This is a genomic window from Halorubrum californiense DSM 19288, from assembly GCF_000336875.1.
In the GTDB taxonomy this organism is placed as follows: domain Archaea; phylum Halobacteriota; class Halobacteria; order Halobacteriales; family Haloferacaceae; genus Halorubrum; species Halorubrum californiense.
Genome location: NZ_AOJK01000011.1, coordinates 1 through 51,771, shown reverse-complemented (window position 1 = coordinate 51,771; position 51,771 = coordinate 1). Strand labels below are relative to the sequence as shown.

At 64.5% G+C, this 51,771-nt stretch carries 41 protein-coding genes and 1 tRNA gene; 23 read left to right on the top strand and 19 right to left on the bottom strand.

Translation table 11 applies throughout. From position 1 onward, the window contains the following. Nucleotides 1-23 precede the first annotated feature (23 nt). Nucleotides 24-3,035 (top strand): PKD domain-containing protein, encoded by a 3,012-nt coding sequence (locus C463_RS02205; protein ID WP_008440696.1) that lies wholly within the window; start codon nt 24-26, stop codon nt 3,033-3,035. A 340-nt stretch (nt 3,036-3,375) separates the two neighbouring features. Here the strand turns inward: C463_RS02205 and C463_RS02200 are convergent, their stop codons facing one another. Beyond that, nucleotides 3,376-4,557 carry a CARDB domain-containing protein gene (locus C463_RS02200; RefSeq protein WP_137695520.1) on the bottom strand — a complete coding sequence of 394 codons (1,182 nt, stop codon included), beginning with the start codon at nt 4,555-4,557 and terminating at the stop codon, nt 3,376-3,378. 1,442 nt (nt 4,558-5,999) lie between these two features. On the opposite strand from C463_RS02200, the gene C463_RS02190 reads away from it, so the two are divergent. Continuing rightward, entirely contained in the window at nt 6,000-7,451 is a 1,452-nt protein-coding gene (locus C463_RS02190; RefSeq protein WP_152422354.1) for a hypothetical protein, read from the top strand. Beyond that, nucleotides 7,452-18,794 carry a choice-of-anchor D domain-containing protein gene (locus C463_RS02185; protein ID WP_343122400.1) on the top strand — a complete coding sequence of 3,781 codons (11,343 nt, stop codon included), beginning with the start codon at nt 7,452-7,454 and terminating at the stop codon, nt 18,792-18,794. A 1-nt stretch (nt 18,795) separates the two neighbouring features. Here the strand turns inward: C463_RS02185 and C463_RS02180 are convergent, their stop codons facing one another. Then, entirely contained in the window at nt 18,796-19,668 is an 873-nt protein-coding gene (locus tag C463_RS02180; RefSeq protein WP_049905415.1) for a DUF3488 domain-containing protein, read from the bottom strand. A gap of 231 nt (nt 19,669-19,899) precedes the next feature. On the opposite strand from C463_RS02180, the gene C463_RS02175 reads away from it, so the two are divergent. From C463_RS02175 to C463_RS02165, 3 genes are read left to right on the top strand one after another with little or no spacing between them, the layout of a single operon-like run. Continuing rightward, entirely contained in the window at nt 19,900-20,610 is a 711-nt protein-coding gene (locus C463_RS02175) for an ABC transporter ATP-binding protein (RefSeq protein ID WP_049905422.1), read from the top strand. Further along, entirely contained in the window at nt 20,607-21,836 is a 1,230-nt protein-coding gene (locus tag C463_RS02170; protein ID WP_239638835.1) for an FtsX-like permease family protein, read from the top strand. The genes C463_RS02175 and C463_RS02170 overlap by 4 nt, the downstream gene beginning before the upstream one ends. Beyond that, nucleotides 21,836-23,071 (top strand): ABC transporter permease, encoded by a 1,236-nt coding sequence (locus C463_RS02165; protein WP_008440681.1) that lies wholly within the window; start codon nt 21,836-21,838, stop codon nt 23,069-23,071. Before C463_RS02170 ends, C463_RS02165 begins: the two co-directional genes overlap by 1 nt. 49 nt (nt 23,072-23,120) lie before the next feature. On the opposite strand, the gene C463_RS02160 is transcribed toward C463_RS02165, so the two are convergent. After that, complete coding sequence (locus tag C463_RS02160) at nt 23,121-24,245, bottom strand: hypothetical protein (protein WP_137695518.1); 1,125 nt, start codon at nt 24,243-24,245, stop codon at nt 23,121-23,123. Between the two features lie 97 nt (nt 24,246-24,342). Beyond that, entirely contained in the window at nt 24,343-24,750 is a 408-nt protein-coding gene (locus tag C463_RS18345) for a hypothetical protein (protein WP_152422353.1), read from the bottom strand. Between the two features lie 202 nt (nt 24,751-24,952). Between C463_RS18345 and C463_RS02150 the strand changes: the two genes are divergently transcribed. Beyond that, entirely contained in the window at nt 24,953-25,618 is a 666-nt protein-coding gene (locus C463_RS02150) for a hypothetical protein (protein WP_049905410.1), read from the top strand. 15 nt (nt 25,619-25,633) lie between these two features. Here the strand turns inward: C463_RS02150 and C463_RS17360 are convergent, their stop codons facing one another. The 4 genes from C463_RS17360 to C463_RS18335 all read right to left on the bottom strand — a co-directional run bounded on the left by C463_RS17360 (nt 25,634) and on the right by C463_RS18335 (nt 29,286). Then, nucleotides 25,634-26,578, bottom strand: coding sequence for a HalX domain-containing protein (locus C463_RS17360; protein WP_008440677.1), 945 nt, complete (start codon nt 26,576-26,578; stop codon nt 25,634-25,636). Between the two features lie 124 nt (nt 26,579-26,702). Next, a complete protein-coding gene (locus tag C463_RS18935) occupies nt 26,703-27,881 on the bottom strand; it encodes a hypothetical protein (RefSeq protein WP_160163092.1) in 1,179 nt (392 codons plus the stop codon). 483 nt (nt 27,882-28,364) lie between these two features. After that, complete coding sequence (locus C463_RS18340; RefSeq protein WP_137695516.1) at nt 28,365-28,583, bottom strand: homing endonuclease associated repeat-containing protein; 219 nt, start codon at nt 28,581-28,583, stop codon at nt 28,365-28,367. Between the two features lie 67 nt (nt 28,584-28,650). Beyond that, entirely contained in the window at nt 28,651-29,286 is a 636-nt protein-coding gene (locus C463_RS18335) for a hypothetical protein (RefSeq protein ID WP_137695515.1), read from the bottom strand. A gap of 204 nt (nt 29,287-29,490) precedes the next feature. On the opposite strand from C463_RS18335, the gene C463_RS02135 reads away from it, so the two are divergent. From C463_RS02135 to C463_RS18925, 6 genes are all read left to right on the top strand, one after another. Continuing rightward, complete coding sequence (locus tag C463_RS02135; protein ID WP_049905408.1) at nt 29,491-30,054, top strand: hypothetical protein; 564 nt, start codon at nt 29,491-29,493, stop codon at nt 30,052-30,054. A 261-nt stretch (nt 30,055-30,315) separates the two neighbouring features. Beyond that, the gene (locus C463_RS02130) at nt 30,316-31,062 is read left to right on the top strand and encodes a hypothetical protein (protein WP_008440668.1); all 747 of its coding nucleotides are present in this window, start codon (nt 30,316-30,318) and stop codon (nt 31,060-31,062) included. 127 nt (nt 31,063-31,189) lie between these two features. Further along, the gene (locus C463_RS02125; protein WP_008440667.1) at nt 31,190-31,537 is read left to right on the top strand and encodes a hypothetical protein; all 348 of its coding nucleotides are present in this window, start codon (nt 31,190-31,192) and stop codon (nt 31,535-31,537) included. A 387-nt stretch (nt 31,538-31,924) separates the two neighbouring features. Beyond that, nucleotides 31,925-32,470 carry a DUF7344 domain-containing protein gene (locus C463_RS02120; RefSeq protein WP_008440666.1) on the top strand — a complete coding sequence of 182 codons (546 nt, stop codon included), beginning with the start codon at nt 31,925-31,927 and terminating at the stop codon, nt 32,468-32,470. Nucleotides 32,471-32,707: 237 nt separating this feature from the next. Next, nucleotides 32,708-33,130, top strand: a complete 423-nt coding sequence (locus tag C463_RS18930) for a hypothetical protein (protein WP_008440665.1) — start codon at nt 32,708-32,710, stop codon at nt 33,128-33,130. A gap of 35 nt (nt 33,131-33,165) precedes the next feature. Beyond that, nucleotides 33,166-33,444 carry a polymer-forming cytoskeletal protein gene (locus C463_RS18925; RefSeq protein ID WP_008440664.1) on the top strand — a complete coding sequence of 93 codons (279 nt, stop codon included), beginning with the start codon at nt 33,166-33,168 and terminating at the stop codon, nt 33,442-33,444. A gap of 14 nt (nt 33,445-33,458) precedes the next feature. On the opposite strand, the gene C463_RS02105 is transcribed toward C463_RS18925, so the two are convergent. The 5 genes from C463_RS02105 to C463_RS02090 all read right to left on the bottom strand — a co-directional run bounded on the left by C463_RS02105 (nt 33,459) and on the right by C463_RS02090 (nt 37,433). Beyond that, complete coding sequence (locus C463_RS02105; RefSeq protein ID WP_008440663.1) at nt 33,459-34,577, bottom strand: DUF5305 domain-containing protein; 1,119 nt, start codon at nt 34,575-34,577, stop codon at nt 33,459-33,461. A gap of 53 nt (nt 34,578-34,630) precedes the next feature. After that, complete coding sequence (locus C463_RS18330) at nt 34,631-35,974, bottom strand: DUF7504 family protein (RefSeq protein WP_152422352.1); 1,344 nt, start codon at nt 35,972-35,974, stop codon at nt 34,631-34,633. A gap of 376 nt (nt 35,975-36,350) precedes the next feature. Further along, entirely contained in the window at nt 36,351-36,599 is a 249-nt protein-coding gene (locus tag C463_RS02095; RefSeq protein ID WP_008440661.1) for a hypothetical protein, read from the bottom strand. Between the two features lie 420 nt (nt 36,600-37,019). Further along, entirely contained in the window at nt 37,020-37,166 is a 147-nt protein-coding gene (locus C463_RS19115; RefSeq protein ID WP_008440660.1) for a hypothetical protein, read from the bottom strand. Between the two features lie 72 nt (nt 37,167-37,238). Next, nucleotides 37,239-37,433, bottom strand: coding sequence for a heavy-metal-associated domain-containing protein (locus C463_RS02090; RefSeq protein WP_008440658.1), 195 nt, complete (start codon nt 37,431-37,433; stop codon nt 37,239-37,241). 143 nt (nt 37,434-37,576) lie between these two features. On the opposite strand from C463_RS02090, the gene C463_RS02085 reads away from it, so the two are divergent. Continuing rightward, the gene (locus C463_RS02085) at nt 37,577-38,167 is read left to right on the top strand and encodes an AsnC family transcriptional regulator (protein ID WP_008440656.1); all 591 of its coding nucleotides are present in this window, start codon (nt 37,577-37,579) and stop codon (nt 38,165-38,167) included. A 69-nt stretch (nt 38,168-38,236) separates the two neighbouring features. Next, a tRNA-Gln gene (locus C463_RS18325) sits at nt 38,237-38,386 on the top strand. Nucleotides 38,387-38,436: 50 nt separating this feature from the next. Here C463_RS18325 and C463_RS02080 read toward each other — a convergent pair. Both C463_RS02080 and C463_RS02075 read right to left on the bottom strand, forming a co-directional pair. After that, nucleotides 38,437-38,859, bottom strand: a complete 423-nt coding sequence (locus tag C463_RS02080; RefSeq protein ID WP_008440653.1) for a low molecular weight phosphatase family protein — start codon at nt 38,857-38,859, stop codon at nt 38,437-38,439. Nucleotides 38,860-38,940: 81 nt separating this feature from the next. Continuing rightward, nucleotides 38,941-39,597, bottom strand: a complete 657-nt coding sequence (locus C463_RS02075) for a hypothetical protein (RefSeq protein ID WP_008440651.1) — start codon at nt 39,595-39,597, stop codon at nt 38,941-38,943. Between the two features lie 100 nt (nt 39,598-39,697). Here C463_RS02075 and C463_RS02070 point away from each other — a divergent pair, with 100 nt between their 5' ends. Next, nucleotides 39,698-40,186, top strand: a complete 489-nt coding sequence (locus C463_RS02070; RefSeq protein ID WP_008440649.1) for a hypothetical protein — start codon at nt 39,698-39,700, stop codon at nt 40,184-40,186. Between the two features lie 461 nt (nt 40,187-40,647). Here the strand turns inward: C463_RS02070 and C463_RS02065 are convergent, their stop codons facing one another. From C463_RS02065 to C463_RS02055, 3 genes are all read right to left on the bottom strand, one after another. Further along, the gene (locus C463_RS02065) at nt 40,648-41,700 is read right to left on the bottom strand and encodes a hypothetical protein (protein WP_008440648.1); all 1,053 of its coding nucleotides are present in this window, start codon (nt 41,698-41,700) and stop codon (nt 40,648-40,650) included. Next, the gene (locus C463_RS02060; RefSeq protein WP_008440647.1) at nt 41,697-42,182 is read right to left on the bottom strand and encodes a FlaD/FlaE family flagellar protein; all 486 of its coding nucleotides are present in this window, start codon (nt 42,180-42,182) and stop codon (nt 41,697-41,699) included. Before C463_RS02060 ends, C463_RS02065 begins: the two co-directional genes overlap by 4 nt. A gap of 123 nt (nt 42,183-42,305) precedes the next feature. Then, complete coding sequence (locus tag C463_RS02055; RefSeq protein WP_008440646.1) at nt 42,306-42,824, bottom strand: zinc ribbon domain-containing protein; 519 nt, start codon at nt 42,822-42,824, stop codon at nt 42,306-42,308. Nucleotides 42,825-42,952: 128 nt separating this feature from the next. On the opposite strand from C463_RS02055, the gene C463_RS02050 reads away from it, so the two are divergent. From C463_RS02050 to C463_RS02035, 4 genes are all read left to right on the top strand, one after another. Beyond that, a complete protein-coding gene (locus C463_RS02050) occupies nt 42,953-43,822 on the top strand; it encodes a pantoate kinase (protein WP_008440645.1) in 870 nt (289 codons plus the stop codon). Between the two features lie 32 nt (nt 43,823-43,854). Next, on the top strand, nt 43,855-44,622 hold the full coding sequence (locus C463_RS02045; protein WP_008440644.1) for a DICT sensory domain-containing protein: 768 nt from the start codon (nt 43,855-43,857) through the stop codon (nt 44,620-44,622). A gap of 427 nt (nt 44,623-45,049) precedes the next feature. Further along, complete coding sequence (locus C463_RS02040) at nt 45,050-46,441, top strand: signal recognition particle protein Srp54 (protein ID WP_008440643.1); 1,392 nt, start codon at nt 45,050-45,052, stop codon at nt 46,439-46,441. Nucleotides 46,442-46,828: 387 nt separating this feature from the next. After that, nucleotides 46,829-48,058 (top strand): MFS transporter, encoded by a 1,230-nt coding sequence (locus C463_RS02035; RefSeq protein WP_008440642.1) that lies wholly within the window; start codon nt 46,829-46,831, stop codon nt 48,056-48,058. A gap of 34 nt (nt 48,059-48,092) precedes the next feature. Here C463_RS02035 and C463_RS02030 read toward each other — a convergent pair whose 3' ends face one another. Further along, nucleotides 48,093-48,542 carry a DUF2237 family protein gene (locus C463_RS02030; protein WP_008440641.1) on the bottom strand — a complete coding sequence of 150 codons (450 nt, stop codon included), beginning with the start codon at nt 48,540-48,542 and terminating at the stop codon, nt 48,093-48,095. A gap of 107 nt (nt 48,543-48,649) precedes the next feature. Between C463_RS02030 and C463_RS02025 the strand changes: the two genes are divergently transcribed. The 3 genes from C463_RS02025 to C463_RS02015 are packed head-to-tail and all read left to right on the top strand — an operon-like array spanning nt 48,650 to nt 51,699. After that, nucleotides 48,650-50,461, top strand: a complete 1,812-nt coding sequence (locus C463_RS02025; protein WP_008440640.1) for a helix-hairpin-helix domain-containing protein — start codon at nt 48,650-48,652, stop codon at nt 50,459-50,461. Next, nucleotides 50,458-50,994, top strand: a complete 537-nt coding sequence (locus C463_RS02020; RefSeq protein WP_008440639.1) for a Mut7-C RNAse domain-containing protein — start codon at nt 50,458-50,460, stop codon at nt 50,992-50,994. The genes C463_RS02025 and C463_RS02020 overlap by 4 nt, the downstream gene beginning before the upstream one ends. Nucleotides 50,995-51,054: 60 nt before the next feature. Continuing rightward, a complete protein-coding gene (locus C463_RS02015) occupies nt 51,055-51,699 on the top strand; it encodes a DUF7095 family protein (protein ID WP_008440636.1) in 645 nt (214 codons plus the stop codon). Nucleotides 51,700-51,771 lie beyond the last annotated feature (72 nt).

Below are 51,771 nucleotides of genomic sequence, written 5' to 3'. Positions count from 1 at the left end.
GATGTGTATAAGAGACAGCCTTCGTGGTCTCGGGTGGTGTCGATGACGTCTCGATCGCTGGGTTCCGCGTTCGGAACTACGAGGTGGGTATCGGAACTCCCGCGGGCAACACCACGAACGTCGGTGTCATCGATAACACGATCCGAAACGTCTCGACGGGAATCGCCGCCGAAACTGCCAGCGACGCCGACCCGAACGTCGGCTGGTACGTCCGACAGAATGTCATCGACGATCCGACGCAAGAAGGGATCGTACTGGGTGACACCACCGGGAGCGCGGTTCTTGAGAACGTCGTCTACGGCGACGGGGACGTTACGTCCGATTCCGACGCTGTCGAGGGCGCTACCATGACCGTGCCAAGCCGGTTGACGACTGCGACCAACGACACCGGCACGGTCGTCGGGATCGGGGTCTCCCCGACCGCGATCGCTGACGGTGTACTCATCGCCGGCAACACGCTTCGCGGGAGCTACAACGACACCGGCATCGGTGCCGTCGCACAGGACTCGCGGCTCACCAGGGTTGAAATCCGCGACAACGACCTCGGGAATGCGCGGTTCCAGAGTGCTGGCGTTCTTCTCGACGCCGCGGACAGCGGTTACCTCTCCGACGCTGTCGTTACCAACAACACGGTGAACGGAACGGAGTCGTTCGGCGCTGTCTCCGTGTCGGCATCTGGCACGGAAAGTGACACGTTCGATGTCGAAGTCACCCGGAACGAACTCGCTGACTCCGCAGTCGGTGTCGCAATCACCTCAGCACGAGACGCCGGGTTTGCCGGCGATGTCCGCGTCGAAAATAACGATATCTCGAACACCGATGTCGGCGTCGGTGTCGGCTCTGCGCAGGACTTCAGAGAGATCGACATCGAGGGCAACGACATTACGACCGCCGAGTTCGGTATCGGCGTCGAGACGCCGCTCGACCCGCCCACGGAGTACAGCGTCACGATCGAAACGTTCGAGAATCGTATCGAGAACACGTCGGTCGCTCTCGGCGTCGGCGGAGAGAACGCACGCGCCTTCGCCGACGCCGACATGTTCGTCGACAACGATCAGGGCGTCGTCTCGGTCAGTGGCGCAGACGCGTACCTACAGGACGTGGACGTCCGCGACAACCGCGTCGGCCTCAACGCGAGCAACCGGAGTCGCATTACTGTTCGGCAGAGCGAGATCGCCGGCAACGCGGAGTTCGGTGCGATAGTGCCCGACGGTAACGCGACGATCGAAGCGACCGGTAACTGGTGGGGCGCCGTCAACGGACCTGGCGGTGGCGTTGCTGATCCGGATACCGGCACGACAGCCGATGGAACCGGAGATAACGTCACCCAGAATGTCACGTTCGATCCGTGGCTCGAGGGAGAGCTCGTAACGGCGTCCGGAACCGTTCTCAAACCCGACGATCAGCCGGCGGCGGGCGTCGTCACCGTCCTGACAGAGAACGCCGGAGCAGACAGGGCCGAGATCGACCCGGAGGGCCGCTTCGTCGTCAGCGCCGAAAACGGGTCTCGTCCAGCGGTCGGTTACCAAGGACAGGTAGAAGGTAACGCTATCTCGACCCGTGACGGAATAGCCGACCTATACGCGTTTAGCCCCGGTTCAGTCGTCGAGGGTGACACCGACCTCGGCAACTACACGCTCCCCGAGGCGCACGTTCTCAATGTCACGGTCGAAAACGAGAACGGCGCGCCGGTCGAAGGTGCTCGGGTCCGCGTCGTTCACTGGGAAGACACTCACGGAGACGGATACGCGATCGGTACCGGGGACCAGACGACGACCGCCGACGGCGACCTGCTCCTTCCGGGTGCCGACCGTCCCGGTGTCGAGGTGACCGGGAACGTGACGGTGGATGTGTCCCCGCCCGAGGGGTCCGACGCGTTCGCCGATACGACGCGCACGTATGATCTCACCGTGACGGAGGACGAACAGCTTCCGGTCGAGTTACCGCCGGCGGATGCGACCGAACTCGCCGTCGAACCCGAAAGTGACACGCTCGTGGCCGGAGACACACTCTCGACGAACGTGACGGTCGACACGCCGGAGAACGTCACTTCGGCCGACTTCGTCGTCTCGTTCGCCCCAGATCTCCTGAACGTCACGTCGGTCGAAGCGGGGTCGTTCCTCGGTGCCGACGCGATATCGGTCGAGGACGTCGACAACGAGAACGGAACCCTCGATGTCGGTATTTCCACGAACGACATCGATGGCACGGCCGGCAACGAGACGCTCGTGACTGCCGAGTTCACCGCCGCGGAGTCGATCGACCAGTCAGCCGAGGCCGAACTGGCGTTTCAGGAGGCGAACGCGCTCAACGAGAGCAACGAATCTCTTCCGGTCGTCACCCGAGACGCGACGGTGTTCGTGGACGCTAGCGGTGACGGTGACAACGGGGGGAATGACGGAGACGAGAATGAGCCGACCGAACCCGAACCGAGCGTCGACGCCGTGATTAGTGCGAACCAGACCGGTGTCTACCCCGGCGAGGCAATCAACTTCACCGCGTCGGCCAGCAAGGGCGACGGCCTCACGTACAACTGGACGTTCGGCGACGAGACGACCGCGAACGCGACGGGTCAGACCATCATCCACGCGTACGACGCCACCGGGACGTACAACGTGACGCTCACCGTGGAGAACGACAGCGCATCCGACACGGATCGGATAGCGGTCAGGGTCGTCGAACCGGTCAATGCGGCGATCACGGCCAGGCGAACGAGTGCGTCGGTCGGCGATACGATCGAGTTCGACACATACAACAGCACGAGTGAGGACCGGACTGCGGACGTCACCTACGAGTGGGACTTCGGTGACGGTATCACCGGAACCGGCGATCTCAACGCCCACGAGTACGAGACCGCAGGCACGTACACGGTCACGCTGACTGCGACGGATACCGTGACCGGCGAGACGACGACCGATGAGGTGGAGGTCGTCATTGAGGAGGCAGGAACTGGCGACGAGGTTCCCGGCTTTGGGGCGATCACTGCGCTCATCGCCCTGCTTGTTTCGGCCCTCATGGTCCGTGGTCGCGACTGACCGGCAAGGCGGTGTCGGCCAGCGGTCGGGACCGTCGCTCGTCGACGGCGTCGCTGGGTAACTTTCTTTTTCCGATGAGACGAGGTCCGTTGTCGAGATACGTTGATTGACTGCCGTCTCGCTCCGGCTTCATCCCGGGTTGACTTAGTGAATACCCAGATTTATCGTTGCTTCACCCGGCACGGAACGGATCTTGGATGACTTATCGGTCTCCCCGAGCGGATCGAAGCGGTGATCCGTCAGCTCATCCGATCGCGTCTAAACCGTCTACAGATAAGCAAGGCGAGTGCCTCGGGGCTTGACCCCGAGGCGGCTCACGAGCGAACACAGATTACGACTGTTAGCTCCTTCGGGTGCGAGCGAGCAATCCGATCACGAGTACGGCTGCGACGAAGTGCGGGAAGCCAGTCAGCGGTGCCGACACCGGCGAGGCCTCTTCTTCGGTCGGCTCGGCCGGCTCGATGACGTCGTCGTCATCGTCGGTGTCGCTCGACGAGTCCGAGTCCTGTCCGTCGCTGCCCTCGGAGTCGTCGCTCGCCGTCTCGGTGTCATTCGAAGCCCCTCCCTCGCTATCGGTGCCATTCACCGATCGGTCATCGTTGTCGGTACTGTTACGGTCCGAGCCCTCGTCAGTCTCTCCGGTGTCGGACCCATCGTCCACTGGCCCACTACCGCTGGTCTCGTTGTCGGATCCCTCGTCTATCGATCCACCGTCAGTGGTTCCGTTGTCCGTATCCCCGGTATCGGAGCCGTTCTCCGGTCCGTCGGCCGCGTCGCCACCGTCCGTTCCGTCGGTTTCGTCCGATTCCGTGACGGTCACGTCCACGGAGTCCGTGCTATCGGACGAAGAGACCGTGTAACTCGTTTCGCCGATATCACCAGCGTCGTGCGTCAGCGTCACGGCGTCGCTTTCGCTCCCGTTGAGAGACACGGTGGCGTCGTCGACGGCGTCGCCGTCGATCAGTAGTTCGACGGTCTCTTGACCGGTGAAATCACCCGTGTTCTCGACGTCAGCGACGATCTCGACAGTTTCGTTCTCGGTAACCTCTGTCGTGGAGGCCGCCTCGTCGATCGTCACCTCGAACGCCGACTCCGTGAGAGTGGTGTCTATGACTCCAAGTATCTCTTGTTCCGAAGTGTACGCGATCGACTCCTCGCCGAGGACGGTCGTCAACAACCGTACCTCTCCCTCCTCGTCAGGTGCGGTGAGTTCGGCCTCGTAGGTGTCTGAACCTTCGACGGGTGTCGCTTCGACATCTTCGACGGCCTCGCCGTCTTCGGTCCGGACGACGGTGATCGAGTCCATCGTCGGTGCGTTCTCGTACTCCCTGGCGTCAGGATCGATCTCAACCGTGAACGACTCGCCGGGTGTCACCGCTCCCGAGGTGTCGACAGTCGGTTCGTACCCGGCGACGACAACCGGATGAATGACCTTGTACTCGCGATCCGCACGCACGACGAGCACGTAAGTCCCCGGGTCGAGCCCGTCTGTCGGGAACGACGCCGAGTCGTTACCGGTCATTCGGCTGAAGTCGACTCGCTCCACTTGGTTGTTGTATAGATACAATATGTAGTCTTTCTCGGCCGGCGCCTGCGCCGTCGCCTCGATGGTTTCGCCGGGCGTCGCGTATCCGACGGATTCGATATCGAAGTCCTGACCGTTGAGGGAGACCGTCCGATCGGGGACGTCGATACTCCCCGCGGAGGTCACGTCGTAGTGTTCCGCCGCGGTGGCTACCGCTACCGCCCCGAATACGACCGAACAAAGAACGACTATAGCGAGGAGGAGAGCCCGCGTTGAACCCGATCTCATTATCCTCGCCTCGGCATTCGATATATATAGTTTTTGTGACTACTCGTTTCAACTCGGAGCGATCGTAAGTCTCGTATTATTTGAAACGTTCTCTACTGGTTGATTTAGACGGATCGCAACTAAGTCTATATCTCTCCTATCTAGCTTTTCTGGCGGATATCTGCGGTGAGATAGCCAGAAAGGAACCGGCGAGTAGATCCGTACTAATCAGCTAAGGGAAACTATTATGCCAATTGACTGTAGTATCCACTTACATGCCACTTCCGAGCCGTGAGCAGGTTCTTGCCATCATGTTCGCGTTCATGATGGTTACATCTATGATGCCATCCGGGGCCGTCGCCTCCGGGGGCGAAAGCGTCGAGGAGCTCGACGGGGGAGGCGAGCAACTCGACGCTCAGTTCGATGTAGAGGAGAACCAGTCAACGACGAACACGACAGATGATGGGTCGTCGACGAACACGACAGATGATGGGTCGTCGACGAACACGACAGATGATGGGTCGTCGACGAACNCGTCGACGAACACGACAGATGATGGGTCGTCGACGAACACGACAGATGATGGGTCGTCGACGAACACGACAGATGATGGGTCGTCGACGTCGGATAGTGACACCGACACCCAATCGACTACCTTACAGACTGAGAATACCACTTATAGCATTAATGTCACAACACTCGACGCAATTGATGGTGACTTAGGTGGCAATCAACTAGCCTACGCCAAGGTCCTCCGCGGCGAACTTCGGAACGCGGGCTCATCTGAAGATGCGACGGTCCACTTCGAGTTCCGTGAAAGCAGCGAGACAAACTTTACTGAGACTGAATCTCAAATCGTTCAAAACGGTTCTACATTTAATACGACGGCTCGGTTCCTCCAACCAGAGACAACGTACGAATTCCGCGCTGTCGTCGAAAGAGACAACGCGACCAACGTTCGGGGAGACATCTCGACTTTTGATACTCTCGCGGATCCGATCGGTAGCGGTGTTGAATTCATAAACGTCGAATCTAATCTCGATCTTTGGCCCGGGGCAATCGCAGCAACGCGATCTGTCCCCGGAACGAATACTGGAATGACGACTAATGTTCCAGAAACACGCATTGCTGTGTCTGAATTTGGGGATGCCTCAATTCCAATCTCTCAAACAGTGCCTACAGGAGAAGCCGGCGTATCCGTCTATGGCGCGAATGATGACATTACGATTAAGTTCGGTGGATTCTCTGCAAGTCCTCTCAAAGCAAACCCTCGACTTGGTGGCTCTCAAGCGAAAGTTGTCGCCGTTAAAACCAATATTCAACAGGAGGGGTTAGGCCAAGTCACCCAATTTAATGAACTAGTTGAAGGAGAAAACGCCACTGTCGTCCAGAACTTCACGATTGGTGAAACAGAGGAGGTCCGATTTAATCCGTCTGAAGACGCCAATGGTGCTGGAGACTATGTGTTCCTCGTAGTTAACCAAGATGGAATGCCCATCACCAACGGCACGGTTGCGGACTTCGAAGACTTCAGTCGAACGCGAGCAGTCGGAATCGCGATGGCAACGGTTCAAGACACGGGATCTACGGTTGAACGACCGGATCGGCCGGAATACCGGCTCGGTGAAACTATCGAGTTCGAAGCGAACGCGAACTTCCAAGATGAAAACATCCAACAGGTTGCTCTGCTCTACGAGGAGAGCGATCTGGGTAATCAGGAAATCGATCTTGTCGCCAACAACGTTTCGGAACTCAGTGTCGATGATATCAGCACAGAAACAACCTTTACAGCGGTAGAGGGCCCGAGGCGGATCGACGATAACGTCTCGATACTGGGGCGCGAGCTTAGTGAGCGAGATGACGGTCCCGGCACTGTCATGACTCCCGGTGATGTCTTGGACTTCGTCTCCGGAGAAGTAGGTGGTGACCTGAATAATACTCCCACGGGCGATGATGTTCTCAACATTTCGATGGTTGCCAAATCCGACACGGGCCCCGAAACGACGTTTGAGCTCGAAACACAGGGGAACTTTAGCGAAGGCAACTACTCAATTATCCACATCGCGCAGGGGAACGAAACCGGACAGCTGAGTACGACCAAAGTGGACGGGATCTCGCTTCAGGAGGAGATCGATCCGTACGTCACATCTGACATCGACGAAGCGGCCTCGGACACAACAGTTCAGCCTGGTGGCGAATTCACTGTTGAGGCAGACGTGAAAAACTTCGGTTACAGTTCAACGAGTGAATCATTCGAACTAAGCGCAGACGGAAATCTAATTATCAATACAAGCGCAGAGAAACCAAAAATTAAAAATATCGATTTCGGTGCGAGGGAATCACAGAGCATCAACTTCTCTGTTAACACCAAGAATGCAGCGATAAGCACTGGAAGGTTCAGCAGTGAACCGTTCGAACTGGGAGAAGATTACAATATCTCCGCTGTACCAACACAGAATCCTGGAGAAGCAGATAGCATAACCCTCACCGTCACCGACGAGGAGCCCGCCAACTTTTCCGTCGATATCGACGAGAGCGCCTCGGACACAGAGGTCGGGCAAAACGGCGATCTGACTGTCGTCTCGAACGTCACGAACGTCGGCAACCTCAGCGGGACGAAGTAGATTACAGCCGAGTTCAACGGAACCTCCGTCTCCGAGGAGCTCACACTTGACCGGGATCAGACCGAACCCGTCTCCTTCACCTTCGAGAACGTCAGTCTCGATTCCGGCAACTACACGGTCACCGTCTCTTCGGAAGACTCAGAGGATTCGCTAGATATCGAAGTCCTCCCCGGACCGGACTTCCAGGTCGATCTCACTTCTGTCGACGATCAGGTCGTCGCCCGTGACGTCGTCAACGTGACCGCCACCGTCTCAAATGTGGGCGGGGCCGCGGGCACAGAAGACGTCGAGTTCCTGTTCAACGGGACGACGATCACCACGGACGAGGACATCGCACTCAACGCGTCGGAGTCCACCACGTTCGACTTCTCCGCTGAGACCAGCGAATCCGATATCGGCGAACCCAACGTCACAGTGCGCGCTGGCGACGCCTCGAACTCGACCACCGTGACGGTACAGTCCCCGGCGGAGTTCGACATCGTCCAAGCCGAATCCGTCGAGAACGTCGTATCCGGCACGAATGCGACGATCGAAGCCGACATCGAGAACGTCGGAGACGTCAACGGCACGCAGGATGTCACGCTAGTGGATCCGCCGGAAGACGACGAAGTCGAAGGCAGCAACGAAACCGTCGACGTCGCAGAAGACGTTTCGATCGCATCCGGCGATACGGAGACGGTCGAGTTGGTCGTCGGGACCGACGAGGAAGACGCCGGCGAAACGCTCTCGTACGCGGTCACGACAGAGGACGATTACGAGCCGGTCGATGTCAGTCTCCTCTCCGGTGCGAACTTCACCGTCGATATCGACGAGAGCGCCTCGGACACGGAGGTCGTTGAAGACGAGAACCTGACCGTCGTCGCGAACATCACTAACGACGGAGGCGTCGAAGACACCCAAGAGATTACCGTTGCGGTGGACGGCGGATCCGGCGGATATGGATTCCCGCTACAGAGCGTTACGCTTGCCCCCGGTGAGAGTCAGTCTGTTGAGGTCAACCTCTCGGCTGACGATTTGACTTCGGGTAGCTATACTGTGACAGTCTCTTCGGAGGATACCGAAGACAGCTTGGATTTCGACGTGATCGAAGCAGCCGACATCGGGGTCGACATAACCGAAACCAATGCCCCGATCGTCGCCGGCGAGCAGCTCAACGTCACGGCAAACGTCTCGAACGACGGGGAGGCGAACGCGACGCGAGACGTCGAGTTCCAGTTCAACGGGACGCTCGTCGACGGCGAGACCGAACGGGACGTTACGATTGAAGGCGGGGAGACCAAAGAGTTCAATTTCACCGTCACCACCGAAACGGACGACTTCGGTGAACCCAACGTCACGGTTCGGGCCGGTGACGCCGAAGACACGCGGGCGGTGACGGTCGAGAGACCGGCGACGATCGAGTACTCGAACCTTCAGCCCTCGGCTACAGCCGTCAAAGCTGACCAGTCCGTCAACGTGACCGCGGACGTCGAGAACGTCGGCGACGTCCAAACGACGGTCAACGCGACGCTCGCGGTCGCACTGGACGGCGAGCAACAAGCCACGCTGAACGATTCGGTCACTCTCAACGGCAGCGAAGCGAAGTCGGTCCAGTTCGAGACCTCGTTCGAAAACACTGGCACGTACGATCTGACGCTCGTTGACTCGGGGCTCGATACCCTGAGTATCGAGGTCAGTAACCAAACCGTCAACCTCAATCTCAGCGCGAACGTGACCCAACCGGTGAACGGCACCGACGTTCGCTTCAACGTGACGAACGCGACGGCCGATGGCAACCCGATCTCGGGCGCGACGGTCACGGTGGGCGGAGCGGAGGCGACAACGAACGACTCCGGGGTGGCGGTCGTTCCGGTGACCGGTGACGATGAAGTCACCGCAACCGCGACCAAGGCGACGAACGAGACGACGAACACCGCGTACAACAGCGACTCAGTCGACCTCTACGTCCTCCAGCCGTCCGACCTCGCGTACGGTAACCTCTCGGTCACACCGGACGACCCCGAGACGCGAGAGGACGTCACGATCAACGCGACGGTCACCAACACGGACGACGTCCAGCGCGCGTACAACGCGACGGTGTACGTCGACGGCGAACCGATCGACGCAACTGAGAACGGAACTCTCGACGAGGGCGAGACCACGTCGCTGAACTTCACCACCAGCTTCGACACCTCGGGTATCCGGGGGATAACCGTCGGCGACGCCGACATCGACGGTGAAATCCAGACAGCGCCTGCCTCCATCGGCGTTGATACCGCCGAACGACAGCTACGCCTCACCACCAACATAACGGATGAGGAGGGAGAGATCAACCAGAGCGACACCGTTGAGTTCACCGTTGAAACCGAGACTGACGCCGAGCGGGTGAACGCAACGATCGACGTCGACGGCAAAGCGATCACGACCGGTGACGACGGGACGGCGACCTACACCTTCGACGAGGCGGGCGAGTTCACCACGACGGCGACCAAGCCGTCGAACGATAGCGTGGCCTACCTCGATGATTCGGTCGAGATTCGGGTCAACGCGCCCACGGATATCCAGGTGACCGACGTCTCGCCGCTGCGGGAACAGATCTTCACCGGCGAGACCCTGACCGTCGAGGTGACCGTCGAAAACGTCGGCGACCTCCGCGGCTCCGAGGAGGTGAACTTCGCGTTCCAGGACACTCCGATCAACAAGACAACCGCCGAACTGAACGGGAGCGAGAGCCAGACGCTCGTGTTCGAGCCCACCGCGAACGAAACGGCGGGTCAGTTCTCCATCAACGTTGAAGACGAGACGGAACAGATCACGGTCGATCCGGCGCTTCAGACGACCGAATTCGCGGCTCCGTCGACCGTCACGATCGGCGACGAACTCATCGTAACTGCGACCGTCGAGAACCGCGGATCGGCCTCGGCTAACAAGACGGTCCGGCTGAACGTCAACGGGACGGAGGTGGCCATCGAGACGGCTGAGAACGTCTCCGGCGGTAGCACTGAGACGGTGGACCTGGCGTTCGACACGACCGGAACCGAACTCGGAGAGACGAGCGTCTCCGTCGACGGTCTCACCGCGAGAACGGTGACGGTCGACCGCCAGAGCGTCGGGCTGACGATCACCTCGAACGCGACGGCTTCGACGACGACCGGCGATCCGGTTCAGTTCACCGTCGAGGCCGACGGTGAGCCGATCGAGGGAGCGACGATCCGCGTGGCCGGGAAGACCCTCACGACCGGGTCTGAGGGAACCAACGTGACCACGTTCGACGACGCCGATCGGTACACCGCCCGTGCGACGAACGACCAGACCGCGAACCGGTCCTTCGAGCGCGCCTCGACGAGCGTGCGGGTCCGGGAACCGGCGGCCCTCTCCGTCACTGACGCCTTCCTCCCGACTGACCAAGCGGTCGTCGGCGACGATGTCGAGGTCTTCGCGGCCGTCGAGAACGACGGCGGCGTCGAGGGCACCATCGAACTCAACGCTACGAACGCCTCGAGCGAGACGGTCGAAACGCGCAATGTGACGCTCGGTGCGGGTGAGTCGAGTACTGTCACGCTGACGACGCAGCTCAACACGACCGCCGACGCGGAGACTCTCAGCGTCAACGGCGTCGAAGCCGGGGACGTTGCGGTTCTTCCGCAGTCGGTGGTGACCGACGTCTCGGTCAACTCGACGGCGATTACCACCGAAGGCGCCGTCCTCGTCAACGCTACTGTCACGAACCGCGGAACCACCGCGGACGAGGACGAGGTCACGGTCAATATCACCGCTGGCGACGAAACGAGAGCGCCGACTACGGGAGACATTTCCGCCGGCGAATCGGTGACCATTTCCGAGACGTTCGCACCCGATGACGATGTCACCATCTCGGTCGAAGGACCGGAGAATTCATTCACCCGGTCGGTTACGGTCGCCAACGCGGTCGAGGATCTTCAGGTGGAGGCGAACCCCGCGACGGTGACTGAAGGGCAAGAGTTGAACGTCACCGTCAGGGCCGATGGAAATCTCGTCGACGCGACGCTCGAGATCGACGGCAATACCACCGATGTCACCGACGGGACGGCGAACATCAGCACGCCCGACGAGCTCGCCCCCGGCGACTACACGGTGGTCGCCACGAAAGAATCCGATACTCAAACGAGCTACAACAGCGACTCGGTGGACGTAACCGTTCAAGAAGAGACCGACATCGAAGTCGACGACGCATACAGACTAGTCACGCAAGCGTTCACCGGCGACAACGTGACGGTTGAGGCCGATGTCGTCAACAACGGTGACCTGTCCGGGACCGAGACAATCAATCTCACCGGCGATTCGGGTGAGGTTCTCGCCAATCAAACGGTCGAAGAGCTCGGTGGCGGTAACGAGACCACGATCACGCTGAACGCGACGTTCGACACTACCGGAACGCGAACCCTCTCCGTTGGCGACGAAGTGGCCGGTCCGGTCGAAATCGACCCGCAAACGGTCGTGACCGACTACACGGTCTCTGACACGTCGGTAACGGTTGGCGATGACATCACTGTCAACGCGACCGTGGAGAATCGTGGGACGACGCGCGACTCCGACGGATTCCTGGTGAACCTGAGCGTAGTGAGCCCAGCCGGTACTGAAGTCGACAACGAGACCCTCTCTGCGTCAGAACTCGACGCGGGCAACGTGACCTCCGTCGAGTTCACCCCGACGCTCGATGAGGTCGGAGCGACGGACGTCGCGGTCAACGACGAGGCCGAGACGAGCGTCCTCGTCACCGAACGCATTGAGGATCTCGACATCGAGGTCGAAACGCCGAACCCGACGACGGCTGACGACGTCCGCTTCAACGTCACGAACGGCACTGGTGGTGCCGTCGAGGACGCGACGATCGTCGCCAGCGGTCAGGTCCTCGAGACGAACGCCAGCGGACTGGCGAACGCGAGCTTCGCCTCCGGGACGACCACTGCCTCTGTGACAAAAGACGGTGCGCAGACCACGTACACCCCCGCCAGCGCGACGTTCACGGTCAACCGCCCGGCGGACGTGCGACTGCTCGGTGCTGACGTGGCTGCGGACACGGTGTACGCGGGTGAGAACGTCTCCGTTGAGGTCGATCTGCTGAACACTGGCGGAATCTCCGCTGTCCGGAACGTCACCCTTGATGCCGACGGGGAGACGGTGAACTCGTCCGTCGAGACGATACCCGCCGGCGACGCGCCGACGGTGACGCTCTCGACACAGCTCAACCGGACCGAGGAACGGACCCTCTCCGTTTCGCACAACGAGACGGACGTGACCCGGCAGTCGACCGTTACCGTTGATCCCGCGGCGAGCGTCACGAACTACACCGTGAACGACACCGCGATCTCAGTGGACGACTCGGTCCGCGTGCAGGCGAACGTGGTGAACCGCGGTGGGATCGACGATAACGTCACGGTAGACTTCTTCGCCGACGGTGCCGAGGAAGAGAGTCGGACCGTCGATGTCGCGGCCGGCGCGACCAACTCGACGAACTTCACGTTCGTTCCCGAAACGAACGGAACGAGCACGGTCGCAATCGACGACTTCGAGCCGACCGATATCTCAGTCGCGCGCGACCAAGTTCAGCTCTCCCTAGCGACATCGACGTCGACCGTCGCCTCCGGTGAGGACGTTGAGTTCACTGTCACTAACGAGACCGGCGCCGACGTCCAGGATGCGACGATCGCGATTGCGGACCAGCGGGTCTCCACGAACGTCATCGGTGACGCTAACACGACAGTTCGGACGAGCGGGAACTACACCGCCGTGGTGAGGAAGACTGGCACCGACGACGTCGCGTATGAGCGCGACACCGTCGAAGTCAACGTCACGGATCCGATCACGACCGAGGCAGACGTCGACTTCGGTGAAGTCAGAGCCGATCCGGCGGGCGAAACCGCAGGGACCGTCACCGTCGATATCACCAACGACGGCGGCCGTCCGATCTCGCTCGGTCGCGCCAGCGTCAGCGGCGAAGACGCGAGCCAGTTCGAGGTCGAAGACGCGCCCGACTCCATCACCGCGGACAGTTCCGGGGAAATAACCGTCACCTACACACCGACCGAGCGCGGTGACGCCTCGGCGACGCTCCGCTTCCGCGCCGATACCCCGAGCAACCCCGTCCGGGAAGTCAATCTCACTGGCACCGGCACCGCGCCCGGGATTTCCCTCAACAGGTCCTCGATCACCTTCCCCGACACCGAAGTGGGAGCGCCGACGGAGACCGTCAATATTACCAACACCGGGAATAGCGAACTCCGGTTCGGAACCGAACTGAGGGGCAGCTTCGACAGCTCAGCAGAAGCGACCAGCGTCGATCCGGGGAACAGCACGACCGTCGACGTGACCTTCACTGACAGCGGACCCGGAACGTACGGTAGTCAGTTGCGCTTGGTCTCGACCGATCCGTTCCGCGGAACCGTGACGGTCGGCGCGAGCGGAACCAGGCTCGGCGGCGAACTCCTGACCGACCCGAGCGGCGAGTACTCGTTCGGCGAGGTCACGCAGGACACCAACGAGAGCGCGAGCGTCCTCATCGAAAACACCGGGACGGCCGAGCTGAACGTGACGCCCGCCGTCGATGACGAGTCGAACGGCACGTTCACGGTCAGTAGCGAGGGCGACAACATCACTCTCGGTCCCGGCGCCTCCGAGTTCGTCACCGTGGAAGTGACGCCGGACGGCTCCTCACCCACGGCGAACGTCACCTTCGACACGAACGACCCGGACGTCGCGAACGGCACGCTGAACCTCTCAGCGACGACGCTCACTGCGACGGCCAACGTGACCACGCCGGCCGACGGCGCCAACCTCACCTTTGGGAGCGTCGCCGTGGGCGGGTCGGCTACCGATGCGGCGGTCATCGAGAACGAGGGCGACGCCGAACTCGAAATCGAGACGGCGAACGCGCTCTCGAACCCGGACTTCGAGCTCGTCGGCTCGCCCGGCACGATCACGATTCAGCCGGACGAGGACCGCGAGATCCCGGTCCGGTTCACGCCGACGAACCCCGGAGATCGGACCACGAACCTGACGCTCGGAACGAACGATCCGGCCAGCGAGACGATCAACGTCACGCTGGAGGGCTCCGGTGAGACGACGAACCTCGCCGGTGACACCGGCACCATCGAGTACGGGACGATCGGTGAGGACGATTCGGTCACGCGGACCGTCACGCTCGAAAACGACGGCACCGAGGAACTCACCGGGCTCCGTGTCGACTCGACGAGCGGCAGCGGCGCCGGGCAGTTCGCCGTCCGCTCCACCCTTCCGAACTCGCTCTCGGCCGGCGAGACGGCAGACGTCACGATCGCGTTCGAACCGACCGCAGACGGGAGTCACTCGGCGACCGTGACCTTCGCCGCGAGCGGCGATGTCACCGGACCCAGTCAGTTCGCGGTCTCGCTCTCCGGTGAGGCGACACCGCCCGACGTCGCGGTCTCCGATACCGACCTCCGGTTCGGGTACGTGAACATCGTCGAAGACGAAGACGCGTCGAACACGATCCAGATCACGAACGACGGCCGGTCGGGGACGAACCTCACCGTTGAGGACGTATCCATCACCGACAACGCAACCGACGCCTTCACGATCACCGACGCACCGACTGACGGAACCGACATCTCGAGCGACGACTCCGAGGGCGTCACCGTCGGCTTCGACCCCGACGATACCGGCGACCAAACGGCCACCCTGGCGATCGAGACGAACGATCCCGACGAAGACACGGTTGAAGTCTCGCTGACCGGCGTCGGCTCGGCCCCGAGCGCGGCGGTCGATTCCGACTCGGACTCGATACAGTTCGGCCAAGTTCAGACTAACACGACGAGCGCGTCGACGGCGGTCGAACTCACGAACGACGGCGGCGAGGCGCTCGACGTCACGGACGTCACGACGTCCACGGATCAGTTCCGCGTGGCGGACGGCGTCGCAGACGACGAATCGACGGTCGTTCCCGGTGCGACTCGCACCATCACAGTCGTGGCCGAACCGACGCAGACCGGCGAGCAGACGGCGAACCTCACGATCCGGTCGAACGACCCGGCGGGCGATACGAACGTCACCCTCGCCACGGAGGGTATCGAGCCCGTCCTCAGCAACACCACTCTGGACGGGAACTTCGGTGACGTCCGCACGGGAAGCTCTGCGCGGCGCTCCCTCACCGTCACCAACGACGGGAACGCGACGCTTGAAATCGACGCGTCGAGTATCAGCGGCTCCGACGCCTTCACCGTCGTGAGCGGTGAATCGACGTCGCTCTCCCGCGGCGAGACGGAGACGTACTCCGTCGCGTTCGGGCCGGACGAAGAGGCCGACGGTTACAGCGCGACGTTCGAACTCACCTCGAACGACCGCGACCTCTCGGTCCCGCTCACCGGCGACGGCATCGCCGGCAACGCCTCGCTTTCCCCGTCTACCAAGGACTTCGGTTCGGTCCAGCTGGGCAGTAGCCGCGAACAGACGTTCACCTTCGCAAACGACGGGACTGCGCAGCTCGAAATCACGAGCATCTCCGTGACCGGCGACGACGCCTCCGCCTTCTCGGTGAGCGGCCTGTCGACCGGCACGGTCCCCGCCGACGGTTCGAGCACCAGAACCTTCACCGTCGAGTCCGCTCCGAGCGTGACCGGGAGCGCGACCGCGACGCTCGAGATCGACACGGCTCGGTCGGGAACCACCACGGCTAGCCTCGGTGTGACCGGGGTCGAGCAGGATATCGAACTCGACGCGGAGAGCCTCACGTTCGACCGGACGCGGCTCGGCACGACCACGACCACGACGCTCACGGTCTCCAACCCCGGCAACGCACCGCTGAACGTGTCCGATCTGGCACTCGCCGGGACCAACTCGGACCAGTTCAACGTGACCGAGCCGTCCATCTCTGACGGCTCGCCGCTCACGATCGAGCCCGGGAGCAGCCGTGACGTCGAGGTGGCCTTCTCCCCGCCGACGGACGACGTCGAGGATGCGAAGAACGGCACCGCACAGACTGCGCGGCTCCTCGTGAGAAGCGACGATCCCGACGCTGACGAGAGCACCCTCGAAGTCGGCCTCAGCGGTACGGGTAAGACGCCCGAAATCCGGGTGAGCAGTGACGCAGTCCAGTTCGGAGCCACCTCGATCGGTGACACGTCCACGCGGACGCTGACGATCACGAACGACGTCAGCGCGACCGCAAACGTGACCCTCCGTGCCGTGGCCGCTTCGGGTGGCATCGGCAACGAATTCACCGTGACCGACGCCGGAGCGGACGTCCTCGAACCGGGCGATTCGACGACCGTCTCCGTCGAGCTGACGCCGCAGATCCCGGGCGCGAAGTACGGGTCGCTGAACGTCATCACGACCGACCCGCGCCAACCCGGCAAGTCGGTGTTCCTCTCGAACTCCGAGACGATCGTCACCGTCGAGTACGGCAGCGCCGAACTCTCGTACAAGAACGTCAACCCCGGACTTCAGCCAGACCGGTCGTTCAGCCCGTACCCGGACGCTGACGCAGAAGTGACCGGCACCCAGCCGTACGTGGAGACTGACAGCGACTTCAACCTCAGCATCGACGGGTCGCCCGACGCCTTCGGCGCGGAACTCGACTCGGAGGAGTACGAAGCGGTCCGCTACGTCTCCGCGACGAAGTCGAACCTCTCGTCGAGCGCGCTGACGAACAACACGTTCACCTTCCGCGTGAGCAAGGCCGCCCTCGCGGATGCTAGCGAGGAGGACGTCCAACTGCTCCGGTACGACGGGTCCAGCTACGAATCGGTCAGTGGCGGAACCGAACTCGTGAGCGAGGAACGGACCGATTACACGTACGAGGCAACGACTGACGACCTCTCGCAGTTCGCCATCGTCGTCGAGAAATCGCAGTCGAACCTCAACGTCGTGGGCGGTAGCGGAAGCCTGAGTTCGGACTCCGTTACAGAGGGTACCGAGGTGACGGCGACCGTGGATGTCGAGAACACGGGCGATGCGTACGGCGAACGTGACTTCGATCTCACCCTCGACGGAACGACAGTCGACAACCAAACCGCTCCGGTCGATGCGGGTAACTCGATTGAGGTCGAGTTTACGTTCACACCGGACGATCCCGGCACCTTCGACGTCGAGGTCGACGGAACATCGATCGGCGAGCTGGCGGTCACCGACCCGCAGTCGAACCTCCGCGCAGTGAGCGGAAGCCTGAGTTCGGACTCCGTTACAGAGGGTACCGAGGTGACGGCGACCGTGGATGTCGAGAACACGGGCGATGCGTACGGCGAACGTGACTTCGATCTCACCCTCGACGGAACGACAGTCGACAACCAAACCGTTCCGGTCGATGCGGGTAACTCGACCGCGGTCGAGTTCACGTTCACACCGGACGATCCCGGCACCTTCGACGTCGAGGTCGACGGGACGTCCATCGACACGCTAGAAGTCACCGCAGAGAGCGACGACGACGATGACGACGACTCGCCCAGTAGCGGTGGCGGCGGTGGCGGCGGCGGTATCGCTCCCGAACCGTCCGAGCCGCCCGAGCCGCCCGCGGATGTCGACGTGACCGCAAGCGAAACGGTCACCCCAGTACTCGATCCGGCTACGGACCAGCAGGTCGCCGAGTTTGAGACGGCCGGCAGCGTCGAGATGATAACGTTCCAGACCGACCAGGACATCGGGGATGTCCGGGTGTCCGACATCGATCCGGACACGATCGACGCGCCCGGATCCGCCGTTGCGGTTCAGGACATCGGCGTGTCAGCCGCGGACACGCCCGCGACGATTGAGTTCACCGTCTCACGAGACCAGCTCGACGCGATCGACGCGACGCCAGAGGAAATCCGCGTTTTCCGCGGCGTCGACGACGGTCAGGAGCCGCTTGAGACAACCGTCGCGGAGGTGGGCGGCGACACGATCACCGTCACCGCGGAGACGCCCGGGTTCTCCGTGTTCTCGGTGAGCGCTGTGAGCGAACCGGACGCCACGATCAGCGTAGACTCGGACGCCGTCGAGACCGGCGACGAGGTCACGCTGTCCGGGGTCGACTCCGAGACGAAGCACGGCGAGATCGTCTCCTACGAGTGGTCCATCGCGGGCGAGACGTTCACCGGGGAGACGGTCACGGCGACCGTCGACGAGCCCGGGACGGTCGAGGCCGAACTGACCGTGACGAACGACGCGGGAGAGACGGACACCGCGACCGTCTCGTTCGACGTCGAGGAACCGGCCGGCGACGGGACCGGTGACGGGACCGGTGACGGGACCGGTGACGGAACGGATGACGGGCCGACCGAGGAGCCGGGCGGCTTCTCTCCGGTCGTCGTCATCCTCGTGGTCTTCGTGCTCGCCGCGGTGGCGGCCGTCGCGCTGTACGCGCGCCGAGAGGAGTAGCTCACGACGACCCTAGCCGGCCGGTGTCGACCCGTTTTTCGACGCGATTTTCGAAGAGTTTCCACTCGTGCGCGAGGTACGCGGTCATGAAGCCGAGGGCGTACCCGACGAAGTGGACGTACACGTTCGTGACGCTCCCGTCCGTGGCCACGGTCTGTGGGAATGCTGTCGCCAGCAGGAGTATCCACGTCCCGATTCCGACGATGACTACCGGATCGGACGCGGAGGCCCGCCACCGTCCGCGGGAATCCGCCAGACGGAGTTCCTGACGAACAGCGGACCCGCCGAACAGGACGCACAGCGTCAGTCCGGCCGTTCCGACGGCTGACGCGAGCGGCGACCGCGGGACTGCGAAGATCGCGATACCGCTTACCGAGAGGAAGAACGCCGCGAGCAGCAGTCCCGTATCGATCGGCCGCCCACGTTTCGCCTCGATGTACCTTCCGATCGCAACCGGGAGGAATCCAACGAGCGCCATGTTCACCCCCGAGAATCCGTACGTGACCGCGTCGCGAGGGACGGCGAGATTGAGCAGCGATAACGTCACGGGAAATATCGACAGCGCGGCAACGAGGGCACTGAAAAACAGCCACGGAGTCCGCACGTGACGAGAGAGCGCGTAGAATGCACCGGACACGAGCAAAAACACGGCGACGTTCCCGGCGAGATGGGCTGCGGAGAGATGAACGAACGGGGCGGTGTACGCGGTCCAGAGTGACGGCTCAGCGTACGCGAACGACAGCGTGCGGCGAGTCGATTCAGACAGGCTAAATATTATGATTATAATTGACATGATCATCGATATCGGAACGAGAGCGAGTACCTTCTCAGATTTAGCCAAATTACAAAGTTTGATTGACAAATCTGTTTTCATGCGAAAAATCGCCTGTACAGGGTATAAAGACCGATCCTGAAATTATTAAGATTGATTTTTGAAGCCATTTATTATATATGAAAATAGATTCAATCGATGTAGCGGCTTTCTAAAATAGTAGATTTCCTGTTACTATCTGTGGTGATATTCGGATACGTCGACCAAACGGCGGCGTGTCTCGGTGACGGCTCCCCGAGACGGTCGGTTTTTTGTTTATTCGAAACGGATCGTCTGGCAGTGACTGGTCCCTCCTCACCGCAACCGCTCGTTGTCTGTACGGAGGTCACACGACGATACGATTCCGACGGCGGCCCGTTTACGCCCGACGGACGGACCGTAACTGCCCTTGATTCGGTTTCGCTCGACGTCGCCGGCGGCGAAGTGGTCGGCGTGGCCGGTCCGAGCGGGAGCGGGAAGTCGACGCTGCTCCATCTGCTCGCTGGACTCGACACGCCGACGACGGGAGAAATAGCGGTCTGCGGCACGACCGTCGGCGCGCTGTCGCGTCGCCGACGAACGGCCTTCCGACGGGAGAACGTCGGGATGGTGTTTCAACGGTTCCACCTGCTCCCGGCGCTCACCGCCCGCGAGAACGTCGCGCTCCCGCTGGTCCAAGCCGGCGTCGCTCGATCGGACAGGCGGTCTCGCGCGAGCGAACTCCTCGACGCCGTCGGACTCGACGACCGAGCGTCGCATTATCCGAGCGCGCTCAGCGGCGGCGAGCAACAGCGTGTCGCCATCGCCCGGGCGCTGGCCGCCGACCCGGCCGTCGTCATCGCCGACGAGCCGACGGGCGAACTCGACAGGGAGACCGGCGAGCGCGTCCTCGATCTCCTCACCGACGTGAGCGACGGTCGCGCCATCATCGTGGCCTCTCACGACGAGTACACGCTCGATCGCACTGATCGAGTCGTCCGACTACGTGACGGTATTCGGCAATGAGCCCGCTACTCCGACGAACCGCGGCGGTGATCGGACTGGGGGTGCGGCGCGTGTTCGGACGACTTCGCGGCGTTGCTCCCGGTCGCATGGGGGTCTGTATCGCCGGCGTCGCCGTCGCAGTGGCGCTATTGGTCGTCGTCACGAGCGTGTCGATCGGTCTCGCGGGCAGTACGACGGTCGAAAGCGAGGACATCGACTACTGGATCGTCCCGGACGACGGCGGCAGCGGTAGCGTCCCGCTACAATCGGAAGGCGCTCGCCTCAGCCAAGTACACACCATTACCGCGGATCTCAACGCCGACGACCGGATCGAGTACGCCTCTCCTGTCGCGTTACAGCCGCTTCGATTGGAGAACCCAGCGACCGGTGACCGGGAGTACGTGATCGCGATCGGGGTCTTGCCGCCCGACGGCCACCGTCGCGTCGCCGACATGCGGCTCGGACCGTTGAACGAGGCGTATCCGTACTACGCCGACGGCGACTATGACGGCACGTGGACCGGTGAGTTCGTCGCGTCGCCGGCGGTCGCCGACCGCCTCGCGCTCAGCGTCAACGACACTGCCGCGGTCAGCGGCGCGAACCGATCGCTCACCCTCGTCGGTGTCAACGACCGCGAAATGGCTGCCGGGTTCGGTGAAGTGCCCGCGGTCGCGATGCCGCTCGCGGAGCTACAGTCGCTGGCGGGACTCGAGGAAGCGGACGAAGCGGACCAGATACTCGTCAGCACGACCGCCCCGAGCGTGGAGTCGGAGCTCGCCGCCGTCTACCCGCGCACGGAGGTCGTCTCTCGCGCCGGCCTCACCAGTTTTCAGACCACGTCAACGAACCTGCCGCTGGCGATGGCGCTCGCAGCCACCGTCGTGGCCGGCGGGATCGGCGTCGCGTTCGTCGGGACGATGATGGGGTTGGAGCTGACCGCGGGGCGACGCGAGCTTGCGGTGCTCAACGCCGTCGGCTTTTCCAGACGCACCCAAGCGCTGGTCGTCATCTCTGAGACCGTCACCGTCGCCGTGATCGGCGGCGTTCTCGGCGTCGGCCTCGGCATCCTCGCCACGCTCGCGGTGAACGTGGGAGTGGCCTCCGTGATCGGGGTTCCGTCGTTGGCGACGATCACGCCGGCGGTCCCCGGCTACGCGTTCGTCGTTGCGATTCTTGTGGGCCTGTGTGCCGCTCCGTATCCGCTGTATCTAACGGTCCGAACGGACACGCTGGGGGAGCTCGGATGATGTCGCGAATTCGCGCGGCGCTCGGCGTGACCCGGATCGCGGTCCGACAGCTCCGCTCAGACCGCATGCGAACCGTCTTCGCCGTCGTCGGGGTGGCGCTGGCCGTGCTCTCCGTCACGCTGCTCGCCGGTGTGGGCGCGGGCGTGGTCTCCACGGGAAACGAAATGTTCGACGAGTCGGGCCGCGACCTGTGGGTGTCCGGGGGGCCGATCGACATCGCGCCCGGCTCCGTCGGCGGGTTCCAGAACCCGATCCCGAACGCGCATCCGCTCTCGGAAGCGATCGCGGCCCACGAGGACGTCGAGACCGCGGTTCCGATGGCGTTCCAGGTCGTCTACGTGAGCACGGACGGCGAGGAGTTCGAGACGACGGTAGGGAGCGGTGTACCGGGGGCAGGTGGGAGTTCCGTGTCGATCCGGGAAGGGAAAGGACTCACCGGTCCGAACACCCACTACGCGGACGGGACCTACGAGGGAGAGATGACCCATCAAGCGGTCGTGTCCCCCGAGACCGCGGAGGAGTTCGATCTCTCGGTCGGCGACACGATTCACGTCGGGGGAACCATCGCGAACGCTCGGCGAAACGAGTTCGAGGTGGTCGGGATCTCGCCCACGTTCGAGAACTTCCTCGGCACCGGCACGGTGACGATCCGGCTGAGCGAGCTCCAGACGCTCACCGGGAACGCGTACGACGACCGGGCGACGCTGATCACGATCCAGACAGCTCCCGGAACGGACCCCGCGGCGGTTCGCGACGAGCTCGCGGCCGAACACCCGGAGTACACGTTTCGAACCAACCAAGAGCAGCTCGTCTCGCTGCTCGAACGGCAGGCCGTCGTCCTCGCTGCGGGCGTGAGTCTGGTCGGTCTCGGCGTTCTCGCCGGCGGTGTCCTCTCTTTGAACGTCCTGCTGTCGATGATCTACATTCAGCGGCGGTCGCTGTCCATCCTTCGTGCGGTCGGCGCGACCCGCCGGAGCGTCGTCGGTATCGCGCTCGTCCAGTCGCTGGCGATCGCCGTCACGGGCTACCTGCTCGCGATCGCTGTCACTCCCCTCCTCGCCGTGGGTCTCAATCGAATCGCCCTCGCAGTCACGGGATTCGAGGGGCTCGTCCAAGTTCCGACGTACGCCTACGTCGCCGGCGCGGGTGTCGCCTGTGGGTTCGCGCTCCTCGGCGGAACGCTCGGCGCGTGGCGGGCCGGCCGTGTCGCGTCCTTGACCTCCTCGCACGCTTAGACGGCTACCCACTCCGCTGGATTCATTTTACAGCGTTTAGAACCGCCACTTAGTCGCGGTGCGGCGGTCGAGCGGGTCGAGTACCAGTTCGGAGTGTCGGCTTCGAAAACGGGTACCACGACGCCGTGTCTTCGATATCCCGGAACGGTTCGTCACACGAGGGACAAATAGGACTCGACAGCATCGACAGGTCGACCGTCGTTTCGCAGCTCTCGCACCGGCCGGTGTCGACACCCTTCCGGACGGCCTGTCTCCGGAGGGCATCCAGTGTTTCGCGGTCCTCTTTCGCGTCGGCAACAGTGTCGACAGTGCTTTCGAGTTCCGCAATCCGGTCGTCGAATTCGCGGACCGTGTCGAGGATCCGTTCGAAGAGGGCCTCAATCTGGTCAAACTCCTCGTCTATCCACGTCTCGAATTCGGTCTGCGTCGCTTCGACGTCCCCGAGAGCATCTTCGATGGCCTCAACTCGGTCGGCCACGTCATCGTCTGCCTGCTCTAAACGGGAGTCAAGCGACTGGACCTCGCTGTGAAGCCTCGTTATGTCGTCGGAGAGCCGGTCAGTGTACTCCTCTTGTCTGGATCGCTGTTGTTCGACGTCGAGTGAGAGGTCGGCGATCTGCCGCCGCAGCTCCGCGATCCGTCGAGTGAGTTCGACCTCCGTGGGGCTGAGATCGTCTTGGGGGTCGAGGTCCGCCGTATCGAACTGCTCCGATAGCCCCGTTTCTGACGGATCTGACGTCTTATCACCTCCTGCGGCCGCTGAACCGGAGGGCCCCTCGCTAGGGTCCGGGTCGTCGCGGAACCACTCCCGTTCGCTCTCGGCGTCCGGTATTGATTCTCCCGAACCGGACGAGGCCTCGAGACTGATGTCTCCCATCTCGTCGAGTGCCCAGAACGCGGAGACGAGCCGGTTCAGAAGCTCGTGTTCCGTCATTTCTCGGGACGAAGCGGTGTGTTCCACCCACTGCTGGAAGGTGTCGGCGTCCACCGGTGTTTCGTTTTTAGTGTCCCGAGAGCCCATTACACCCTGAAAATAGGGTATTCCCCGGTTTAACACTTGGGTGTCTCTTTCAGGTAGTGTTTGGCTGAATACAGGCGCTAAGCCCCCGTCCTCAACGAGCAACGCAGGGCGAAGCCCGAGTAGTGGAGGCGCGCGGGGATACAGCGCCGTCATTATTGACAGCCCGGACCTACGCTTCGGCGAACGAGCTATACGTTCGGCCGGCCTACGATCTGAAACGACCGGGTGCCATTCACGAATGAACCTCCGATCACTGGCCAGCTCCGGTGTCGCTGCGGTTTTGGTCCTTCTCGTTGTGGCCATGCTTGTCGGCCAACAGCTCGGCCAGCCGATCGTCCTCGGATTCGTACTGACCGGGAGCATGAACGCCCAACCAGCGGACATGGCACCCGGCGACGGCTTCGTCGCGGTTCCGCCGGCGATCACCGGCGATGTCGGCGAGGGCGACGTCGTGACGTTCGAGGCCCAAGAACTCCAAGGCGGTGGGCTCACGACCCATCGGATCGTCGACGAGACCGATCAGGGGTATATCACGCGTGGCGACGCGAACCCGTTCACCGATCAGGACGGGCCGGAGCCGCCCGTTCAGGAGTCGCAGATCGTCGCGGTGGCGCTGGAAATCGGCGGCGACGTCGTAGTGATACCCCGCATCGGCCAAGCCGTTCTGCTCCTCCAGAGCGGGTTCGGGGCCGCGGCGTCGGCCCTTTCGGGTGTCCCGGGGTTGGGCGGGATCGCGGACGGTAACNCCCCGCATCGGCCAAGCCGTTCTGCTCCTCCAGAGCGGGTTCGGGGCCGCGGCGTCGGCCCTTTCGGGTGTCCCGGGGTTGGGCGGGATCGCGGACGGTAACGTCGGTTCATTGATGGTCGTCATGGGGCTGTTGTTGCTGGCGTACAGCCTCGTCGGCGAGGCGATCGGCGGAAGCCGAGCCCGGTCGGGGCGCGGCGATCGATCGCGCGACCGCCGCGGCGAGACGAGCGCGGTCCTCGTACTCATCGTCATTCTCCTTCTCATCACCGTCCCGGCGACCGCGAGTATGGTCGTTCCGTCGGGAACGGACGACATCACGATCGTGAGTTCGCAGACGCCGAGCTCGAGCCCGACCGTGATCGAGCGCGGCGGCTCGGTGGAGTACACCTACAATTTCACGAACGACGGCCCCATCCCGCGGATCGCGAGCGTGAACGCGGCTAGCACCGGAGTTGACGTCGCCGACAGTTCACTCGTCGCGGCCCGGGGTGAGACCGCCTCGACGACGGTTACCCTTCACGCGCCCGAGGAAACGGGCGCGTACGTTCGGTCGGTCTCCGAGTGGCAGTACGTTCAGTTCCTCCCGGTACCGATCCTCCTCTCGCTTCACGCGATCCACCCGTTTGCCGCCGTTGCGGCGATCAACGTCGTTATCATCGCGGCGGTTACCACGGTGTACGTGTTCGCGGTCGGACTCGCCCCGCTTCGGTTCCGCGACCGAGGCCGCGATCTGTCCCTTTCCGACCGCGTCCGCCGACTGATCCGTCGGTGGCGGTAACGACCCGCACACCGACTACGCGCCGATCGCCAAGCGAACGTTCCAGCCGGTCAGCAGCAGTCCCATCCCGGTCGCAACCACCGGCGGCCAGTAGTAGGAAAACCGCTCGCGCTGTCGAGCGCCTTGGACGCTGACCGAAATCAACACCAACAACACGACCAGCTTCAAGAGGAGGAAGCCCGGGAGTCCACCGGCTTCGATTGCGCCGCCGACCACCGGGTTCGCCTCGACGAATCCCGGAACTGCGAGCGTCGCGTACAGGGTCGAGACGACGTCACCGACCCCGTACGCGAGCGCGGCGAGCAGCCAGAGCGCGTAGAACTCGCGAGACCGGACCCGGTACAGCGGTCGACGTTCGGCGTCGGCGTTCGAGCCATCTTCCGAGCGGCCCTCGACCGGGGGATCGACACGCGCACCGTCACCCCGATCGGCCGAGCCGTCTATCTGTTCGAGCAGCGAGCGTATCTGTTGGCGTCGGGCGGTGATCTCGCCGGTCAGCTCCCGGTAGCGCTCGTCGTCGGTCAGGTCCTCGTCACCCCGACGGGCCTCAATCTGTCGACGTCGAGAGACGAGCGAGAGGAACGTCTCGACGACGTCCTCGACCGCTCTGTGATCCACCAGCCGGGCGACGGTCTCGCGGAGTCCCTCGCGATCGAGCGGCCGGGGGACGTACTCGTCGAAGTCGAGCCGCAGAACATCGTCGCCGACGCTCACGCTGGAGAGAAGCCCGATCTGACACCCCGGTCGGCGAGCGCGGATCCGGCCGAGCAGCTCTCCGGCCGGCGGATCGGCGAGGTCGCCGTCGAGGAGTACCACGTCGACGCTATCCAACGAGTCGAGCGCGCTCTCGCCGTCGGCCGCGACCCGGACATCGTATCTCTCCAGCCAGTCGGCGTACTTCTCGGCCTGCTGTCTGCTGTCTTCAACTATCAGAATCGTCGCGTCGGTGTCGCGGGGCATCGAAGGCCGTACCCTGCCTATTGTGTCGTCGGGGTGAAAAGAGCGGGGGGAACCGGCGGATGAAGGTGACTCGAAGCCGGCCCGCCGAGGGGATTCTGACCAAGCACAGTCCGGATCCCGAACCCTATCGACACGCTCTCTGCGGACTGACTTCCCCGTCGACAGCCGAACAGTCAGAAACGGTGATCTGGCTCGGGGTCGAGATGGACAGATCGCCGGTAATAGACGATTCGTCCAGCGTGACATCGACTTGGCTCTGCGATTCGATCGTTACCGTCCCATCGATCTGACTGTCTGTCAGATCAAGATCGACCTGACTGCTGGTCTTGATGTTCAGATCGCCGTCGATTGACGACGCGTTAGCCAAGTCGACCTCCACCTGACTCTGGGTGTCGATGTCCACGGTCGACCCGACGCTCGACCCATCGAGTGACATCTTCGCTTGGCTGTTGTTATCCAAGCTAACGCCCTCAGTGATCTCGGTTGCCGCGAAGTCAAGCGTGATCTGGCCGCCAGCATCGGTGACGTTGACCGGACCGTCGATAGTCGAATCGTCTTCAGTGACGATATCCACTTGCCCGTCGCCGTCGATCGTCACCGGTCCGGTCGAGACGCCGACCAGCTTGTCCAGCTTGACTTGTCCGCTCGCGGTCACCGACACCGGTCCAGCCACGGTCGAGTCCTGCGTCCCGTCGAACTTCACTTGGCCGCGAGCGTCGATCGTAATCGCCCCAGTCGTCGCGTCATCGAACTCGTCGACAGTCACCTGATCCGCGGAGGTCAGTGAAACCTCGCCGTCGATCGTGGCGTCACCAGGTGAGAATTTCACTTCTCCAGCGTCCTCGACGCACACCCCGCCATCGACACGCGTCGAGACGTCGAAATCGAGCTGTGAGTTAGTCAGCACTTTGACCGCGCCCTGAACGCGGCTACTGCCGCCGATACTCAAACCGATCTGGCTCGGCGTGTCGACCTTGAGATACTCCCGAATCTCCGAGTTCCCCCTGAGCTTCAGGTCGATCTGGCTTTGCGAACGGAACTCGGCCGCACCGCCGATCACAGTGCTGCCCGTGATCTGCTCTTTGACTTGACTCGGGGTATCAATCACGACGCTACAATCGGTGGACCCCTTCGGAACCTTGTTGACGACACATCCGGCGGGGAGTTCCCGGGGCGCACACACGTCTACGCTCTCACACGTGACCTGGGCGGTCCGCGTGAACTCAACGCGTTGATTCGGGCTCGAAGCGACGATCCGAAGCTTCACCGCGCCGTCGGTGTCGCAATCGAGTTGCGCCCGCACGTCGCCAGATCCGCTCGGAGAGAGGCTCTCTGGCGTTTGTATCGTCTGCGGGTCGATGGGGTTCCCCGAACTCACGACCGTCGCCGAAATCGTCGTCAGCGGCTGATCGAACTGGTTCGTCAGCTCGAACAGCGTGACGGTGTCGCCGTCAGATCCGCTCGCCTGTCCGCCGGTAATGCGGATGAACGCCTCGTCGTCGTCCGTCGACACGACGCTGAGGTCCCGCTGCGAGTCGACCGTGCTGAAGGCACCCGTGCCTTCGAGAGCGGCGACTCCGATGCCGCCGGCCGCGAGCGCGGCGATGACCCCGCGGCGGCTGGCGATTCCGCCTGACCCGCCGCGCGAACGGTCTCGGCTCCGTTTTCGGCTCATTGTATTAGCTCACTGGGACCGACTAGCAGTCTTTAGTTTGATGATGCCAACGTATAGCGTTGACGACGAGTCGGCTTTCGAGTAGACTTCTCGACGAGCAATCTAATTCAGCTAATAGTTCCATTCTAATTTGGTAGTCGTGATTATATATGAGCTGTATCCCGCCGAATCAACGGCTTCATTCAATAAGCCAAACACACGGGAGTATATGTCTACACTATGCTTTCTGTGGTCGTTCATCTCCTGATATGGTGGTACCTTCTCCAGCACCTCGTGGAGTCGGCGGATCCCGTTAAGGAGTTGATTCTTGCTGGCGTCTTCGGTTGTCATCAGCAGAAGGCAATTCCTATAACAGTAGAAAGGGTGTGTGAGAGCTCCTCACCACGAATAAGCTGTTTTAATTGGAGTTCTCAGTATTCGCGGTTATCTGAAGCGTGAAGCTACTATCTGCCGGAATCTCCGTAACTCCACTATCAAGAAGGTTAATTTTTAGTCCGAAGTTGATTGCTTCTCCCGGCCCGAGCCCATCGGGAATACTGTTATTACCGGTGAGAATGTCATTGTTGTTATTGACCGAGCCTTGGTTACTGTTCTGCGAGACAGTGAAGCCAAACACACTGTCATAATTACCTGAGAGATTACCACTTGCTTCTCCAGTAATATCTAGGTTAAGTGACGTTACTTCTTGTGTCCCGTTATTTGTAACCGTCACCAAGTTTCGGAAGACCGTTATCGCACTCTCATTGAGCCCGCTTGCGTTGGCACCATTAGAACCATTAGGATTTTCTAGACTGATCTCGACTGTCTGGTCATCGTCGCCACCAGATTGTGACACATACTGATTTTGTGTGCCACCAGTGTTTCCGTCACGGTCCGCAGGCGCAAGCCCGAGGAACGCGCTTGCGTCGCCTGCGGTCTCGACGTTGACTGTCCGCTCCGCCGTCACAGTCGTGAACGCGCCGGTACCCAGGATTGCGCCGCCGCCAGCTACTAATCCGCCCAGTCCGATCAGGACGCTGCGTCTGTTAGCCATATCTACACCATACACCCCCACCCACTTTGTATTGAGTCGCTTGAACGGCTACACGCACCGTTTGAACGTCGGTATCGCTGGCCTTGAATCCCGACTCGCCGGGCGTTCACCGACCGCCCGGCCCCTCGACAGGAGAAAGCCCGTCAATACAAAACCCCCAAGCACCTAGTAACTACTCACGAGCGCGTTCTCGCGCCGACCCACATGCCCACACGACGACAGACCGCGCTCGGACTCGCCTCCATGGCGCTGGGCAGCGCCGTCGTCAGTTCCGCGTCCTTCCTCTCGGAGACGACCGCGGCCGCGGACCTCCGGATCATTGTCACCTCCGAACTGACGCTCACGCCCGGTCGCGCGGGCGAGGAGTACGTCCGGACCGACGACGACGGCGAGGTCGAGGGGATCGTGATCAAGCAGCTGAACCAGCGGGCGATCTCGCGGTTCGAGGACCTTATCGAGGTGACGAACAACGGTGACGTGCCGTACGATCGGATCGAATTCTCGTTCTCGGCGACCGGCGACGACCCCAGCGCGTCGAGTGAAGCAGTCGCGGAGACGCTTCGAGTGGTCTCCGCTGAGGAGCCGACCCAGACGGACGCGCAGGGCACGACGATCCTGTTCGCCGACACCGACGAGCAGTTCGAATCGGGTGACGCGGTCACGTTCGGCCTCGTGGTGAACCTGATCCCCGACGGTCCGTCAGGCCTTGCGGAGCTACCCGCGGAGTCGAGCGTCACGCTGGAGATCGACGTCATCGACGAGGAGTGATCAACTTCTGATGCGTTCGGATCGCTGTGGTTAGCCGCCGCGTGGTACCATAGCGCATGAATTATTCCTCGTTCGGAGCCGTTCCGAGGCAGTCCGTCGATGAGACGCAGTCGTTGGGCACCGACAGGCCCGGCTTGAACCGGGTGTCGGGGGTGTCTCGGGGCTCAAGCCGGCCCTTCGATCGTTTCAGGTGACATAATACTAAGTGGATCCCCTCGAATAGGATGAGTAGGTGGAAGCCATATGGTAAAGCGACGCAGCATGGTAGTCGGTCTCGGAGCATTGGCAACTGGGAGTGGCGCGGTCTTCTCGTCGGCGGCGTTCTCGAACTCGGCGACGTCGAGTGCCGACTTCAGGGTCGTCGTCGAAGACAATCTCATCCTGGAGGCGGGTGGTAGCTTCCGCAACGACAATGATGCCTATCTGGACAACCCCAGTGACAGCAAGTTCTATGGCGGAAATAGCAACAGCCTCTTCAGCGGTGAGAGCGGTCTCGACGGGGTTGAGCCTGATGACCTTCCGGCCGCGTGGGCGAACGACAAAACGAACAGTAATCTCGAGGTCGAAACCGCCGTACAAAATCTCGGAACCTTCGAGTTCTCAGACTTCCTTCAGGTGACCAACGAGGGAACAGAGACCGCTCAGGTTGGGATCCGATTCGAGGAGTACGGTGCGGATGTCAACGGTGGTCCGATAGCCGCTTCAGACCTCATTCAGGCCTACGAGTTCTACAACAAGGGCGGAGACGGTGGGAAGATCTCGACCGACGGAAATCCCACCGGATCCGTGAGTAATCAATCCCTGTCGGCCACTACCGCGGTTCCTGCCGGCGCTACCGAGCAGATCGGCCTCAAGATCGACCTCACAGTCGGTTCCATTAGCTCTAATATCGCCGATGCCGCTAAACCGGGCACTGATGACGTATTCAACGGCGGTGGCGAATACGACACCGTACATCTGGTTGAGAAGCTACGGGTCGGCAGCGACAGCACGGCGGACGACCAATAACTCCTCCCCGCGCTTCGTAGGCCACGTTCTTCCCTCGATTCGCTCCTGTTGGTGAGGATCAAAAAGAAAACACACCTACCTTGCTACACGTGTACATCTGTCACTCCGACGATTGGTCCTTTCGAGTGTGGGGCTCTTCTTGGCGGCGTCGGTCTCCGGGTGTCTCGACAAGCTTCCCGATGGCATCACCGGAGACGGCGACACCGACGGAAAAAGCAGTCAATCCCGACAGATCGTCATCACATACGATGAGGCGCTTACCGCCCGCGACGACGCGACGGTGGCACGAGGCGAGGGGATCACCGCGTTCAACGAGGACGCTTACGCCGTCGCGATCGATGCGATCGAAACAGCGCTCTCCGGCTACGAGGAGGCCGAAGATGGCTTCGCCGAGGCCGCGGACCTTGCGAACGAGATCCAAAAAGAAACCGCCGCCGATATCTGCGAGACCGCCGTCGACGAGACGGCGTTTTAGGCCGACGCGACGAACGAAGCGCTCTCGGCCGCCCGGGCCGCTCGGGACGACGCCGACGCCGAGACGATCAACGGACACATCGAGCGGTTCCGGTCGCTCCGCGAGAACGCCGAAGCGATCACCGTCGCGGACGCGGTCGCCGACGCCTTCGGTGTGGAGTGACTCCCGCGCGGGCGGCGTGAGATCCGAATAATTATACTGGTTCGAACGAGTCAGTCAGTAAGCATGTGTGGGAGCATGATCCGACGGCCTGTCCGGGAAGAGACGCTCCGTCAGCGACCGGTCCGTCCATGCCCAAAGCGTCCGGATGGGGGGCGGTGATGTCGTCAACGATGCTGACCATCGGAGCGGTCAGCCCGACGCGCTCGCCGCCGGAGGGACCGTGACATGTCGCTTGACAACCAGCGAAAATACACCCCACCCGAAAAAAACGAACTCTACGACCTGTTGAGCAACCACCGCCGGCGGTACGTGATACACTTCTGTAAGCAGGCCGACGAGCCGCTCACCCTGTCAGATCTCGCCGAGATGGTGGCTGCCCGCGAACAGGACAAGTCGGTCTCCGAGCTTACCTCCGCCGAGCGCAAGCGCGTGTACACCTCGCTCCAGCAGACCCACCTCGATCGGTTGGCCGACGCGGGGATGATCGACTACGACAGGGACGAAATCGAGCTCACCGACGAGGCCAAGTCGCTTGACGTCTATCTCGACGTCGTCCCCGAGGGGTCGATCCCGTGGGGGGTCTACTACTTGGGACTCTCGCTCCTCTCGGTCGTCGTCCTCGGCGGCGTCTGGATCGGGTTCGTCCCCACCGGGTCCGTCCCGGCACTCGGGTGGGCGGCCATCGTCGTCGCGGTGTTCTTGGCCTCCTCTGTCGCACAGGTGGTCCAGAACCGGCGGTACCGCCTCGGCGACGTCGAAGAGCCGCCGTGAGCCCCGGCGGTGTCGCCGACCCCGCGCATTCGGAGCCCGGTTTGTCGTCCGTCTTCTTCGAAAGTACAGCAGTACAATACGTACAGCAGTATAATATCCCAGTAACGAATCGGCCGCGATCAGCTTCGCCCGTTCGAACCACGGACACTGGCCCGAGGACGGATCGCGAGCAGAGGGCGCGGCATCACCGATGTGGCTAGGAAATGACGGCGCGACCGGGGCGGGTCCGACAACCTCGTGAGCCGTCGGGCCGCGATCGGCCTGTTGCTCACCGGCGGGGTCGCCGCGGCCAGCGTGGAAGGTACCGGCGCGTTCTCGAACGTAACCGGTGACCGATCGTTCAGCGTCGGGACCGCGGACGACGCGAACGCGCTGCTGGGGATCGAGGCGAACGACCCGCCCGGCGACGACGGGAGTTCGGTGGCGATCTTCACGCTGACGAACCGGTTCTCCGACTCGATCGCGATAGACCGGGTGAGCGTCGTCTCCTCGGATGGCCTCGGTGTCAGTCGGGCCACCTCGCCGTCTCCCGATCGACGCTCTCCTCCGGCCAGTCTGCCGACGTCACGGCGTCGCTGTCGTGTTCGCCGGAGGTCACCGACGATGTTGCCCTCCGAATCCGCGCGTCGACGGCGGGCGATCAGGGGTCGGTCGAGCTGACGCGGAGCGCGACCGTCACCTGTGAGGGCGGCGGCGTGTGTTCCGGCCCGCGGGACGTGTTCGACGCTAATCTCGACGGCGACATCGACTCCGAGAACACGGTCGTCATCTCGTCGGGCGTGAAAGTGTCCGGCGACGTGGCAGGCGACTGCGTCATGCTCGAAGACGAGGCCGAGATCGACGGAGATGTCGGGGCCGGCGGGAACGTGTCGATCGGCGAGAAGGCACAGGTTGACGGGGACGTCGACGCGGGCGGCAGCGTCACGCTCACCGACGGGGCGAAGGTCAAAGGCAATATCTCCGAGGGCGGTTGATCGCGGACTGCCGCTCAGATCTTGGCTTCGTCGAATTCGTCCATCGTCATGTCGGCGTAGTTGACGAGCCAGTCGCTCGCCGGCGAGTCGGGTCGGACGTACAGATACGCGAAGTCACCGTCGAGGACCGTGCTCACCCCGAGTTGCTCGTCTTTAATAACCCGCTTGTTGGTGTCTATGGCGACGTCGACTAATCCCTCTAAGTCGTCGACGAGGACCGTCGCCTCGTAGTCGCGCTCAGACGGGAACGTGCCGCGAGTTATCCACTCGGAGAACTCTTGTTCCTGTTGTTGGATATCTAATATTTCGCGCTCATCGGACGATAACGTGGCGTACCCGCTCCGTTGGACGATCAACAGTCCGACGACGCCGCTGATTCCGAGAAAGGCGAGCAGGACCGAACCGAGCGCCTCAACTCTTCCCGGCTCGACTGTCCGCTCGACCGTCTCTGTCCGCTGACCCGGTTCGTCGACGGTGTTTATCTCCAGAACGCGGAACGTCTGCGGATTGACGGTCATCGGCATCGTGCTCTCGTAGGTCTCGCTCACCGGCTGGCCCGCCAGCGTTCCCTCGACGGCTGACGCCGCGACGATCCGGATCTCTATCGTTCCGGCGGCGCCGAGTTGCTGTTCGATCGTCCGGATAGTCTCGAACACGGAGTCAATCTCTACCGCCGCATCGACAGTGTGGTTGTCCTCGTTCGTGATGTCGTCATCTTGGCCGCTTGCCAGTGGCTCGGTGTACTGCCAGAGTACTGTATCCCCCTCAACACCGCGATACTGGAGCCGGAGATCTGTGGTAACGTTCACCGAGCCGCTCTCGGCCGTGTGTTCGTACACGTACGTCACGTCAAGCTGCCTGGAGAGATTCACGTAGTACACTGGCCGGTTTCGCACGCGCTCGCCTTCTTCGAACACAAGGGAGTCGTTCGTAATCACCGCGCTGTGTTCGTACGTCGTCGACTCACTCCACTGTTCGACGACGACTTGCTCACTCTCCACATCCGGCGTTGCGTGGACCTGATAGCTCCACCAGCCGCCGACCGCGGCGAGGATGAGGAGTGCAGCGAGGAAGACTCCGGACCACCGCTCGAGGAACGCACGGATCCGAAGTGACCGATCGAGGTCGCTCATGACGGCGTCATACGCGACAGTTTCCGCGGTGTCTCTTGTCTTCTCGAAGCCATCTATTCGACGTATGTTCCAGTCGAGTCAATCGAGACGACCTCATCGAACAGAGGTTTGAGTGTATTGATCGCCTGCGGGTCGCCCTCCAGCGGGTCAGCGTGAAAGTGTGCGACTGCGTCTGTCTTGGTGAACGTACTGAGGAACACGTGGAGGAACCGGAACGCGTTTTTAACGTCTCTGTAGTTCAGCAAGATGTTCAGCGAGTCGTAACAGACGCGAATATCGCGATCATCGGTCGACCACCCCTGCGTGACCCTCGAAACGACGATTCCCAGCCGGGTGATGTCGTTTGGATTGTTGATCTGTGTGACCTCGACCAGTTCGTCGGCCGCGGGAGGGACCGACTGTGCGTATCCGATGGAGATCACGTGGGTCCGGTGTCCCTTCGATGCGATGTCTTCCAGTCGTTCGCCCTCTATCGGCTGGTAACGGAGGAGCAGCACATACGGGTCGAGGTCGCTGTCACCCTCGAACAACAACTGGTGGCAGCTGGCCTGCGTTTGCTCCGACCGCGATTCTGACTGGATCAGCACGTTGGTTCCCGGACCGAGTTGTCCCTCATCAAAGAGAGACGACGGATCTATCTCTCCCGTAGCACCGGTCGGTGGAGACGTGGCCGATACTGTCTCGTCCGACGGAGACCGAACCGTCTCTGTGCTCGTTGTGTAGTTGCTTGTGTTCGAACTCTCATCCCAGATCCGACCGCCAGTCCCGTCCGCTTGGTTGTCCGAGTTCGGATCCGTGTCCACCCCGCCTGCGTGGCTTCCGGTTCGACCGGTGTCGTCTCTGGTCTGGTCGCCGTCAGTCGGCACAGCTTTCACCGGATCGTCTTCTATCGATTCGTCGTCTGCCGGTCCGTCGTCGGTAGAAGTGGTATCAACAGATCCGTCGTCGGTAGAAGTGGTATCAACAGATCCGTCGTCGGTAGAAGTGGTATCAACAGATCCGTCGTCGGTAGAAGTGGTATCAACAGATCCGTCGTTCCACACCCGACTCCCGTTCGTTGGCTGCTCTGAGGTATCGCTCGCACCCAGATCGGACGGATTTTGATCGGCTGTGTCCGCAGTTTGGTCGTCTCCGACCCACTCCCAAGAGTCGGCGTCGTCGTTCGGGTCCTTTACTCGGTCGCTTGCGTCGTCTTCGGCCTCGGGTGACTCACTCTCGCGGTGTGATTCAGCGCTATCCACTGACCGTTCGCCGAACTCGTCACTGAACTCGGACGCAATGTCGCTGAATCGACTGGCGCGGTCAGATTGATTTTGAGAGCGTTCCTCATCCGACCCGTTGGATCCAGTCATTATGGATGCGGCGCTACGGGCCGAAACCCGCTCTGTGTCACCCATGTACGTCGACAGGCTGAGTTGGACGCAGTCTGCCTCCCCACTCGACACGAGCGCTGTACCAGTCGCTCAGGCTTCGTTGGCGCAGAGTGGTGGCCGTGTCGATTTGACATCCCAATAGCACTTATTTGGATAGTCGTTTTATATGATAAAACTATCGCAATTGGGCAGGTTTTCGCACAGATGCGCTAGTTTGTAGATAGAGCCGCTTGTAATGGATATTTCTCGGCACTCAATTCACACTGAATCTTTTTATAATATGTGTTATTAAACAGAACTATCTATAGTATCTAATCGCAGGCGAATGTTGTAACGGATTTGATGGGGATTTCTCCACGGGTGAAGCCGTGGGCTTCCTCCTCGTTCTCTGTGAGAGGGGTCAAAACAGTTGGGCGGCCTCGATACCGGCCAGCAGCTTGGTGACGTTGTACACCGCTACGACGGCAAAAAGGGCGGACGGGACAACGTATCCTACCAATCGCACAACCGATGCGAAGTGGGCGTCCTCTCGGCGCGCACACAAAGTAATAGAGGCGGCTTCGGTGACCAGTGTGATCACAACAACGACAACAAAAGACGAAACGAGGAGTCCGGTGGTAACTCCCAGTTTGTGTAGCAGGAGCGCCACTACGGTGTTTGCCTCGTAGATTCCGGGAATGTAAATGAGCCCAACCGCTGTCGTGACCGCATCAGCCGCCTTTGTCGCGGTCAGCAGTACGACTCCCGAGACGGAAAGGAGACTTCGGCTGGCGCTTCTGAGCTGTCGGGACCCGGTGGGGCGTTGTGACCGTTCAGACGATCTTCTTCCCAGTTTTCCGGTCCGATAGTTTCGGGGTTCACAACTTTCCCGATCGTCCCAAGAGCTTCGTTCGTCTTGGAGTCGGTCTGGCCGATCCGAACGCCGGGACATGATGCTGTTTCACAAGTAGTTTCAAAATATATAAATTTATGTGGCGGTGCGAGCTAGCTCGGTTAAGAGATCCATTTCTGTACACCTCCCCTCGATTTCGGATAAGAGAGGAGTTTCACCACTGTTCGCGACCCCGTCTTACCACTGCCGGCGCCCACCTGAGCAGGCACTCTCCTTCGAGCAGTCGAAGACGAACTCGTCGCCGTCGGCGGAGAGGTCGCCGTGAATCGCTTCTATCCTCGCGGCGGTGTCGTGCCCGAGGAAGTTCCCCGCGGCGTCGACCACCTACCGGACCTCCTCTCGTATTCGGCGAGTTCCGCCGCCCCGTCTCCGACTCCCGGTTCGCGTCTGTTCCCTCTACGCCGACGCCTCGTAGCCGGCGTCCTCGATGGCGGCCACGACGGCGTCGACGTCCACGTCGCCCTCGACGGTCGCGGTGCCCGCCTCGTGGTCGGCGCTCGCGGACTCGACGCCCGGCAGATCGCCGAGCGCGTCGGTCACGTTGTCCTCACAGCCCGTACACGACATGCCGTCGACGTCTATCGTCGTCATATGCGACGATCGGCGCCGCGGACACAACTGCCTTTCCGTCGCCCCCGCGGGCGACCGGTTTCCCGGACGCCCCGGTCCGGCGGTTCCGCTCCGGACGCTCGCCGCCCGGACGGCTTTTGCCCGCGCCGGCCGAACGCCCGGCCATGCGCACGCTCGACGAGACGGACCGTGAGATCGTCCGGCTGCTGCTGGCCGACGCGAGGCGCCCGTACAGCGACATCGCCGAGCGCGTGGACCTGTCGGCGCCCGCGGTGTCGGACCGCGTCGACCGCCTCCGCGAGATCGGGGTGATCGAGGGGTTCACGCTCCGGATCGACGGCGACGCGCTCTCCGACGGGCTGCGGGTCCTCGCGACGCTCGGCGTCGCGCCCGCGGACGCCGAGCGCGTCCACGAGGCGGTCGCGGGCCACGAGCGCGTCGAGCACGCGTTCCTCACCGCCGACGGCGAGGTGACGGTCGTCGCGCGCGTCGAGGCGGGGACCGCCCGCGACCTCGTCGACGACGCGGTCGGGCTGGAGGCCGTGACCGAGTTGTCGGTGCGCCCCCTCGACGCCCACGAGTGGTCGCCAGCGGTCGGCGACGCGGACCTCGCGGTCGAGTGCGTCGAGTGCGGGAACACGGTCACCGCGGAAGGGGAGTCGGCGCGGATCGACGGGACGCTGTACCACTTCTGTTGCGGCTCCTGCCGGGAGAACTTCGAAGACCAGTTCGACCGAATTGAGGAAGGCGCGTAGCCAGGCCACGGGGCCGGCCTCGCCGCGGAGAGTAACCTACTTGAGTGCCCGCCGGTTAGCCGAACTCGCAGTCCCGTGGTGTAGTGGCCAATCATAATGGCCTTTGGAGGGAATTCGACCGCAACGCGGGTTCGAACTGGCAAATTGCCGCTATTGCCAAGATGTCGGTCGGATGCCCGGAGTCAGCCATTGACGGCGGTTCGAATCCGCCCGGGACTACTTCTGGTCGAACAATCTCGTAAGCCGCGGGTTCCGCTGTCCGGAATCGCCTACACCTCTCCGAAGAACTCGTCGAAGAGGTCGATCACGCGACCCTCGATCTCGTCGCGGATATCGCGGACGCGCTCGACGTCTTGCCCGTGGGGGTCGTCGAGCGCCCAGTCGCGCCCCTCGACGCCGTCCGCGAGCGTGAGCGTCGAACACCCCATGGTGGTGACGACGTCGCAGGCGTCGAGTTCGGCGGTCGAGACCTCCCGAGGGGCGCGGTCGGCGAGGTCGATATCGGCCTCTCGCATGACCTTGACGACCTCGGGGTGGACCTCGTCGGCCGGATGCGTCCCGCCGGTAACGATCTTCACCCCGTCGTCGAGGCCGCGCTCGCGGCGCTCGCGCTCGGCGAACGCAGCCGACATCTGGCTGCGACCGGCGTTCTGGACGCAGACGAACCCGAACGTCACGACGTCGTCGCTCATACGTGGGGGCCTCGCCGCGTCTCATTAACGGTTCCTAAGAGGGCTATATAGCCGTCCGTACCCGCCGCCGGGACTCTGGGGTCACTCCAGCACGACGGCGAAGCCCCACTCCGTCGACGACTCCGGTTCGGCGTCGGCGGACACGACCGATATCGTCGTCTCGAACCGGTACTCACCCACCGGGAGACAGGCCTCCTCGCCGGGCGTCGCGTACAGGTCGACGAGGCGCTCGCTCGACGCGCCGGGGTCGAGCGCGAACGTGCGGTACTCTTCGGTGATCGCGATGTCGTCGGTGAGCCGCCAGCAGCCGGGCTCGGCCGGGTACTCGCCGTCGCCCGGGAGGAGCGTGAGCGCCCCGCTCCCGTTGCCGACATACTCGAAGTGGACCGCGCGCCCCTCGCCGATCCGCACCTGCTCGTTACTCTCGTTCGTCAGCGTCGTGCGGAGCCGCGGCGGGTGTTCTGACGTCGCGGCCTCCCGCACGACCTCGACCGCCGGCCGAACCGGGAAGTCCGGCACACCGTCGGTGGCGACGACGGAGACTCCCGGGCCGCCGGTCCCCTCGGGCCGCGTCCCGCCCGCATCGGTGTCACCGTCGTCGCCTCCGGGCAGCCCATCGTCCCCGTCGCTGTCGTCGCCACCGCTCTCGTCGGGATCGGTCGACGTACAGCCGGCGAGCGCGAGCAGCCCGCCCGCGCCGCCCATCCCTCGGAGGTAGCTTCGCCGCGTCGCGATCATAGGTCCGACAGCACCGGAACCCGGATAGCCTTGTTGCCGGGGCGGTCCCCGTCTGCCGTTCATGTGTGTCATTTTTCACCATGCACGTCGTGGACGGGGTATGGACATCAGCCAGTACCGCGAGGCGGTCGCCGCGAACCGGCGCGCGCACGGCTTCGAGGCGGTCGACGAGCGGACCGAGGAGTTCGAACACCTGTGGATGGCCCAACAGACGGACGAGTCGATCGGTGCGGTCGTGGCGCTGGCGACGCTCGTCGACGCCGAGGGGTTCGACGCGGCGGCGCTCGCGGACACCGGGGCGGCGTTCCGCGACGTCCTCGCCGATAGCGTCGACGCCGAACCCGAGCGCGCCGACGGTGGCGCGTCTCCGACGCTAATCGGGTACGTGACGTTCGCGGCGCCGGACCCCGACGCGTCGCTGCTCGACGCGATGAACGGGTTCACCGTCGCGAAGCGCCGAACGAACGTCTTCCCCCTCGTGTACGACACCGCTGCGGAGCGGCTCCACTCCCACGAGGTACCGCGGCTGAAGGGACGCGGCATCTACCGCCGACAGGCGGAGGACGCCGAACGACTCTTTGACGTGTAGATAGTCGGTCGCGGGTCGGTCGTAGACGCCTCCAAGGCCCCAGCCGCTCGGCCATACGTGGTCCACTGTGAATCAGGCGCGAACACCCACAAAGCCCCAGCCACGAGGCGGGCGCACGCTCGCTGTCGTTCGAGACGCCGGAGGCGTCTCGTGATGACGAGAGAGCAAAGCTCTCTCGAACCACGCGCTTCAGTCGCTCACTCCGTTCGCTCCTTCCAGTGCTTACTTCACCTGCGCCCGCCTCCCGGCTGCCCCTTTGAGTCCCACCCCGCACCGCTCCGCACAGCACCTCACGCCTCCCCAGCCTCGTCGGCCTCCCTCCGGTCGGCCGACTCCCTCGCGCGTGCTGCTTCGCGCCCTTCGGGCACTCGCAGGCACGCGCCACCGATTTTATTCGGTCTCGCGTGACGCGCCGCTTGGGGGTTCGAAAAAACCGAGAAACCGACCCGTTCGCTCGCCGCTCAGACGAGTCGAGACGCGATGCGCGCCGCGCCGTCCGCGGCCGCGACCGCGGGCTCCTCGGGCGAGACGACCTCGACGTCGCGGTCGAGCTCCTCGCTGAGGCGCTTCTCGAACTCCTCGACGAGCCCGGGGATGCACGCCATGCCGCCGGTCGCGGCGAGCGGGCGCCCGAGCGCCAGCTGGTAGGGCTTCATGTGGTCGTTCGCGAGTTCGGGGAGGAACTCGTTGGCGACGACGTCGACCGCCTCGTCGATGTAGCGGTCGATCGGCTCCTGAACGCCGCGGTCGACGGTGAACTCGTGGCTGCCGCCGCCCGGCTGCTGGACCACGTCGGTGAACGGCTCGAAGTCGTACACGTCGCCGTGCTGCTCCTTGTACTCCCGCGCGGTCGTCCGGTCGATGTGGACCCGCCCCTGCGTCTCCTCCTCGACGGCGGCGACGATCCGGCGGTCGACCTCGTTGCCCGTCACCGAGCCGGTCGAGAACGGCGAGAGCTGCTCGCCGCGCCGGTAGGCACACGCCTCCATCGTCGTCGAGCCGAGGTTCACCGAGACGAACACCTCGTCGATCGCGTCGAGCCCGTCGCCGTAGGCGGGGATCGCCCCGCACAGCGACTCGGGGTAGCTCCGCGTCTCGACCTCGCCGATCGAGGAGCCCTCGATCACCGACTTGAGGTTCTCGACGCCCGCCTCGTTGTCGATGGTCGGCACCGCGTAGACGACCGCGCTGTCCTCGGGCACGTCGTGGGCGTCCACGACCGCCTCGAAGAAGCGCTCCGCGTCAGCGACGCTGTCGTCGTCCTCGGGGAGGCCCGAGCGAAGCATGAAGCGCACGCGGTCGGGGTACTCGACCGCGGCCTCCTCGCCGAACAGTACCTTCTCCTCGCCGGTGATGGCGTCCTCGTAGGTCGCCAAGCAGGTCAGCACCGAGTGGCGCTCGCGGCCGCCGCGGCCGTCGGGGATGTCGAGCACCGTTCGGGTGCTGCCGAGTTTCACGCCGACCGCTGCCGATTCGTCCGATTCGTTGATGTCCGTGGATTCGTCGTCGCTCATTGGTCACTCGCACACGAAGCGATCCGGACGATGGAGACGAGGCTGATCCGGTGGTCCGCGGGGATGAACGGTCGGTCGCGCGTCGGGGCGTCGAACCCCTCCAGCCGGCGCGTCAGCGCCGCGACCGCGTCGTCGCCGACCCAGTCGATCTCGCCGTAGTAGGACAGCGCGTCCCGGCTCCGCACGTGGCCGCCGACGTCGACGAGGTAGCCGAGCCACTCGCCGATTTCGCGTTCCGCCGCGGGCGACGCCGGAATCGCCGTCAGGTACGGTCGATCGCCGGGGTCTTCGCCGTTGTACCGCGCACCGCGCTGACGCTGGAGCAGCTCCGTGAACGCGGCCGAGCGCGCCGCCTGCTCGGCCCGGTTCCGGTTCGGCCGTCGGAGCGCCCGCTCCCGAGGCGCTCCGTCCGCACCGTCTCGCGGGGCGTCCGCGATCCGGCGCAGCTCTCGTACGTCGTATCGTCGTGGATTCAGACTCATGTTTCCGTCCGTCGTTCGCGTCCGTGTCCTGACACTCGCGGCGGGGTCATATCATAGTTAGCCCTCAGTTATCAGCGGTGAGAAACTACTGCGGGGGACGGAGGTGGCCGAGGACCGCCGGCGTCACCGGTCGTCCGACTCGGCCCACGGGAGGGGTTCGGTACACCAGTGGCAGAAGTCGATGTCGGCGTCGACCTCCTTGCCGCAGTTGGGACAGGTCACCTCCAGCGTCTCGCCGCCGTCGCCGTCGCCCGCCGCGGCCGGCGGGGACCGACCGCTTCCCGGTCCGTCGTCGCCGTCCGCGTTCGCGGCCCGCCGCCGCATCGCCTCGGCGGCGGCGTCGACGCGGTCGCGCTCGGCGGCGTCCGCCCGTCCGACGAGGTACGCGTCGAGCGCCGACAGCGCGGAGAGGAGGACGATCGGGAGCGCCACGTCGGTGGGGACCGCGGCCGACACCGCCGCGGGGTTGGCGAGAGGGTCCACCGGTTCGACGTCGTACAGCGCGAACAGCGCGACACCCCCGCCGACGATCGTCAGGTGCCACAGCAGCGCCCGCCCCCACCGCCGCAGCGAGAGGTGGCCGAGCCCCGGGAACACCAGCGCGAGCAGGGCGGCGAGGACGGGACGCAACTGGTTTCGCATACGGCTGCGATTCGGTCGGCCGGTACTTAGGCCTGCGGTGTCGGCGGCGTCGCCGTGCGCCGGTCGCGGCCGCGCACGGATCGGACCGGATAACAACCGTTAATCGCGGCCCGCTCGTCGGCGGCCACATGAGCAGTCAGCGGGCGACCGCGTTCGTCCCGGGTCACGTCACCGCCTTCTTCAGCCCGCACCCCGCCGACGACCCCGCGGTCGCCGGCTCGCGCGGCGCGGGCGTGACGCTCACCGACGGCGTGACCGTCCGGGTGTCGGCGGCGGCCGGCGCTGGGAACGACGAAACCGGTTCCCGCACCATCGACGGGGAAGCCGGGTCGATCGGCGCGGTCGACGACGTCCTCGCCGAAATGGGCGCTCCCGCCGCCGATGTCGCGGTCGAGACCGACATCCCCATCGGCGCCGGCTTCGGTGTCTCGGGCGCCGCGGCGCTGGGGGCCGCCCTCGCCGCGAACGACGCGCTCGACCGCGGCCGCTCCGAGAACGACCTCGTCCGGATCGCCCACGCCGCGGAGGTCGGACGCGGGACGGGCCTCGGCGACGTGGTCGCGCAGGCGCGCGGCGGGGTCCCGGTCCGCCTCGAACCGGGCGCGCCCGGCGTCGGCGAACTCGACGGCGTCCCGGCGACAGCACGGGCGGAGTACGTCACGTTCGGCGAACTGTCGACCGAGGCGGTGTTGGGCGGGGACACCGCGGCCCTCTCGGCGGCCGGCGAAGACGCGCTCGACCGCCTCCGCGCGGATCCGCGACTCCCGACGCTGATGGACGCGGCCCGCGCGTTCGCCAGCGAGGCGGACCTCCTCGTGCCCGAGGTCGCGGAGGCGATCGCGGCGGTCGAGTCCGCCGGGGGCGATGCCGCCATGGCGATGCTCGGCCGCACCGTCTTCGCGCTCGGGACCGGGCTCTCCGACGCGGGCTACGACCCCGAAGCCTGTCGGATCGACGCGGCGGGGGCGCGGCTCGTCGACGAGCGCGGCCGGGAGTAAGGACTTTGTCTCGCTCGGCCGGAGTGACGCGTATGGCCGAATCGCTCCGTTCGTTCTTCGACGAACTCGAGGCGCCGGACCGGCACCTCGTCCTCCTGAACCGGTCGTCGCCGGACCCGGTCCGAAACCTGTTCGACTCTCTACTGGACGGCCAGCCCGTCTCGATCAGCGAGGCCGACACCGACGAGGTGGCGGATGACGACGTGATTGCGCTGGTCGAAGACGGCGAGGTGATCGCGCGGTCGCCCCTCGACGAACCGCTCGAATCGGTGCTGCTCATCAACTCCGACCTGTACAAGACCGGCGGGATCGACCTCGACGAGGTCGCGCTGCCGGCCGTGTTCGAAGGACTCGACGAGGTCCCGTTTCGGATCCGGGGCTACCCCGCGTCGAACAAGGAGAATCTCCTCCTCATCATCATCTCCCGCGTGATAGAGCGGATCGCGGCCGAACACGCGAGGGGAACGCTTCGGGCCTCCTTCCAGCGGCTCTCGCGGATCGACGACGAGCGCGGCACCCGGTCGGTGTACGAGCGCGTCGCCGGGACCGGCGTCGACGTCCACGTGTACGGCGTCGGGGACGTGGAGTCGCTGTCGGGGCTCCCCGTAACCGTCCACTCCGGTACCTCCTACCCATATCGACGGTCGTGGTTCGTCGTGTTCACGCCGCCCGAGGGCGGCGACGGAGACCACGTCGCCCTCCTCGCGCTCGAAGACGAGCCGAACGTCTGGGACGGCTTCTGGACGTTCCGCCCGAAACTCGTGACGCGGATCGAGCAGTACATCGCCGAAGAGGTCTGAGGCTCGGGGGGGGGTAGCGGTGGCGCGTCGGATCGAGACCGTGAGTCGGTTGATGTACTGACGTAGATCATTTCAGCGGTGGCGCGTGCCTGCGAGCGGCCGACAGGCCGCGAGTCAGCACGCGCGAGGGAGTCGGTCGCCGAAGCGAAGCGAGGCGACCGACGAGGCTGGGGAGGCGTGAGGCNTGAGGAGCGCAGCGAGCGTGCGCCCGCCTCCCGGCTGGGGCTTTGGAGGCGGTCTCCGCGGAAGCAATTACGTATCGCGAAGCGACTGAGGCTTTGAACTCGTTCTACGCCGCTCCGTTATCAACCACGTATGAGCGAGCGACTGAGGATTTGGCGATGTTCTCCGCCGATCCGCCATCTACGACGTAGCTGCGCCCGCCGACGAACAAAGCTTTACCGCGTCGCCCGCCTATCTCCGGCAAATGGTACTCGACGACCTCGGTACGTCCCTGCGGAGCAGTCTCGACAAGCTCCAGGGGAAGTCCCGACTCTCCGAGAGCGACGTCGAGGAGATCGTCAAGGAGATCCAGCGCTCCCTCCTCTCGGCCGACGTTGACGTCTCCCTCGTGATGGAGCTGTCGGACTCGATCAAGTCCCGCGCCCTCGAAGAGGAACCGCCGGGCGGCACCACGGCGAAGGACCACGTCCTCAAGATCGTCTACGAGGAGATGGTCGAGCTGGTCGGCGATTCCACCGAGCTCCCCCTCGAAAACCAGACGATCCTGCTGGCCGGCCTCCAGGGGTCGGGGAAGACGACCTCCGCGGCGAAGATGGCATGGTGGTTCTCGAAGAAGGGGCTCCGCCCCGCGGTTATCCAGACTGACACCTTCCGCCCCGGCGCGTACGACCAGGCGAAGCAGATGTGCGAGCGCGCCGAGGTCGACTTCTACGGGAACCCCGACAACGACGACCCGGTCGACATCGCGCGGACGGGGCTCGAAGCGACCGAAGACGCCGACGTCCACATCGTGGACACGGCGGGGCGCCACGCGCTCGAAGACGACCTCATCGCGGAGATCGAAGAGATCGAAGGGGTCGTCGACCCCGACCGCTCGTTGCTCGTCCTCGACGCCGCCATCGGGCAGGGCGCGAAGGATCAGGCCCGCCAGTTCGAGAAGTCGATCGGCATCGAGGGCGTCGTGATCACCAAGCTCGACGGGACCGCGAAGGGTGGGGGCGCGCTGACCGCGGTCAACGAGACCGACTCCTCTATCGCCTTCCTCGGCACCGGCGAGACGGTCCAGGACATCGAGCGGTTCGAGCCCTCCGGGTTCATCTCGCGGCTGCTCGGGATGGGCGACCTGAAGCAGCTCTCCGAGCGCGTCGAGCGCGCGATGCAGGAGACTCAGGAGGAGGACGAGGACTGGGACCCCGAGGACATGCTCCAGGGCGAGTTCACCCTGAAGGACATGAAACGGCAGATGGACGCGATGAACAAGATGGGGCCGCTCGACCAGGTGATGGACATGATCCCCGGACTCGGCGGCGGGATGATGGACGAGCTCCCAGACGACGCGATGGACGTCACCCAAGACCGGATGCGCCGCTTCGAGCGCATCATGGACTCGATGACTGAGGAGGAGCTCGAGAACCCGCGCGTCGTCGGCCAGTCTCGCACGCGGCGGATCGCCCGCGGCTCCGGCACCGACGAGGAGACGGTCCAGCAGCTGCTCGAGCAGCACTCGATGATGGAGGAGACGATCGGCCAGTTCCAGGGGATGGGCGAGGGCGACATGCAGCGCATGATGAAGAAGATGGGCGGCGAGGGCGGCGGCCTCGGCGACATGATGGGTGGCGGCAAGGGCCCGTTCTAAATACGATACCGTCTGCGAACTGATTGCTTCTTATAGGTAGTTGATTGCGGATCGGCGAGGAACACCTCCAAAGCCCCAGCCGGGAGGCGGGCGCAGGCGAAGCAAGGACCGACTGAGGACCACAGCGAGCGTGCGCCCGCCTCCCGACTGCCCCTTTGAGTCCCACCCGACCGCGACCGCACGGCGCCTCACACCTCCCCAGCCTCGTCGCTGGCACCCTCCGCTTCGCTCCGGGGCCAGCGACTCCCTCGCGCGTGCGGTTCGCGCCAAGGGGGCGCTCACCGGCACGCGCCACCGCGGAACCAGCAGAGATGACACGATGATCTCTCCCGGCAGCCTCCGGGCCCTTCAGGTCCTTTATACGGGTGACCGGGCTACGGCTTGGCGATGGACCGCGACCGGATCGGCGAGTACGACGCCCTCGTCCTCGTCTCGCTCGTCTGGTTCCTCGGGAAGTTCGTCCGCTACCTCTTCCCGCCGCTGTTCGAGTCGATCCGGGGCGCCTACGGCGTGAGCAACGCCACCGTCGGCACCGCGTTCACCGGCTTCATGATCGTGTACGCCCTCCTCCAGTTCCCGAGCGGCGCGGTCGCCGACCGACTGGGTCCGGTGCGCGTGATCGTCGCCGGCGCGCTCGTCGCCGGCGCGGGGTCGCTCGCGGTCGTCTTCGACGCCCCCTTCGCCGCGCTGGTCGTAGCGATGCTCGTCATCGGCGCCGGGACGGGCGTCCACAAGACCGTCTCGGTGCGGCTGATCGCCCGCGTTTACCCCGCCCGGACTGGCCGGATGCTCGGCGCGCACGACACCCTCGGCGCGATGGGCGGCGTCGCCGCGCCCGCGGTCGTCGTGGCGGTCCTCTCGGCGCCGCCCGCGCTCGCCGCCGTCCTCACGCGGCTCCCCGGCGCCGACTGGCGCGCGCCGTTCCTCCTCACCGGCGTCCTCGCGGTCGGCCTCGCGGTCGCGACCGCGGTCCGGCTCTCCGGCTCGCCCGCGGCGACCGGGGCGACCGACGACGACGGCGACGACTCTCCGGCTGCGAGCGAATACTTCCGGCTGTTCAGGGATCCCCGGTTCTCGGCGTTCGTGCTGGTGACCGTCGGGTTCTCGTTCGCGCACAACGGCCTCGTCGCGTTCCTCCCGCTGTACCTCTCGGAGGCCGGTGACCTCTCGACCTCGACGGCGAATCTCCTCTACTCGCTCGTCTTCGCGGTGACGTTCGTCCAGCTGGCCACCGGCGACCTCTCCGACCGCGTCGGGCGGTTCCCCGTGATGGTCGGCACGCTCGGGCTGGCGGCGGCGGCGCTCGTCGCGCTCGTCTCGCTCCCGAGCCTCGGGCTCGGCGCCGTCGCGGCCGCGGTCGTCGTCGCCGCCTTCGGGCTCGGCTCGCACGGCTTCCAGCCCGTGCGCAGCGCCTACCTGATGGAACTGCTCCCGGAGCGGCTGGCGGGCGGGGGGCTCGGCGTCGTCCGGACGCTGCTCATGGGCGCCGGCGCGCTCGCGCCCAGCGCCGTCGGGATCATCGCCGACGCGGTCGGCTTCCGGCCCGCGTTCGCCCTGCTCGCCGGCTCGATGGGGGTCGCGGCGGTCGTCGCCGCCGGGCTCTGGCTGACGGAGTAAAGCAGTCCGTCGGCGCCGTCCGCACCCGCGGCGCTCAGTCGCGGTCGTCCGGGTCGGGCGATTCCGGATCGAGCGCTTCCGGATCGAACGCCGCCGGGTCGAACTCGTGGTCGCGGAGGCGGTCGGCCTCGACCGCCCGCAGCACGGATTCGTTCGTGGCTTCGAGGACGACCGGCGGAGCCACCCCCGCCTCGGCCGCCTCCAGCCACCGACCGACGCAGAGACACCAGCGGTCGCCCGGCTCAAGCCCGGGGAAGTCGAACTCGGGGCGCGGCGTGATCAGGTCGTTGCCGCGGTCGCGGCTGTACCGGAGGAAGTCGGCCGTGACGACCGCACAGAGCGTGTGTTCGCCGACGTCGCCCTCGACGTCGCGGCAGCGCCCGTCACGGAGGTAGCCGGTGGTCGGCTCGTGGCCGCAGGCGGCCAGCTCGCCGCCGAGGACGTTTCGCTCGTCGCGGTCGCCGTTCGCGTCGTCCGTCGACATGGCCGCGGGTACGGTCCCCGACGGCATAAACGGCCGGCAGCCCGCCGCGGGCCGCCGGGCGTGCGTTCGCCACGCGGTATAAGTGGGACGCCGCCGAACTGTCCCCGATGAGCCGGAACGACGAGGTCGCGACGCGGCTGGAGGAGTTCGCCGACCTCCTCGAGGCGACGGGCGTCGAGTACAAGCCGACCGCCTACCGACGGGCGGCCGAGAACGTCCGCGACCACCCCGCGCCGATCGAGGGGCTCGCGGCCGAGGGCGAGGACGCGGTCGCCGAAATCGACCGCGTGGGCGACGCCATCGCCGCGAAGATCGTCGAGCACGTCGAGACCGGCGCGATGGAGGAGCTGTCCGAGCTCCGCGAGGATCTCCCGGTCGACATGGCCGGGCTGACCGCGGTCGAGGGTGTCGGCCCGAAGACGGTCGGCTCGCTGTACGACGCGCTCGGAATCACCGACTTAGACGAGCTGGAGGCCGCCGCGGAGGCGGGCGAGATCCAGACGGTGTCCGGGTTCGGGGCCAAGACGGAGGAGAACATCTTGGACAACATCCCGTTCGCGCGGGAGTCCCGCGAGCGCACCCGTCTCGGCGACGCCCGGCCGGTCGCGGACGACGCGCTCGCGTACCTCGCCGACCGCGACGCCGTCGAGTCCGTGGAGGTGTGCGGGTCGATCCGGCGGTGGAAGGCGACGATCGGCGACGTCGACCTGCTCGTCGCCAGCGAGGCGCGCGAGCCGATCGTCGAGGCGTTCACCGACTGGCCCGCCGCGGACGCGACCATCGAGGCGGGGACCGGGAAGGCGAGCGTGCGCGCCGACGGCACGCGCGTCGACCTCCGGATCGTCGACCCCGACGAGTTCGGCGCCGCGCTCCAGTACTTCACCGGGTCGCGGGCGCACAACGTCGCCGTCCGCAACCGGGCGATCGACCGCGACCTCAAGCTGAACGAGTACGGCCTCTTCGACGTGAGCGACCTCGACGAGGAGGCCGACGCCGACGCCGCGGACGGTGAGGAGGCCGCCAACGAGGACGCCGCGGACGGTGAGGAGCCGGACGCCACCCGCGCCGGCGAGCGCGTCGCGGGCGAGAGCGAGGACGAGGTGTACCGCGCGCTCGACATGGACTCCGTCCCGCCCGAACTGCGCGAGGACCGCGGCGAGGTCGAGGCCGCCGCGGAGGGACGGCTCCCGTTCCTCGTCGAGCCGGGGGACCTCCGTGGCGACCTCCACACCCATACCGACTGGTCCGACGGCGCCTTCTCGATCGCGGAGATGGCGCGGGCGGCCGCGGAGCGCGGCTACGACTACCACGTCGTCACCGACCACGCGACCGGGCCGGGGATGGTCGGCGGCGTCGGCCTCGACGAGGCGGCAATCGAGGAGCAGACCGCGGCGATCGCCGAGGCGGCCGACGAGGTGGATATCCCGATCCTCCACGGGATCGAGGCCAACGTCGACGCCGACGGCGACCTCTCGACCGACGACGAGACGCTCGACGCCCTCGATCTCGTCGTCGCGTCCCCGCACGCGGCGCTCGGACAGGACGGCGAGGCGGCCACCGAGCGGCTGGTCCGGGCGGTCGAACACCCGCACGTCGACGTCCTCGGCCACCCGACCGGCCGGCTCATCAACGAGCGACCGGGGCTCGACCCGGACGTCGAGGCGGTCGCCGAGGCGGCCGCCGCGTCCGGCACCGCGATCGAGGTGAACGCGAACCCCGCCCGGCTCGACGCCGACGGGGAGTTCGTCCGGGCCGCGATCGAGGCGGGGGCGACGGTCGCCGTCGACACCGACGCGCACGCCCCGCGCGAGCTCGACAACGCGCGGTACGGGATCCACACCGCGCGCCGCGGGTGGGCGGAGGCCGCGGACGTGCTCAACGCGCGCTCGCTCGACGGGCTCCGCTCGTTCCTCCTGTGACCGTGGACGCCGAGCGCGACGCCCCCGAGTCGTCGGCCGGCGACCGCCCACCGGTCCTGCTCGACGTGATGTGCGGGAAGCTCGCGACCTACCTCCGGATCTGCGGCTACGACGCCGCCTACGCGCTCGACCGCGGTATCGAGGCCGACGACCGGCTCCGCGAGGTCGCGGCCGCCGAGGGCCGCGTCCTCCTCACCCGCGACCGCGAGCTCGCCGACAGCGCGCCCCGCTGCGACCCCGCGATCGACGCCGTCCTCCTCACCGAGCGCGACGTGATCGACCAGCTCCGCGAGTTCGCCGGCGCCGGGTACACCGTCGAAATCGCCGACGAGCCGACGCGCTGCGGCTCGTGTAACGGCCCCGTCGAGCGCAGCGATTCCCCCGAAGTCGGCGCCTCGCCCGCCGACCGGCCGGAGTACGTCCCCGACGACGTCGGGGCGGAACGCCCGGGGTGGCGCTGTACGGAGTGCGGCCAGTGGTTCTGGAAGGGCGGCCACTGGGACGACGTGGCGGCGCGGCTCGACGGGATCTGACCCCCGCGGCGACCCGACCGAGCGTAACCGGTTTGGCCGCTCGCCGCGTACTCGTCGCCAATGGAACGCGAACGGGCCGTCGACCGCCTGGAGTCGCTCGTCGATCGCGTCGCGAGCGAGCCGATGCCGGTGCCCGTCCGCGAGGTGTGGGCGTTCGGCGACGTCGCGCTCGGGCTCGACCCGGTCGAGCGCCTCGACGTGTATCTCACGAAGGACGTGATCATGGGCGGCGACGCCGACGCGGCAGCCGATTTCGCGGCCGAGTACGGCATCCAGGGCGTGGGCACGACGGTCGACGCCGAGTGGGCGACGGCGCACCCGGACCGCGTGCGGACGAGCGACAACGGGTACGCGGCCCCGGAGAAGTGTCTCGCGGCCGAACTCGTCGCCGACGACGAGCCGATCCACTTGGAGGTGTGTAACTCGGGGTTCGAGGACAACGTCCGGCAGCGCCTGAAGGGGGCACTCGCCCGGGACGCCTACGAGGAGGTGCTTGACCCGCGCGGGGTCTGCCTGTGGGTGGACGGCGAGCGCGACCCGGAGGCGTTCGAGCGACTGCGCGCGGCCGACCTCGCGATGCCGACGCTGCCCGCCGCGCTCGGGATGCTCGGCGCCGACGAGGAGGCCGCGAACGAGGCCGCGGACGTGCTCAAACAGCAGCGCGCCGAGCAGGAGGGTTCCTCGGTGCGCGGCGACATGGTCTGACTCCGAGCCTGCGTCCGTCACTGTCTATAAATGGAACTCGGTGCGGTGGCGCGCGCCTCCGAGCGGCCGCCA

What these genes read in the sequence shown, in the direction of transcription:
- C463_RS17360 (WP_008440677.1), bottom strand. Translation starts at nt 26,578, where the DNA reads ATGCCCCGCGACACCGACGCGACGATTCTGATAGTTGAAGACAGCAGA.
- C463_RS02135 (WP_049905408.1), top strand. Translation starts at nt 29,491, where the DNA reads ATGCCCACACGACGACAGACCGCGCTCGGACTCGCCTCCATGGCGCTG.
- C463_RS02200 (WP_137695520.1), bottom strand. Translation starts at nt 4,557, where the DNA reads ATGACCGGTAACGACTCGGCGTCGTTCCCGACAGACGGGCTCGACCCG.
- C463_RS02030 (WP_008440641.1), bottom strand. Translation starts at nt 48,542, where the DNA reads ATGTCGACGGACGACGCGAACGGCGACCGCGACGAGCGAAACGTCCTC.
- C463_RS02070 (WP_008440649.1), top strand. Translation starts at nt 39,698, where the DNA reads ATGGACATCAGCCAGTACCGCGAGGCGGTCGCCGCGAACCGGCGCGCG.
- C463_RS02015 (WP_008440636.1), top strand. Translation starts at nt 51,055, where the DNA reads ATGGAACGCGAACGGGCCGTCGACCGCCTGGAGTCGCTCGTCGATCGC.
- C463_RS02045 (WP_008440644.1), top strand. Translation starts at nt 43,855, where the DNA reads ATGGCCGAATCGCTCCGTTCGTTCTTCGACGAACTCGAGGCGCCGGAC.
- C463_RS02085 (WP_008440656.1), top strand. Translation starts at nt 37,577, where the DNA reads ATGCGCACGCTCGACGAGACGGACCGTGAGATCGTCCGGCTGCTGCTG.
- C463_RS02170 (WP_239638835.1), top strand. Translation starts at nt 20,607, where the DNA reads ATGAGCCCGCTACTCCGACGAACCGCGGCGGTGATCGGACTGGGGGTG.
- C463_RS02075 (WP_008440651.1), bottom strand. Translation starts at nt 39,597, where the DNA reads ATGATCGCGACGCGGCGAAGCTACCTCCGAGGGATGGGCGGCGCGGGC.
- C463_RS02040 (WP_008440643.1), top strand. Translation starts at nt 45,050, where the DNA reads ATGGTACTCGACGACCTCGGTACGTCCCTGCGGAGCAGTCTCGACAAG.
- C463_RS02055 (WP_008440646.1), bottom strand. Translation starts at nt 42,824, where the DNA reads ATGCGAAACCAGTTGCGTCCCGTCCTCGCCGCCCTGCTCGCGCTGGTG.
- C463_RS02060 (WP_008440647.1), bottom strand. Translation starts at nt 42,182, where the DNA reads ATGAGTCTGAATCCACGACGATACGACGTACGAGAGCTGCGCCGGATC.
- C463_RS02105 (WP_008440663.1), bottom strand. Translation starts at nt 34,577, where the DNA reads ATGAGCGACCTCGATCGGTCACTTCGGATCCGTGCGTTCCTCGAGCGG.
- C463_RS02120 (WP_008440666.1), top strand. Translation starts at nt 31,925, where the DNA reads ATGTCGCTTGACAACCAGCGAAAATACACCCCACCCGAAAAAAACGAA.
- C463_RS02165 (WP_008440681.1), top strand. Translation starts at nt 21,836, where the DNA reads ATGTCGCGAATTCGCGCGGCGCTCGGCGTGACCCGGATCGCGGTCCGA.
- C463_RS02050 (WP_008440645.1), top strand. Translation starts at nt 42,953, where the DNA reads ATGAGCAGTCAGCGGGCGACCGCGTTCGTCCCGGGTCACGTCACCGCC.
- C463_RS02080 (WP_008440653.1), bottom strand. Translation starts at nt 38,859, where the DNA reads ATGAGCGACGACGTCGTGACGTTCGGGTTCGTCTGCGTCCAGAACGCC.
- C463_RS02130 (WP_008440668.1), top strand. Translation starts at nt 30,316, where the DNA reads ATGGTAGTCGGTCTCGGAGCATTGGCAACTGGGAGTGGCGCGGTCTTC.
- C463_RS02180 (WP_049905415.1), bottom strand. Translation starts at nt 19,668, where the DNA reads ATGAAAACAGATTTGTCAATCAAACTTTGTAATTTGGCTAAATCTGAG.
- C463_RS02150 (WP_049905410.1), top strand. Translation starts at nt 24,953, where the DNA reads ATGGTCGTCATGGGGCTGTTGTTGCTGGCGTACAGCCTCGTCGGCGAG.
- C463_RS02160 (WP_137695518.1), bottom strand. Translation starts at nt 24,245, where the DNA reads ATGACGGCGCTGTATCCCCGCGCGCCTCCACTACTCGGGCTTCGCCCT.
- C463_RS18340 (WP_137695516.1), bottom strand. Translation starts at nt 28,583, where the DNA reads ATGACAACCGAAGACGCCAGCAAGAATCAACTCCTTAACGGGATCCGC.
- C463_RS18330 (WP_152422352.1), bottom strand. Translation starts at nt 35,974, where the DNA reads ATGGGTGACACAGAGCGGGTTTCGGCCCGTAGCGCCGCATCCATAATG.
- C463_RS02035 (WP_008440642.1), top strand. Translation starts at nt 46,829, where the DNA reads ATGGACCGCGACCGGATCGGCGAGTACGACGCCCTCGTCCTCGTCTCG.
- C463_RS02090 (WP_008440658.1), bottom strand. Translation starts at nt 37,433, where the DNA reads ATGACGACGATAGACGTCGACGGCATGTCGTGTACGGGCTGTGAGGAC.
- C463_RS02025 (WP_008440640.1), top strand. Translation starts at nt 48,650, where the DNA reads ATGAGCCGGAACGACGAGGTCGCGACGCGGCTGGAGGAGTTCGCCGAC.
- C463_RS18335 (WP_137695515.1), bottom strand. Translation starts at nt 29,286, where the DNA reads ATGGCTAACAGACGCAGCGTCCTGATCGGACTGGGCGGATTAGTAGCT.
- C463_RS02065 (WP_008440648.1), bottom strand. Translation starts at nt 41,700, where the DNA reads ATGAGCGACGACGAATCCACGGACATCAACGAATCGGACGAATCGGCA.